Raw genomic sequence first — 56390 nt, 5'->3', positions numbered from 1 at the left:
GCGGCCGATGCCCAGGCCCCGCGCGTGGCCGTGGTGCGGGTCTCCGACGTTTTCAACAAGCTCGACAGCACCGTGAAGGCGACGGAACAGACCAACGCCCGCAAGGCCCAGATCAACAGCGACAGCCGGCTGGTCACCTACAACGAACTCTACAAGGACCTCCAACTCCGGCGGAAAGCGCTCGAAGAGAATCCCCCGAAGATCGACGCCGAGACCCGTAAGCGGCTCGCCCGCGAATACACGATCAAGCTGCAGGAAGCCAAGTCGGTGCTGGAGGACTTCGAGAGCTTCCGCTCCGAAAAAACCCGCGAGATCGACAGCGAGATGGTCGCCGGCATGAAGCAGCGTCTCGCGCTGATCCACGCCACCGCCGAAAAGCTCGCCAAGGAAGAAGGCTTCGATTGGGTTCTGGACGCGTCCGGCAATACCAATACCGGCGTGCCGCTGCTCCTCTACGCCAAGAAAGCGAACGACCTGACCGACCGGGTGCTTGCCGCCCTCGGCCCGGCGGCATCCCCTCCGCCAACAACAAATCCCCCCCCTCCCAAGCCTGCCCCCGCGCCAAAGAATCCGCTGGCAACGGGCAAAAACCGCTGATTCCCCTTTCCCATGCAATTCATCGACTACCTCAAGGAGCACCCGCTGATGCTGGGACTGCTCATCGGCCTCATCGTCGGCCTCGCCGCCGCCCTCGTCACCTGGAAGTCCGGCTTCACCGCCCGCCGCGTGCTCGGCCGCGACATCCGCAAGCTGGAAAACGAACTGCGCGAGCTACAGGGTCACCTGAATACCCAGCTCAAGATCAATGCCCAGGGCAACGAGACGCTCCAGCGCGAGCTTGAGGAGCTGCGTCGCCAGAACGAGAACCTGCGGGTCAGCCTCGCCTCGCTCCAGAACAAGCCCGGCAAGGCCGAACTGCGTCACGCCCAGATCACCGATAGCGCCGTGCGCCTGATGCGCGAGCAAGCCCCGGGCTTCGCCCCAGCGTGGGAAAAGGCCCTCCGCCAGGCCGAGACCGAGCTGGAAGCGGGCGAAAGCGGTCTCAAGAAACTGGTTCGTCGTGTCATTCCCGGCATCGGCATGAGCGGCAGCAGCGCTCCGGCCGGCACGCCCGACCCGGAAGTCTGAGCCTTGAAAGTCAGGCGGCTGACAGGGAAAACTGCTTCGCGACCCCTCTACCGGCGTGAAATCCGCTTGTAGGTGAAAAAGTGCGAAATATGTCCCGCCGGGCAGTTGCCATCGCGTGGCGGACCTGTTGACTGTGACTCAGTTCGTCACAGTTAATCCCCCAACAGCGGATTCGAAATGGCTCACAGTTCAGATCAAGACATCCTCAACGTCCTCGACGCCGCCGGCCCGCAGTGGGCCGAACTGCAGGCATGGAGGGTGACGCCCATCGAGTCGTCGGCCAACGGAGCGATCACCGTCCACGGCCCGGCCTTCATCTACCGGTGGGAAAACGGCCTCGGCCCCGTGAAGGTGTCGTTCTGGTCACAGCAGGAAGGCCGCATCGCCAGTGGCCCCGGCCATCTGCTCGCGATCGAGCCCGGCCTCGGCACCATCCGCCTGAAGCTGCCCGGCCGCGAACCCATGGTCATCGGCGCGGTCGAGCCTGCCATCTACCAGCAGATCGGTGAACTCACCGCGGAAGCCCAGTCTTCCGTGCAGGGCCAAGGTGGCGAACGCTGGTCGCGCGACCTCATCATCTTGTCCGCCGCGATGAAACTCGCCGCGCTCACCCGCGAGGCCGCTGCCACCGCCAGCGCCCCGGACCGCGGCACCAAGCGCTCGCCGCGCAAGGACCAGCTCGTCACCCAGCTCCACGAGTGGCTGCGGCCGAACCTCGAAAAGTCGGTCAAGCTCGGCGACGCCGCCAAGCGCTTCGACAAGAGCCCGCGCCAGCTCATCCGCATTCTCAAGGAAACGACCGGTGCCGGTTTCGCCGAGCACCTCACCATGCACCGCCTGACCCTCGCCCGCGCGCTCCTCATGCGCAGCGGCCAGTCGGTCATGGAGGTCGCACGCGCTTCCGGGTTCAACAGCCGCGAGCAATTCATTCGCTCCTTCAACAAGGCCTTCGGTTGGACCCCGCTGCAGTTCCGCAAGGCATGGAACCAAGCCGCTCTCAGCGACGCCGAGCTGGTCCAGCTTTGCCAGGTCTCCGAACGCTCGGCCGTCGATTGGCTCCCTGCCGGCAGCGTCGCCTCCAGCCCGGATGAAGATCACGAGGGCGAACCGCACACCGTGGTGGTGGCGAATGCGCTGCACGACATCGTCGAGCTGTTCTGGGTCACCCCGCAGGGCAAGCGCGCCCGCATCGACGTGCTGGAGCGCGGCGGCATGGTCTTCGTCAATCGCGACACCGGCGGCAGTTGCTGGATCATCCGCGTGCCGGTATCCGGCAAGGAGCGCTACTTCCGCACTCCCGACGACCACGCGCTCGCCGTGGTCACCGCGGAGCTGCTGGTGTGAGGAAACCCGGTCTCAGGGTTCCTCCACCTTCTCCCCGGCTTCCTCGATCTTCTCGCCCACCCGCTTGAGGAACTCGCCGGTCTTTTCAGCCGCCTTGTCGATGCCGGCCTCGGTCTTCTCCCGGGCCACCTTGACGCCGTGCTCGGTTTTCTCACCCGCGGTTTGAAGTCCCTCGCCCGTCTTCTGCAGGGCGTGGTCAAGGTGCTCGCCTGGGGTCTTGGAGCTGCCATCGATCGGCGTGGGATCGACCACCACGGGTGGCGGATCGGCGACCACTACGGGCGCTGGATCGACAATGACGACCTCCTCCCCCACCTCGATCGCTTTCGGCACTTCGGCGGAGGACTCCTTCTTGCAGGATGGAAGGACCAGCAGGAGGGGCAACAGGAAGAGACTTGGCTTCATCACCTCCCCAATCTGGCACGCTTTCGCCGGCTTGGCCAGCGGTGCTTCGTTCACTCCAGCGGCTCCACCGTCACGTTGCGGAACTCGATCTTCATCTTCACTCCCGGGTGAACTTGGAACCCGAGCGGGCCGGACTCCTTCGCGGTGTCGGAGACGTACTCGATGACCTGCTTGCCGTTGAGCGTGACCGTGTAGGTATGGCCTTTCGCCACGATCTTCATGCGGTTCCAATCACCCTGCTTGAGCACTTCCTTCACCCCGCTGGCTTCCTGCGGGTAGCCCCGCTTGCTGCCGATGTAGGGTGAGCCGGTCAAATCGCGCTTCAGCGAGCGGGACACGCCGATTTGGATCTGCTCGTTCTCGTGACGGAGGAAGATCCCCGAGTCGATGTCGCCGGAGAAGCGGAACTCGCACTCCACGGTGAAGTCCTTGTAGCTCTTCTCCGACCACAGCACCGAGTTCTGCTTCTTGTCGTCGCTCTGGCCCGTTAGAACGCCGTCGGAAAAGCTCCAGTAGGCGGCGCCCTGGGTCTTCCAGCCGTCGAGGTTGGCGCTGCTGAAGAGCTTCTCCGGCTCCGCGGCAGCGATGCCCGTTAGAAGCAGGATGGCGGAGAACAAGTGACGTTTCATGCTCCGCTTACGTCCGCGGAGCGACGGTCTTTCCCCAAGTTTGCATTCAGACTCCGCGATGGCGCTGGAGGAACAGGTCGATGCCGTCCACCAGCGCGATCCACGAGGCCTCGATGATGTTCTCGGAAACCCCCACCGTTCCCCAGTTTTCTTCACCATTGGTAGAAACGATGAGCACCCGGGTCTTGGCTGCCGTGGCATCGTGGCTGTCGATGATGCGGACCTTGTAGTCCACCAGCGAGACCTCCGAAATTTCCGGGTAAAACGGCTCAAGAGCCCCTCGCAACGCCTTGTCGAGGGCATTCACCACGCCGCGGCCTTCGGCGACGGTGTATTTTGGAACTTCGCCCACATAGAGCTTCACGGTCGCCTCGCAGACCGGATCGTGGCCGTCTCGATACTGACGGAAGCTGGTGTGGAATTCCTTCAGATCGAAGGTTTTCTCGTAGCGACCCAGCTCGCGGCGGATCAGCAGCTCGAGCGAGCCACCGGCCGCCTCGAAGGAATAGCCCTCGTTCTCCAGTTCCTTCACCTTCTGTAGCACCGCCTTGGCTTCGGCCGAGCCCTTGTCGAGCGGGATGCCGAGTTGCTCGGCCTTGATCAGGATGTTCGATTGGCCGCTGAGTTCGGAGACCAGGATGTTCTGCTCGTTGCCGACGGCCTGCGGCACGATGTGCTCGTAGCTGCGGGCCAGCTTCTGGACGGCATTGACGTGCATGCCGCCCTTGTGGGCGAAGGCCGTGCGTCCCACGAACGCCGCGCGGGCGAAGTGAGGATTGTTAGAGACGTCATCGACGAAGTACGAGAGTTCCCGTAGTTTCGTCAAATCGGGCACGACCTCCATGTCCATCTTGAGCTGCAGGATCGGGATCACCGAGGTGAGGTTGCAGTTCCCGGTGCGTTCGCCGTAGCCGTTGATGGTGCCTTGCACCTGCACCGCGCCGCCTCTTACCGCCGCGACGGCATTGGCCACGCCGAGTTCGCAGTCGTTATGCGTGTGAATGCCGACCGGCACCTGCGGGATGCGGGCGCGCACGATCGCACAGATCTCCATCACCTCCTCGGGCAGCGTGCCGCCATTGGTGTCGCACAGCACGAGACAATCGGCCCCGCCTTCAGCCGCCGCCTGCAAGGAGCCGAGCGCATGGCCGGGCGAGTCCTTGTAGCCGTCGAAGAAATGCTCGGCGTCATAGACCACCTCGCGACCGTGCTGCTTCAGGTAGGCCACCGTGTCGCGGATCATCGCGCGGTTCTCTTCGGGCGTGGTGCGCAGGACTTCTGTGACTTGCATCTCCCAGCTCTTGCCAAAGATGGTGACGACGGGCGTTTCCGCATCCAGCAAGAGCTTCACCTGCGGATCCTGCTCGACCGGCGTGTCGGCACGGCGTGTCGAGCCGAAGGCCGCCAGCTTCGCGTGACTGAGCTTGAGCTTCTTCGCCTCTTGGAAGAACTCGACGTCCTTCGGGTTCGAGCCGGGCCAGCCGCCCTCGATGTAATCGATGCCGAATGCATCGAGCCGCTCGGCAATGCGGAGCTTGTCGAGCAGTGAGAGCTGGAAACCTTCGCCCTGCGTGCCATCGCGCAGGGTGGTGTCGTAGAGGCGGACCGGCTTGTCGGAAAGGGCGCTCATGGGTGGCGGGGCGCGGACGCTAGGGCCGCTCGCCGCCGCGGGCAACACGCAATCGGGACAGCACGGACTCAGCCGACATGGGCCTTCACCTCCCGCTCCACCGCCGCGCCAATCTCGCGCTCGGCCGCCTCAAGGTCGTGTTCGGCTTGCAACCCCACCCAGAAAGCCGCTGAGGTGCCGAAAAACCGGGCGAGGCGCAGGGCGGTCTCCGCCGTGACGCCTCGCCGGCACTTCGTGATCTCCGTCAGACGGGACGGCGCGATCCCTGTCGCACGTGACACGGCGGCGAGCGTCAACCCCAACGGCTGGATGAATTCCTCCAGCAGTATTTCTCCCGGATGAATGAGCGGCAGCAGTTCGCGCGATTTCATGGCTAGTGGTAGTCGGTGATTGAAACCTCGAGCTTCCGGCCATCCTCCCATCGGAAAATGATCCGCCACTGTTGGTTCACCCGGATGCTCCAGAAGCCCTCCAAGTTGCCGTGAAGGGCCTCCAGCCGGTTACCGGGCGGCACCGAAAGATCCTTGAGACCCCGCGCTTGATTCAGCATCCGGAGCTTGCGCCTCGCCCGCGGCTGGATGTCGCCGGGCAATTTGCGGGAAGGAACTCCGCGATAGATGCTTTCGGTCTCGGAGTCGCCGAAGCTTTCGATCACCGGCGTAAACTAACCCTCGCAGGAATTACGGCAAGCGTAATTCCGGATTCGCACGGCTTACGGGCGGATCCCGGCGATCTCGAGGAACTTTTCGAGTGGCATTGCCACTTGGATTTGCGGCGAGGTCTGGGTGATGTGCACCCCGGACGCATTTGCCGGGATCATGCTGAACTGGAGTTCCAGCTTCGAAATCGAATCCGGGATCTGGGTTTCGATCTCGCCGGTCAGCAGGTTCTGGCTGATTTTCACCGGGAAGCCCTTGCCGTGAAGCACCTTATAGAAGGCAGCCTCGTCGATTTTCGAGGTGTTGGGAGCGACGGGAGGCTTGGGTCCGACGGCCCGGGGAGCTTTCGGAACGCCACCCCGGCCTTGATCGGCTTCGCCGCTGGCCGGGCAGGTGCCGTAGGAGGACAGGTATTTCCCGGAAACCCACAGCGGCGAGGCACCGGCACGGCGGTAGCGCGGCGTATCGGTCAGCGTCCACTTGCACTTTGACTTCTCGAGGTCGGCATAGACCGCCGCTTCGGTCGCTTCGAGGCCGTTGGCCTGGCGGAGTTCGAGGATCTTGGCGAGCGTGTCAGACGGAATCGTTTCCATAGAGTCCGGCGACCGTGGCCGAGGCGACCGACCCGCGCAAGGCCGGTTTCCCGCTTCCGCTCGGACGCCACTCGTGCTTTCTTCCGCCATGCTCCGCAACCTGCTCGCCACCTCGGTCCTCATGGCGACCCTTGCCCACGGCGGGGAAACCGCCCGGATTCCCGCCCAGCGCGTGGTGCTAGTCCACGGGATTTTCCAGAGCGACTGGCGCTGCTTCGGCTTCCTGCGGAACGACTTGGAGAAGCGCGGCATCGAGTGCCTGGTGCCATCGCTCAAGCCCGCCGACGGCCGCGATGGCCTGCCGATGATGGCCGAGCAACTGAAGCAGGAAATCCACGAGCGCTTCGGCGACGAGCGTGTCGTGGTCATCGGCTTTAGCATGGGCGGGCTGATCAGCCGCTACTACCTGCAGGAACTCGGCGGGGCGAAGCGCTGCGACGGATTTTTCACCATCTCCACCCCGCATCACGGCACCAAGATGGCCCACCTGTTCTATGGTGAAGGGGCACGGCAGATGCGCCCCGGCAGCGAATTCCTCACCCGGCTGGCAGCGACCGAGAACCGCCTCGGCACCATGCCTGTGGTTTCCTACCGCACCCCCGCCGACTTGATCATCAGGCCCACCGTCAGCTCCAAATGGGCGCGCGCCGAGAACCTCTGCGTCCCCTGCCCGCTGCATCCCATGATGACCTTTTCGCCGCGGGTCCGCCGCGACATCATGGAACGTCTCGCGCCCCCGCGATGACGTGCCCGCGAAAGCGTAATGGCATTCGGGGGAAAATCGGACATGATGCTCCACGTAAGCAACGCCGATCCCCCCGTCGGCCGAACTTCCACCTCGTCTCCCCCCGGACGAAAAAATCCCCCCGAAAACAGTCCCCCAGGACAACCCGCTGCTTGCCCTTCCCCCCAAAGGCACCCAGCGGGTTCTTCGTTTTCAGGCCAACCGCTTCCGCTCTCGCCCCCGCGATGACGTGCCCCGCGAAGGCGTGATAGCATCCGGGGAAAAATCGGACATGATACTCCACGTAAGCAACGCCGATCCCCCCGCCGGCCAAACTTGCACCCCGTCTCCCCCCGGACGGAAAAATCCCCCCGAAAACAGTCCCCCAGGACAACCCGCTGCTTGCCCTTCCCCCCAAAGGCACCAGCGGGTTCTTCGTTATCACGTCAGGCACCAGGCTCTGGCCCCTCCGTGTGATCAACGCCCTCTCATTGTCGCAAGTTAAGGAACCAAAACGCGATCTCCTTGAGATATGCCCAAGATTGACACCCTGCCGCCCGCCGTGGTCTCTCGCGCATGCCGTTGTTGGAAGCTGCAGGCTTGGGAAAGCGCTATGGATCGAAGCGCGTCCTGTGGGATGTCGATCTGGCCTTCGAGCCCGGCGAGATCGTCGCGGTGCTCGGCGTGAACGGCGCGGGCAAGACGACCCTGCTCGGTTGTCTGGCCGGAATGCTCGGCTGGGACCGCGGCGAAGTGAGAATGGACGGCGAGAAGCTCAACCGCGACCGGCTAGACCAGCGGCAGCGAATGATGTTCCTCCCCGGGGAGGGCTTTCATTTCGGCGGCGCGGACACGATCCGCAACGCGGCGATCTTTTCCGAACTGTGGCGGGGGATTGACGCCAAACCGCCCCTCGACATCGAGGAATGGCTGGAGCGGCTTGGCTTGTTAGAGGTCGCCTTCTCTTCGGTGGAAACGCTTTCTCGCGGGCAGCGCTACAAGGCGGTGCTTCTCGCCCTGCACTGCGCCGATCCAGATATCTGGCTGATCGACGAGCCCTTCGCCGCCGGCATGGACGCACGCGGCATGGAAGCATTCCGCCAGTTGGTGCGGGCCGCCGCGACGAGAAAGCGCTGCATCGTCTACACCACCCAGTTTCCGGAACTCGCCGTGCGCTTCGCCGACCGGATCGTGGTGGTCGGCGGCGGAGGTATCCACCTCAATGAGCCCACCCGCGGCCGTGACCTCGAGGAATTGATCCGTCAACTTGGCCGCGAGCTCGGCATTCAAGACGAGCACTCATGACCCACCGGCCATCATGGGAAAAGCCGCTGCGCCAGAAGTTGCGCCAGTGGCGGAAGCGCCGGTTCACGCCGCGCTGGATTATGGATCAGGGCGGAACCATCTTCGTGCTTTTCTGCCTCCAAGTGGTGCTGGCTCGTGGCGGGGAAAACGTCCTTGGCAGCGGTGGCGGAGGCACCGGCATCGGTGCCGTCAGCGGATTGGTCGGAGCCTTGCTCGCGATGTCGCTGCGGTCCCGCTGGCAATCCCATGGGTGGCTGCTGGAGTGGACCCCGGCCACTGCGGCCACCATCCGCAGGATCCGGACCCGGGAGCATCTGCCCGCAATGGTCGTGACAGTTCTGGTCACGTTGCTCCTTTCGTGCCTCGCGGCGGGTCTTAGTAGCCAATCCACCGTGGCGGCCGCGCTGGGTGCAGCAGCCCTCTCGATGGGCAGCGGTTTCGCGCTGAATGGCGGGCGGATCTCGACGACTCTCCTTTATATCGGCATCGTTGTGGTCTTCTTCTACGCCATGTTAGGCGGCTGGCTTGGGTTTGGAGAAAGCGAGTTCTCCCTGCGCATGGCCAAGGTCACCGGCCTGGTCTGGCTGCCGGTCTTGCCATGGTCATTTGCCACCCACGGGACGCCCACTCCGGCGCTTCACCTGGGCATTCTCGCCGTTGTCCTGGTGATCTCCCTCCGCGAATGGAGCGGCGCATGGAGACATCGGGAAGAGATCGCGGAGAGCGGGGAAATCGTAGCTCCCGCGGATCTAACAGCGCCAGAGGCCCACGATGAGGTCTCGTCCGTAGATCAAATTCCCGAAGCCGCGGACGAAGACCAGCGTCGGGACATCCGCCAGCACGTCGCCTTCGCATGGTTCGGCATGGAGGGATTCTTGCCCGGCGGTCCCATGCCACGATTCGAGCGTCTGCTTTGGCGCTGGTTCACCCCGCGGCAACGTTTCCTTTCGTGCCTGGGCAGCCAGCAAGCCATGACATGGTTCCCGCGCACACGGTGGACCATTGGGACGCTGGTCCTGATGGTGTTACTGGCCTTGCTCACCCCGTGGATGGACGACCAATTCGGAATCGATGAGCACTTCGTGTGGCTACTCGTCGGCTTCCTCGCACTCGCCGCGGTCGCGATCCTCACCGGTTGGCCCGGCCGGGATTCCTACTTCCAGTCGTGGCTGGAGTTGATGCACACGCCGGATCTCGGGGTGTTCCCGGCCTTTGCCGTCCTGCCGGTGACCGCAAGCGAATGGATCCGCGCAGTCACCAAGGAATGGATCATCCGGAGCGTGTGGATTTCGTCCCTGTGGTCGGTGGCGATCGTCCTGGGACGAAAGGGCCTCGCGCCAGACGTTACCCCTTCCTGGCTACTGGCGTTCATCGCGGTGCCGTGGCTGATCCTTGCGGCGTGGTTTCCCCTGTCGGTGATGCACCGGCTGGTTTACGCGGTGTCCGGGCGGGCATTCGCGAGCAACGGCATCACCCGCGTGCTGCCCGCGCTCGTTTCCGGCGTGATGGGGCTGGTCGCGGGAGCAACCGTCTTCATCGGCATTGGTGCCGGCAATCTCCTGCTGACGTCGGTGGCGCTCGCCAGCGGGGGGATGCTCGGTGCCTTCAGCCTCTGGCAGACCTTGCGACGCTGCCGCGGCATGCGGCTGGATCTCAAACCGAAGCCAGTCGCCTAGCGCGGCTTCAAGTGCTTGTCCCCGAACAGCAAATACTGCTGCCAATCGAAGGGCAACACGTCATGCTTGCCGGGCCGCACATGGTAGCCGATGCCGCCCTGCACCGAAACACCGACCGCTGGCCACGTGTCCGCCGGCAGTCCCTCCGCTCCTAACAGACGGAACACCGGCTCGGCCGCCTTTGCCGCGGCGAACTCTCCCTCGGCATCGGCATAGGTGTCCTCCTGCGCGCTGCCGACATACACCGGACGAGGCGCGACCAGCGAAATGACCAGGTGTTGGTCGAAGGGCAGCTCCTTGTCCTTGCCAGCATACTTCTTGAAGCTCCGCGCATACCAGTGGGGAAACACCGTGGTCAGGCGCTCGATGCTTTCCCCCACCCCGCGATGGAACAGCTTGGCTCCTCCCGCCCCGGACTCGTTGCTCAATACCATCGCGAAGCGCTCATCGCTGGCACCGGCCCACAGCGCGGCCTTCCCCAGGCGCGAAAAGCCAAAGACCGCGACCCGCTTCGAATCGATGAGCGGCTCCTTCTCCAAGGCATCCAGCGCCCGGCTCAGCGACCACGCCCAGGCACCGATCGTGCTGAAGTTGTCATCGCCCTGTTGAAGCTGGGGAAACAGCGGATGCACACCGCTGCCGAAGTACGGCTCATGGTCAGCCGCCACATCCTCGCGATACATCGTGGCCAGCGCATAGCCGCGGGAGATGATTTCCTCGACCGGCCAGTGGTTCGCATTGACCCCGCGAGCCGCGTCGGTGGCCTTGTGATCGCGAACGCCTGTTAGGTCGGCGTATGATGTCCGGCCTTCGATCCAGCTTTCGGTAAGACGAATGCCGGGATCCTTGTGAATCGCATGGTTGCCCCAGAAATTCAGGCCGAGGATGGCCGGGACCGGTGCTTGGACACCACTGGGGACATACACCAGCAGGTCGATCCGCGGCCCCGGCTTCCCCCCGGGGAAGAGAGCGATCTGGATCCGGGTGGCCTTGCCCTCAAGCGCCTTCGTATCGCGATCGAAGACCTCGAAGATCATCTTCTCCGGCCGGCCCGGATTCCGGCCATACATCTCGCGGGTGAAGAGCTCGATGAGTTCCGGACGGCGATGGTCCCGCCACTGGGCAGCGGTGGCGATCTTCGTGCCGTCATTCGCCACCAGAGGATCGGCTAGCTCGCCGGCATGGAGCGCCGTGGCGAAAAACAGCAGGGAGAGGAAGCGGCCTGACATGGGGAAGAGGTCGTGACGTGTCGACGGAACGTCGACACCCCTTATTTGGCCACCGCTTCGGGAGCCTTCTTGCCGGTCAGCTCCTTGTAGGCTGCCTTCGCCATTTCGGCCGCACCTTCGGTGTTGGGATGCACGCGATCGGGCAGGAGCTGCGGCTTGTCTTCGAGCGCCTTGTGCATGTCGATCACCTCAAGCTTCATCTCCTTGGCAAGCTTGTCGATGCGCTTGATCCACTCCTTGTTGTTCTTCTCGTTGATGCCGAAGTTGCCAGGCTCGGACACCGGACACGGACGGCAGACGTAAATGCGCGGCTTGCTTGCGAGCGCTTGGAACGACTTCACCAGCTCAGTGTAGTCCGCTGAGAACTCCGCCTCGTGCTTCCAGTTCTGCGGTTTGGTATCGTTCGTGCCCAGCATGATGATCACCACATCCGGCGAGGAGCCGAGGGCATTCTGATAGGCCTTCTCGTTCCAGTAGGGATAGTCGCCCTTCTTCAGCAGCGTCCGGCCGCTCACGCCGAAATTGCCGACCTTCCACTTGTCGCCCAGCATTTCCTGAAGCTGTGAAGGATAGGACTTCCCCGACGCCGCGCCGGACCCTTGCGTGATGCTGTCACCGATGCAGGAAACCTTGACCGGCTCCTTGTAGTCGGCGGGGTTGATGGGCTTCGGCGCAGCGAATGCGGCGGTGGTGGCGAGAAGGGAAACGACGAAGAAACGGAGCGGCTTCATGGGATGATCGAATTTCTAGCGAATGATACGGCGGGCCGTCGAGCAGCACCGGGTGTTCAACGTGAACCTAGCGCGTCATGTTGCAGCGGACCTGACCGCCCAGCGCAGTTTCGCCGGGATGCTGCGCGGGTTGTTCCGGCGTTCCTCCGGGCCCGCGACGATCACGGTATCGCTCACTTCGGCGTAGGTGCCTTCACGTTCGCCCGCCTGAAAGGCCTTCTTCACCCGCCGGTCCTCGCCGGAGTGGAAGGTCAGGATCACCACCCGCCCCCCGGGCTTGAGCGATTGCGGGAGCTGGCGCAGGAAGGCATCGAGCGAGGAAAATTCCTCATTCACGGCGATGCGGATGGCCTGGAAGACCCGGCGCACCGTCAACTCGGATCGCTCCGGGTCGAGCTTCGCCACCGCCGGCAGCGCCCGGATCACGGCGACCAAGGGTTTCGTCGTGGGAAAATGCCGGCCAGCAAGAGCCGCGGCGATCTCCTCCGCCAGCGGCTCATCGGCATTCTCTAACAAGACCTCCGCCAGCTTCGCTTCCTTCACCTTGGCCAACCACACGGAGGCGGCCATCCCGCGCCCGGGATTCATCCGCATGTCCAGCGGACCATCGACCTTGAAAGTGAAGCCCCGGGTGGGATCGTCGAATTGCATCGAGGAACAACCGAGGTCGGCAAAGATGAAGTCCACGGCATCGAGCGCGAGGCCATCGAGCACCTTGCCGATGCCGGCGTAGTTCGAGCGCACCGCGGTGAAAACCTCCTCGCCAAAGCCAGCAGCGCGCATCCGGGCTTCCGTCTTCGGCTGTTCGATCGGATCGACATCCAGCCCGATCAAGCGGCCACCGGGCGCGATGCGGGCGAGGATCTCCCGGGCATGCCCGCCGTAGCCGAGCGTGCAATCCACGCCGACGTCGCTGGGGCCAAGCCGCAGGCCTTCAAGGCACTCTTCCACCATGATCGGCACGTGCATCCCGGCCGGCGTCTTCCCGGACTCCAACACTTTGCCCACCGTCTCGGCATAGCGCTCCGGGTTGAGTTCCTTGTACTTGTCCTCGAAGCGCCGCGGGTTCTTGCCCAAGTAGCGCTTGCGTCGCGGTGGCCGCGGCGTGTCGTCCATGGCATGAGGCTAGCGGCTTGCCACGCCGCGCCAAGGAGAGGTTCGTTGCGACGGCACGATTGCCAGCTAGGGTTCGTCCCCCGAGGGCTCGCTCCCAAGGTGCTCCAACAGCGGATTGGAACCGCCACCTACGGCTTCTTTCCGCGGAGGCGGCGAAGGAGCGGGAAGCGGCCCCATCTTGAGCTGGCTCAGATCCGCTTTGAAGGGTCCATCCGCCGCAGCGGCGGGATAGTCGACTTTGCCGTAAAGGCGGAGCGCCTCGGCACCCGCTTCCTGGGCAACGGCCATGAATTCCTTCATCCACTCGGAAACCTCCGCCTCGCGGGTCTTGATCGAGATCAGGGTCAGCATGTCTTCACCGGTCGGCTCCGCCCCGCGCAATCCATCGGCAATCATCTGTCGGTACTTCACCTGTTCCGATTCCGACGGGGGAGCCAGCGCGCGGAAGGTGGCCGCGGAGTCGCGGAAACCCTGCAGGACCTCTTCCAACGCTGGAGCGCCACGATCATAGCTCGCCTCATCGCGGATCGTGGACACGACTTCACGGAACCGGCTCGGAGCCGAAAGGAACTCGCGAACCGCGGCGCTGTGATCGTCACGCGCTTCGGCCGAAGCCTCGGGAGCTCCCTTCTTCTCGCCACAGGACGAAAGCCCCAGGACACCCGCTGCCAGCAAGCCACCTGACGATATGAGCCATTGGAGGACCCGCCATTTCACTCTCCCATAGTCGGGAAACCCCGGCTCGGCTGTCAAGGTGACGCTCCGGCCGCGGCCATGGGCTTAGTCATCGCGAGCCCCGCTTGGACGAAAGCGACCCTCTTCGTCACCCGCCGGACCAAGGATTCTGCGAGAATTCCGGAATAATTTACCACTCCAATTCCCGTGTCACCGGCTAAAGCTGTCGTTTGACAGCTAACGGATGCCCCCTATTTTCGCGGAACCCCGATGGGCTATACCTCCGACCTTGACCCCGCCTTCCGCTCGCATGCACCAGGATACTGGCCAGCGGAAGCGATGACCGACTGGCACGAAGCCGCCTGGCAGCTGAAGAACCGCGTTTCTTCGCTGTCCGCCCTCGAAAGCCGCTTGAAGCTCACCGACGAGGAGCGCGCTGGCGTGCTTCTGGCTGGCAACAAGCTGGCGATGTCGATCACGCCGCACTTTTTCAACCTGATCGATCCGAACGATCCCAATTGCCCGATCCGCCGCCAGGTGATCCCGCGGCTGGAGGAAGCCTGGGACGCTCCGGAAGAAATGGCTGACCCCTGCGGCGAGGACTCGCACATGCCCGTGCCGGGCCTCGTCCACCGCTACCCGGACCGCGTGCTCTTCCTCGTCACCGACCGCTGCGCGTCCTACTGCCGCTACTGCACCCGTTCGCGGGTCGTCTCGGGTGTCGGCGAGCAGCATCTCGAAACCCAGTGGGAAGCGGCCTTCAAATACCTTGAAGAACACACGGAAGTCCGCGACGTGCTACTTTCCGGGGGCGATCCGCTGCTCTTTTCGGATTCGAAGCTGGAGAAAATCCTCAGCCGCATCCGCGCCATCCCGCACATCCAGTTCCTGCGGATCGGCTCGCGGATCCCGATTTTCCTGCCCCAGCGTATCACGCCCGCGCTGTGCGAGATGCTGAAGAAGTATCACCCGCTGTTCATTTCGGTGCACACCAATCACCCGCGCGAACTGACGCTTGAGGTAAAGGAGGCGCTCGGCCGCCTGGCCGACGCCGGCATCCCGCTCGGCAACCAGAGCGTCCTGCTGAAAGGCGTGAACGACTCGGTGGAAATCCAGAAGGCACTGGTCCACAAGCTCCTGATGTGCCGGGTGCGGCCCTACTACCTCTACCAGTGCGACCTGATCCGCGGGTCCTCGCACCTGCGGACCTCAGTGTCGAAGGGCCTCGAAATCATCGAGGGCCTGCGCGGCCACACCACCGGCTACGCCATCCCACAGTTCGTGATCGATGGCCCCGGCGGCGGCGGCAAGATCCCGCTGAATCCGAACTACGTGGTGCACCAGGACCGCGACAAGACCGTGCTGCGGAACTACGAGGGAGAAATCTTCGAGTATCCCGAACCGACCGTGATCCCGTCCCTCGAAATCGAGCGGTTGCGGGATCAGGCCGGCGTCTCATGCGGGATGTAGCGTCGCTCAAGGTGCGGGAATATCCTGCACCGGCTTGGCCGGCGCAGGTGAGGTAGCGGGAACCAACAGCGTGCTGCCGGCATCCACGGTGAATCCAGCACCCCAGCTCTCTGTCGTTACCGGGACCAGCACGTCCGCTAGGAAGTAATAGTCCGCTTGGACTGCAGACGGGCTGACCGAAAGCACCACATAGCCGTGCTGGTCCAAGTCGGCATACTTCATGTGGGGATTGTAATTGAAGCCTCCGAAAGGGGAATTGATGACCTCCTCAAGCTGACCAGTGAAGAACTCCCCCAGTTCCTCATCGAAATTCGCCGCGGACAGGCTTGGCGTGACGAACTCCACCGCGACCGCCCCCGCCCCAGTGGCGGGGTCATAAAAAGGATTCCCTAACACCGGATCCGCGACTTCGAAGGCGAAGCTGCAATGAATGTCACCCGTCAGGATCACCACGTTGTCGAGATCCTGATCAGCGATGTAGTTCACCAGCTCGCGGCGCTCCGCCGGATACCCGTCCCAGATGTCGAGGAACTGGCTTTCGAGAAAATCCGACGTCACCAACGGATCGAGAGGCGCGGTGAAGCCGATGTTGAACTCGGAGAAGACCACCTGATTGCCAATGACCTTCCATGTGGCAGCGGAATCCGACATCTCCGTTTTCAACCAATCCTTCTGCGGCCGGCCTAGCATCGTGCGGCTGGGCGCATAGAGCAGCGGTTCATTAACGTCCTCGATCTGGGGGTCACGTCCCTCGATGCGGGTGTCGATGAGGATGAGATCCATCAGCGGACCGTAATTCAGGGTCCGATAGATACTGGTGCCCTGCTCGCGGATGGGCATCCATTCGAGAAAGGCGCGAATGGCCGCGGCTTCCCGCCGTTTCCAGCTTCCTTCCTTGCGAAGGTTGTGGTTCTCCGCACCGCCGCGCCACGCGTTGTTGGCGAACTCGTGGTCATCCCAGATGGCGATAAACGGATGCTGCTGGTGGGCCCGCCGGAGATTCGGGTCGAGCCGGTAGTTTGCGTAGCGGGTGCGGTAGTGCTTGAGCGTGACGGTCTCGTTGCGGGGAAACAGCACTCGCTCGTCGCGAATCTCCTCGGAGCTGTAGGAGTCGTTGTCCGGATATTCGTAGAGGTAGTCACCGACGCAGATGACAGCGTCGAGATCGGTGCGGCGGGAGATCTGCTCGTAGCCTGAAAAGTAGCCCCATTCGTAGTTCGCGCAGGAAACGACGGCGAACTTCAGCTGGTCCACGGCTACGTCTGGCGCGGTCTTCGCCTTTCCCGTGATCGACTCGCGACCCAGCGCCTCGAATCCGTAGTAGTACGTCTGCCCGGCGGCGAGGCCGCGAACGTCCACTTTCACGGTGAAATCGCTCGCGGCCAGGGCGAACTGGTTGCCTTGCGCCACCACTTGGGTCAGCAACGGATCGCTGGCGACGATCCATTTCACCGGCACCTTTCGGTGAAAGTTCAGGTTTCCAGTCGGCTTGGGCGTGACCCGGGTCCAGATGATAAAGCCATCGTTCACCGGGTCTCCCGAGGCAACCCCATGGTAAAAAGGCGCAAGGGCCGGCTCGTAGAGATCTTGGATGCGGAACGGATGCTGAGCGGAGGCAAGACCGCTCGAGGCGAGAACGAGGGCCGCGATCATGCGGCGGAACATTTGGGGTTTCATGGTGATCGTTTCCCTAGCCATCAACATGCCATGGATTAGCGGTGGCTTGCTCCCCCGGTGGTTGTCGGGAAAGCCTTCGCGAACCCCATTAGCGGCGAATTGCCACCTGAGCGAAATGCCACTGAATCGTGCAGTGTGCCGCCCTTGCGTTCTCGCAAGGATGCGCCAATTTGGCGGCACATGACTTGGAACGACCGTTTTCTCGACCTCTTTGACCGCTGCGTGAAGTTCTACCAGTCCGGCGACAAGGACTTCACCGGCTACTACGATGCAAGCGACTCCGCACTGTTCGCGGAAATCGGCTACAAGCCGCGCGAGTTCTTCGATTTCGTGGAGGACTTTTGCGAGGAAGGCGCCCCTTCCCCCTCGACCGCCCTACTGGTGGCGGCGGCCCGGCGCGACTATTTCGAGGTGGTCATGAAGGGCAAACTAGGCGAGAAAGAACTGACGCGAGATGACATCCCAACCTTTGGCGACGAGTTGGATGGCGTGGTGTATCTGCCCCGGATCCTCGCCAAGGCGAAGGCAAAGCTACGCGGCGAGCTGGATCCCGACCTGATGTATGGCTGCGGCGGCGACCGGGCCTTCCTCGAGCGGAATGGCGACCACCACATGTCCGACTTCCTCCGCCAAGTGTGGGCGGCAGATGGCGATGACAGCAAGGTGCTGGCTTGGATTCGCTCCTGATTGACTGAAGATTTCGCTGCGAAACCAATCAGCAAATACGAGATAAATTATTCACAATCAGACATAACAAAGCTTCCCATTTGCCGATTTTTCGCTGCATAACCCGTGGCGCATGGCTCGCCCCCCACGATTGCCCGCGAAAGACCTGTTTTCACGCCTCCAGACCACCGGCCCGGTCTCAGCCGCCGAGTTGGCGGCCGATTTCCGGGTAGATCGGTCCACCATCACCCGGACCCTCGGCGACTTCGGGAGCCACGTGGCGAGCTTCGGCGCCACCCGCCGGACTCGCTATGCGCTCCGCCGGAAAGTGAGGGAAACGGACACCACTTTTCCACTCTATCAAATCGACGCGGCGGGCCGCGCCGAGCGACGCGGGACGGTTGAGGCCTATCACGGGGCGTGGCGAATCCAGTGGGAAGACACCCCGCCGGCATGGATCGGACACTTCTCCGACTCTGAGGGATTATCGGACGGACTACCGGGTTTCGTGCGCGAATTGACCCCGCGGGGATTTCTCGGTGGGGCGTTGGCGACGCGGCTGGCGAGTGGCCTCCAGATGTCAGCGGACCCCGGTCGCTGGAGCGACGATGACCTGGTGGTTTTTCTCCACGCCGCCGGTGAGGAAGGACCGGGCGACTGGATCCTCGGGGACGCCTGCCTGCGCCGGGCGCTGGCCTTGCAGATGCAGCCCACCCCAGAATCGACGCTGGCGCCGCACCAGGCCATGACCCGCTATCCGGAATTGGCGGCGCGCACGATGACGGAGCCGATGCCCGGCGGCTGGCTCGGCGGTGAGCAGCCGAAATTTCTGGCGACCTTGGAGGAATCCGGCGTCGAGCGGCGGCAGGTGCTGGTGAAATTTTCCCCGCCAGTCAGCCAAGGGACCGGCCGGCGCTGGGCAGACCTGCTGGCCATGGAGTGGCACGCGCTGGAACTGCTCGCGGAGGCGGGACTCGCGGAGAAAGCGCAGCGCCTGATCGATGCCGGCGGCCGGAGATTCCTTGAATTGTCTCGCTTCGACCGCACGACGAACGGCGGCCGCCGGGGAACCATCTCGCTGGCGACCTTGCACGGAGGACATTCCGGAGATTGGGCGACGCGGGTCGCGGATTTAGAGCGCTACGGCCTATGTGAGTCCCCCGCCACAGAGCGGGTGCGCCGCCTGCAGGCCTTCGGCGAGCTGATCGGCAACACCGACATGCACGCGGGCAATCTGGCCTTCCGGATGACCGACTCCCTCCCCTTCGTGCTGGCACCCGCTTATGACATGCTGCCGATGCTTTGGGCCCCGGGGCCGCAGGGCGAACTGATGGATCGAGCTTTCGCCCCGCAGCCGCCGGTGCCGGCCGCGGCGGAGGCATGGCGGGAGATGCTTTTGCTGGCGCGGGAGTTCTGGAGCCGGGTGATCGCCGACCAACGGGTTTCGCGAGAATTCGCGGCCACGGCGCGGATGGCCGGCGAAGTGCTGACACGCTTGCACGAGAGGTTCGGTTGAAGGCGGTGTTTTTAGACACGCCAGCACCCCCGGGTCGCTTAGCCCGTTGTCAGCGTGGATTCGCGCTGGCCGTGCCGCCCGCGGGCACCCATCCTTTTTGAAAGCCGAACAATGACGACTGAAGAACTGCAGGACCGGATCGCCGCCACCAGTGGCTGGATTACCGCCGTAAAAGAGGAAATGGGCCGCGTGCTGGTCGGCCAGGACCGGCTGGTGGACCGGTTGGTCGTCGGGCTGATATGCAATGGCCACATTTTGTTAGAAGGCGTCCCCGGCCTGGCGAAAACCCTGGCGGTGAAGGCGCTCTCTGGGTCGCTCGATGCGAGTTTCGCCCGCTTCCAGTTCACCCCGGACCTGTTGCCGGCCGACTTGCTCGGCACCATGGTCTATAACCCGCAGGAGGCGAAGTTCTCGCCGAAGCTGGGGCCGATTTTCAATAACCTGATCCTCGCCGACGAAATCAACCGCGCCCCGGCCAAGGTCCAGTCCGCCTTGCTTGAGGCGATGCAGGAAAAGCAGGTCACCCTCGCGGACACGACTTACAAGCTGCCCGAGCCATTCCTGGTGCTGGCAACGCAGAACCCGATCGACCAGGAGGGCACCTATCAGCTTCCGGAAGCCCAGCTCGACCGCTTCCTGCTCAAGGTGAGCGTCGGCTATCCGACCAAGGACGAGGAACTCCAGGTTCTCGACCGCATGGCGACCTCCGCCCCGCCCTACCAGACTCGCACCGTGGCCAGCCCGGCACAGGTCGCCGAGTCCCGCTCGCACGTGAACCAGATCTACATCGATCCCGCGGTGCGCGAATACATCGTCGATGTGATCCGCGCGACCCGCTTCCCGGCCAAGATTGACGGCGGGCTGAAGCATCTGATCCGCGCTGGCGCCTCGCCGCGTGGCACGATCAATCTCGCCCTGACCGCCCGCGCCCGCGCCTTCAGCGCCGGCCGCGCCTACGTGACGCCCCAAGACGTGAAAGACATGGCCCACGACGTCCTGCGCCACCGCATCCTGCTCAGCTACGAGGCGGAAGCCGAGGAAGTGACCACGGACCAAATCCTCGATCGCGTCCTCGCGAAGGTGCCGGTGCCCTGAAGACGCAAGACTTCAAGACCCAAGACGCAAGACTTGAAATCATAATGCGGCGCGCGAACGACAGAACCAGCACGGCCAACTGGACGCCCTCCAGCCTTGTGTCGTGCGTCTTCCAGTCCTGCGTCTCTTTCCCATGACCCACGACGAGCACATCGAGGAAGTGATGAGCCGGGTCCGCAAGCTCGAGCTCAAGGCCCGGCGACTGGTGAGGGAGACCTTTGCCGGCGAATACCAATCGTCCTTCCGCGGCCAAGGCCTCGATTTCGATGACTTCCGCGAGTACGCGCACGGCGATGAGATCCGCTTCATCGACTGGAATGTCACCGCGCGGATGGGCACGCCCTACATCCGGAAGTTCCGCGAAGAGCGAGAGCTGGCGGTGATCCTGGCAGTGGATGTCTCGGGTTCCGCCGAGTTTGGCAGCGTTCACTTTTCAAAGCGCGAGGCAGCGGCGGAAGCGGCGGCGATCCTCGGCTTCAGCGCCGTGGGCAATGGCGACAAGGTCGGCCTTCTGCTATTCGCGCACGAGCCGATCCTGTTCGTCCCCCCGGCGAAAGGAACCCGCCACGTGCTGCGGATCGTGCGCGAGATCCTGATGGCGGAGCCCGACAAGCCGGGCACCTCGATCCAATCCGCCTGCGATTTCCTGATCCGCACCCTGCGGCGGAAAGCCTTCGTGTTCATGATCTCGGACTTCTTCGATGATCCGATCGACAAGCCGCTCGGCAAGGTGGCGCGCAAGCACGAGACGATCGCCCTGCAGGTGAATGACCCGCTGGAAATGACCCTGCCGAAAGCCGGCCGGGTCGTATTCACCGATCCCGAAACCGGCTGGGAGGCGCTGGTCAATACCAACAACGCCAACCTGCGCATGGGCTACGAAAAGCTGATGCGCCGCCAGATGGAAGGCATCCGCGCGATCTGCAAGAAGAACGGCATCGACCACGCGCAGATCTCGACCGACCGCGAACGGCTCGGCGATCTTCACCGGCTCTTGAAAAAACGCGCAAGCAAGCGCGCCCGCTGATCTACCATGGCCAAGGAAACTGACGACGCGCTGGTGCTCCGGGATCTGGTCCCGGCAGACCCGCTGTTGCCCGATCCCGGCCTGCCGCCATGGGCATGGGTGCTCATCGGCCTGGCCATCGCCGGCGTGGTGGGCTTCGCATTTTACCTGCGCCGCACCAGAACGACGGAAACCGACCCGCGGCACCTGCGGGAGGAGGCCTACGCACTGGCGCAGCATGATCTGGATGCCGTGCCCGAGGGTGGAATGCAGGTGGCCGCGACCAAGGTGTCGCTAGTCCTGCGCCGCTATCTGGCTACCGTTTGTGGGGATCCGGCGTTGTTCGAGACCCACGAGGAGTTCATTTCCCGCCACGCCGCGCTATCCAGCTACCCTGAGGAGTTGCGCAATGTCACGGCGGAAGGATTTTCCCATCTCGCCCGATTGAAGTATGGTCGCGACGCAAATGGCGATCCGGTGGCGCTTTTCGGAGCGGCCCGCCAATTGCTCGACCGACTCCACCAGTACCAGCCAGCATGACGGAATTCCTCGAACATTTCCGCTTCGCCCAGTCGCAGTGGCTGCTGCTGCTGATCCCCTGCCTGCTGCTATTCATCCTGCGGCGCGGCCGCGGGGCGGAGGCGGCCCTGACCTTTTCCACACTGTCGGTGCTGGTCAGTCTCGGGGCGAAGGTCCGCCGCACCGCATTCTCCTTCGGCATGCCCTTGGCCATCCTCGCACTGATACCGGCGATCCTCGCGATGGCCCGCCCGGTGTGGCGCAACGAGTATCAGAGCAAAACCGCCAGCGGCATCGACATCGTGATCGCCTTCGACGTGTCGCTGTCGATGAGCATCGATGACTTCTACACGCCCGACGGCCGGCCCTTGCAGCGGCTGGATGCGGCGAAAGCGGTGGTTCACAAGTTCATCGAAGGCCGCAAGGACGACCGCATTGGCATGGTGATCTTCTCCGGCCGTCCCTACTCGGTCAGCCCCATCACCCTCGATCACGATTGGCTGCTCCAGAGCTTCCGGCAGGTGGACCTGAACATCCTCAAGGAAATGGGCACCGCCATCGGCTCGGCGATCGCGGCCGCATCGACGCGGTTGGAATCGCGGGATGCCAAGAGCAAGATCATCGTCCTGCTGACCGACGGAGCCTCGAATTCCGGCAAGATCTCCCCCATCGAGGCCGCGGAGAATGCCAAGAAGCTCGGCATCAAGATTTACACCATCGCCATCGGCACCGAGGAGGGCCGGGTCGAACGCCACATTCAGCGCTTCGCCCGCCAGGAGTTCGACCTGCCGACCCTGAAGAAGATCGCCACCTTGACCAAGGGCGAGCACTACTGGGCCCAGAATGTCGCGGAATTGGAAGGCACCTTCAAAAGCATCGACGAGCTTGAGAAGTCCGAAACGGTGTCCCGCACGGTCATCGAAGACACCGAACTGTTTCCGTGGTTCATTGGGGCTGCGGTGATTGCCTCCCTGTCCGCCGCCTTCGTGTTGGCCCTCAATCCGCCTCCCGCGCCATGACGCTCGCCCAACCCGCCTGGCTCCTGTTGCTGCTACTGATCCCGCTGTTCGCGATCGGAGCGGTGCTGACCGCGCGCCTGCGTCGCAAGCAGTGGGCCGCCTTTGCCGCACCGCGCCTGCGCCCGAAGCTGCTGCGCCGGTCGAGCCCGCTGCCGCGCTGGCTCGCGTTCTCCTTCTTGCTGACGGCAGTGGTGCTGCTGGCGCTCGGCCTGGCGCGGCCGCAGACCAGCAAGGGTCTCGAAACCGAAACCACCAAGGGCCGCAACGTCCTGCTCGCGCTCGACCTTTCCCGAAGCATGCTGGTGAATGACCTCAAGCCAGACCGGCTGACCCAGGCAAAGACCCTCTGCTATGACCTGATGGATGCCTTGCCGGGAGATCGCATCGGCGTGATCGCCTTCGCCGGGGAACCCTACCTGGTCGCCCCACTCACCCCGGATCATTCGGCGGCGCGAGAAACCATCGACCAGCTCGACACCGGCTACATCCCGGTGGGCGGCACGAATCTCGAAGGCACCCTCGAAATGGCGATCAAGACGCTGAAGGAGACCGGCCAGAAGGAGAACGCGTTGATCATCATGACCGACGGCGATGAAACCACCGGGCGGATGATGCGGCTGGCGGCAGAGGCGAAGCGCTCCGGCATCTACGTTTTCACCATCGGCATGGGCACCGAACTCGGCGACTTCGTCCCGGACAAGGACTTCCCCGACGGCCGCCACCGCGATCGTGCGGGCAATCCGGTGCGCAGCGCCTTGAATGCCGAGCCGCTGAAGCGGATGGCCTTGGAAACAGGCGGACGCTTTGCCGCCGCCACCTCCGCCACCAGCATCCCGGAGATGGTGAAGCTGGCGATTTCCGACATGGAGCAATTCGAGATCGCCGGCCGCGAACGGTTCGTGCCCATCGAGTACTTCCAGTGGTTCGTGCTGCCGGGCATCCTGATGCTGATGGCCTCGGTCATCGCGGGCACCCGCTGGCGGGGACTCGGCCCGGCCAGTGCGACCGCCACCGCGGCGCTGGTGCTTCTGTTCCCGCAGCCTGCCAAGGCCGGGGTGGAGGACGACGCCCGCCGCGCGCTCGCAGAAGGCCGGCATGAGGAAGCGGTGACCTATTTCAAGGGCCTCGCCATGGCCGAGAAGGATCCGGAACGGATCGCCCGCTACCGTCTGGCAGAGGGAAATGCCGCTTATCTCCAGGGCGAGCTTGAGTCCGCCCGCAGTGCGTTCAGTGCCGCGTTGAAGTCCGATGATCCGAAGGTCCGCGCCGCCGCCCATCATGGCATGGGCAGCGTCCTCTTTGGCGGCGGCTGGAAACGGCTATCGCGGGACGCCGCCTATCCGAACGTGAACCCCAAGGAAGATGAGGAGAAGCCGGACGCCTTCGGGCGCATCGCGGACTCCATCCTCGGCTTGTCGAAGGACGAGAAGAAGCCGGAAGCCGGCAAGCCGGTGGATCCCATGGAGACCTTCGACACGATGGTCCGCGAGAACCTCTCCGAATGGATGCAAAGCGAGGCCCCCGAAAATGGCGAAAGCGCCGGCTTCGATAAATTCAACTCCGTGATCAGCGACTGGATCGATGGCGTGAAGCACTTCGACTCCGCGTTGCGCTACGATTCGTCGCTCGAAAATGCGCGCCACAATCGCACGCTGACCGTGAAGTATCTCAAGAAGCTGCGCGAGATCCTCGAAGAGGTCGAGGAGAACGCCCAGCAGCTCCAGCCGATGCCCTCTCCCGGCGAGGGGGAAGGCCAAGGCGACCAGCCTCAGCCTGAAGGCGAAGGAGGCGAAGGCGACCAGGAAGGCGAAGGCAAGGGCGATCAGGAGCGCGAAGGCGAGGGCGGCGACAAGAGCGACAAGAAGAACAAAGGCGAAGGCGGCGACCGCCCCAAAGACGGCAAGGGTGACAAGGAAGGCGACAAGAAGAACGGCGGCAGCAAGCCCAAGGAAGGCGAGACCCCGGAGGACGCCGCCCGCCGCATCTTGCGTGAGAATGCTGATTTCGAGAAGGGCGCGCTCAATCCGGGCCGCTTGGAGTACCGTCAGCCCGAAAAGGACTGGTAACCTGAATTTTCCGACGTGAACCAAATCCGCCACATTATCCTCTTCCTGCTGCTCGCCGGAGCGGCCCATGCCGCATCCCGTGTGGAGGCGCTGATGAGCAGCCGCTTCCTCGTCCGTGGCGAGCAGGCCAAATTCGAAGTCGTCCTGCGCAGCGGCGACTTCGGCGAGGAAGTCAGCATGCCCAAGCTGCCGGTGGTCAAGAACGTGGACCTGCGCCTGTTGGGCGGCTACGTCCAGCGCCGTGCCGGTGAAGGCCGCCGGCTGGAGCAGTTCATTCCCTTCGTGGTGTCGAGCCTCGAGGTCGGCACCCATGAGATCCCACCGATCGAGGTGATGGTGAATGGCGAACTCCAGCGCACCCGCCCGGTCGAGTTCCGCGTGATCGACGAGACCAGCCTGACCTGGGCCACCGCCACCGTCGGCGACCAGCGGATCCGTTACTCGGCCGCCTTTCATTCGATCAAGGATCAACCGTTCCTTGGAGAGAAGCAGCCGGTGGAGCTCAAGATCTACTTCCCCGGCGATCAGATCGTCATCGACTGGGGGATCCCTGACTTCGAGCGCCAAAGCCTGTCTGCCTGGCGCTTCCAGCCGCAGCCACAGCTCGGCCGGGCGCAGCTGTTAGGCCGGACCTACTACGCCGTCCCCTACCCCAGCACCGCCTCCACCAACCAGCCCGGTCCGGCCACGCTCGGGCCCGCGTCGCTCACCTTGCAGCTCCAGATCGCGTCGGTGCAGAATTTCGGCCGGGCCTACGCCCAGCCGCTCAAGTTGTCCGTCCCGGCCCTGCAACTCGAGTCGAAGCCGCTGCCGCCCGGCGCGCCGGAGGGCTTCGTCAATGCCGTCGGCCAGTTCGAGATGAAGGTCGTCACCGGCGAGACCGATTTGCGCGAAGGCGATCCCGTCACGCTGGAAATCGCCATTTCCGGCAGTGGCAATCTCGACGCGCTCACTCCGCCGAAGCCACTCGATGCCGAAGGCTGGAAACTTTACGACGCCACCCCGCAGGAACGTGGCGAAGAACGCCGTGAACTCTCCGGAGAGGTGATTTTCCGCCAGTTCATGCGTCCGCTGCAGATGCAAAAGGCGATCCCGCCCTTCAAGCTGGTCTACTTCGACCCGGCGAAGGGCAGCTACGAATCAATCCTCTCCGATGCGATCCCGCTCAATGTGCTGCCATCCACCGCACCGGGCGTGATGGCCGCCCCGCCGCCGGCACTCTCGATGCCGATCGAGCAAATGACCGACATCCTCGGCGTGGTGAATCCCAGTGCCGGACTGCTCTCTAACAAGCTGAACCTTCCACCGTGGACTTGGCAGGTCGTGCCGGCGTTGCTGGCGCTGGGCCTGATCGGGAGAATCGCTTTCCGCGCCATTGCCCCGCGGCTTCACAAGGATCCCGACGTCATTGCCCGCCACAAGGAATGGCGCGTGGTGGAGAATGCGCCGGACCAGAGCTTCTACCGCGCGGCCGGCCATTTCATCGAGCGCTGGCTCGGCAACAGTCAGGACCCCTTCGTCGGCGAAGTACTCAAGCGACGCGACGAGAGCAGCTTCCGCCAGGAACGCGCCGAGGCCCGGGTGGACCGTTCCGAGCGGAGCAAGGTGCTCAAGCAGCTCCGCCGGATCGCCCTGCCACTGGTGGCCGTATTCCTGACCCTTTCCGGGGAAAGCGCCCGCGCTGCCGAGGATGCGGGCAAGCTCTTCGAAGACGGCCGCTACAGCGAAGCCGCCAAGGCATGGATCGACAGCGGTCCCTACGACCAGCTTCCCGCCGATACGCTCTACAACATTGGCAATGCGGCCTACCGCATGGGCTCGGCCGGCGAAGCGGCGCTCTACTACCGGCGCGCCCTGGCCCGCAATCCCGCCCACGCCGAGTCGCGACAGAACCTCCGCTTCCTCGAGCGGAAATTCGGCTCCATCACAATCCAGCGGCCGGACTATGAGCACCAGATCGCACGGCTGCCGCTTGGCTTCTGGCAGGGCTTGGTCGCCGCTGCCGCATGGGCCGTGGGGATCGGCCTGCTGGTCTTCCCTGCCACCCGGCCGGGAGCCGGCGTCCGCATGGCCGCCATCGCCGCCTTTGTCACCGCCCCGCTGATCGCCGTTTGCGGTGCACTCGGCTGGCACTACTATCCGGACGATGCCCGCTTCGCCCCGCTGACCGAGCAAGCCGTGGTGGTGGCCGACAGCGCCACGGTCCGCACCGACGCCGCCCGCACCGCTCCCACCGTCATCGACGCGCCCGCCGGATCGCTCTGCAAGCTGGTCAGCCGCTCCGGCGACTGGGCCTACGTCGCCTTCACCAATGACAGCCGCGGCTGGGTGCCGCTCGTTGACATCCGGCCGCTGGTGCCCGAAACCAATCCCGAAGCGCCGAAGCCCCGCTCTGCCAAGGGCGGCGAAAACAACGCCTGACTAATTTTCCCTCCAACCCACACGACACGCATGAAACGACGACTGATTCTCGCCCTCGCCCTGTTCGCTCCCTTCGCCTTCGCGCAGGAGGAAGCCAAGAAGGAAGAAGCGAAGCCCGCCGAAGCCGCCAAGACCGAGGAAATCAAGGACATCAAGATCAAGATAACCACCACCAAGGGCGATATCGAAGCCACCATCTTCGCCTCCAAGGTGCCGGTGACCGCTGCCAACTTCCTCAGCCTCGCCAAGCGCGGCTACTACAACGGCATCGCCTTCCACCGCGTCATCGAAAACTTCATGGTCCAAGGCGGCGACCCGACCGAGTCCGGCCGCGGCGGCCCGGGCTACAAGTTCGCCGATGAGTTCCATCCCGACCTCAAGCACACCAAGCCGGGCATCTTCTCGATGGCCAATGCCGGCCCGGGCACCAACGGCTCGCAGTTCTTCATCACCATGGCCCCCACTCCCTTCCTCGACAACCGCCACTCGGTCTTCGGCGAAGTCACCAAGGGTCAGGACGTGGTCGGCAAGATCATGGGCAAGGTCGACACCAAGGAGCCCGGCGGCAAGGTCGATCCCGCCGGTAAGGGCGACAAGATCGAGAAGATCGAGATCCTCGACTCCACCGACGCTCTCTTCGCCGCTCAGAAGGCCAAGATCGACGAGTGGGATGGCAAGCTGAAGGCGATGGGCAAGTAAGCCCACCCAGTTCCAATCCGTTTTCCCAACGCCAAGCTCCGACACCGTCGGGCTTGGCGTTTTCTATTTGGCGGTGGGCGCATTGGTAACAATGCGGAAGCACGCGAACTGCCCGCCTCCAGGGACCACTCCGCACTTCCACCGCTGCGCCTCCAAAAGTTCATTGCCCCCTTATTCACCTCCCCCTATCTCACGTCTGATGGATCATCCCGATCACCTCCCTCGCCTCCCCGCGGCGTGTTACCGGGGAACGGCCTGGGTGCACTGGACGATCACCCTGCATGATCGCCGCACGGGTTGGCTCGACGATTCCATGCATCAATTCTTTCGTGAGCTGCTCCTCCATGCCGGAGCGCGTTACCACCTCCATTGTCCGGCCTATTGCCTGATGCCAGATCACGCCCATGTCCTATGGATGGGGATTGCGCCACATTCTGACCAGCTTCTCGCCATGCGCTTCTTCCGTAGGCACTGGAATTCGCGACTCAAGCCGCCCCAGTTCAAGCTCCAACCCCAATCACACGATCGGGTCCTGCGACAACCGGAATGCCAGCAGGATTCCTTCGAGGATACGGTGCTCTACATCCGCCAGAATCCCGAGCGTGCCGGCTTGGTCAAGTCATGGCAGGATTGGTGTTATGGAGGAACCATCGTCCCCCGGTATCCAGACGTGCCGATCTTTCCGGCCGCAGAATTCTGGGGCCGCTTCTGGAAGCTGCACCAAGGGGAGGTGAGAAGATACCATGATAGCCCCGAGAACAGGAGACCGAACGATGGATGCGAAGAGAAGAGGTGATGGAAAAAGGTAGGCGCATTGGTAACAATGCGGAAGCACGGGAACTGCCCGCCTTCAGGGACCACTCCGCACTTTCACAAGTGCGCCTACGCAAAAGGCATTCGCCCTGCCCGGCGTTTCCTCTTGGAGGTAGGCGCATTGGTAACAATGCGGAAGCACGAGAACTGCCCGCCTCCAGGAACCACTCCGCACTTTCACAAGTGCGCCTACGCGAAACGCACTCGCCCGGCCAAGCGTCTACTTTTGGAGGTAGGCGCATTGGTAACAATGCGGAAGCACGGAGACTGCCTGCCTCCAAGGACCACTCCGCACTTTCACAAGTGCGCCGACGCGAGCAGCACTCGCCCGAATCTACTCCTCCCCATAAACCCCACCCTTCTCCACCACCGGCAATTTCGGCGTGGATGCCCCAGGCTTGTCTTTCGCAAGCCAGCGGTTGTTCTCGAAGCGGAAGGTCTCCGGCGCGGTGTCGGGACCAATGTTGATTTCCTCCCTCACCTTCGCCCTCTCGAAGACAAAGGAATTTCCGGAGACGACCACATTGCGACAGGGAGCAAAGCCCTCGGCCCTGGTTTCCTGCAGCACGCGGAAGATCCACTTCTCCGGGCGCCGCACGGTATTGCCAGTGAACTCCGCGCCATCAACCCCCGTGAAAGCCACCGCACACATCCCCCCCTCGATGGTATTTTCGCGGATCGTGATACGACGAGCCTCGTACTTCGCGCCCGCGGGGCGAAAGTAATCCATCCCCGTCGAGCCACCCGCCTGGATCGGCCTTTGCCCCGCATCCTTGAAGCGGCATTTCTCGATCACTACATCCTCACTGCCGCCTTTGAACTGCGGACCAGTATGCTGGGAATAGCCCATCTTGCCCGTGAAGACACAGCCGGTGATCAGCGACTTGCGGCAACCGACGAAATCGATGGCCTGCCCTCCCCAACCGGAGATCGTGCAGTTGCGGATGGTTAGATCCTGCAAGCCGGAACACTTGATCGCGTCGAAGTTTCCATTCGGGCCGATGTCGCTCACTTCTATGCCTTCCAGCAGCACCTTGACCACCGGCTTCTCGCGCTCACCGCCATCATCGAGATTGATGCCGTTGGCGCTTTGTCCGCTCACCTTGAGATTTCGCAGGGTCAGCCCGGGGCAGCGGGAAAAATGCCAAGCCTCCTTGCCCCCCTTGAAGTGCGGCGGATTGGCGGGATCGCTCGCCTCGATGGTAAGCTTCTCGATCCCCGTCACGAAATGACCCGCCGGATAATCTCCGGCAGCGATCTTCACCACGTCGCCCGCTTTCAAGCTGCGGAGCGCGGCCACGAGTTCGGTAGCGGAATCCACTTCATGAGTCGCCCCAAGGAGCGGACCAGCAACCAGAAGACCGAGGAGGAGAAAGCGCATGGAACCCATACGCCTGCGGAACGCCCAACCTCGCATCACACGCAAATCCGCGCCCGCTTTGCCGCTTCCCAAGCGTCGTCCATCTGCTCCGCCGTCGCCTCGTCGAGCGTGAGGCCGGCGATCTTCAAGCGTCGCTCCATTTCACCAAAGCGGCGCTCGAACTTCTCGTTGGCGGCGGCGAGCACAACCTCCGGATCGAGCTTGCGGAAGCGCACCAGGTTCACGACAGAAAACAGCAGGTCGCCGATCTCTTCATCCACGGCCTTGAGATCCTGCTCGTCCACGGCCGCTTCCAGCTCGACGACTTCCTCGCGAATCTTGGCCATCACGCCGGTCTGGGTCGGCCAGTCGAAGCCCACCTTGGCAGCCTTCTTCTGCAGCTTCGAGGCGCGCAGCAGGGCGGGCAATCCCTTTCCCGTGCCGTGGAGATAGGCTTCCTCCTCCGTCCCCTTCTCGCTGCGTTTGATCTGATCCCACTGCTGAAGTACGGCATCCGTCGTAGCTGCATCGGCAGTGGCGAAGACGTGCGGGTGCCGGCGCACCAGCTTGTCGGCTATCCCCCGCGCCACGTCGTCGAGATCGAAGCGCCCGCTCTCCTGCGCCAGTTCGCTGTGGAAAACGACCTGTAGCAGCAAGTCTCCCAGCTCTTCCTCCAGATGCTCCAGATCGTTGCGCTGGATGGCATCGACGGTCTCGTAGGCCTCCTCGATGAGATTGGAAACCAGGCTGGAATGGGTCTGTTCCGCATCCCATGGACAACCGCCGGGCGCACGCAGGCGGTGCATGATGGCGCGCAGTCGTTCCAGTTGTCGTCCCTGGTCGGGGCAGTCGATCATCTCGGCGTCGGTCATCGCTCCTTGGTCGGTTTGCTGGCTTTGTTCAAAGTCTCGCGCTCGCTGTCGGTCAGGCTCTGGATCCCGTCGCGGCTTATCTTGTCGAGGATCCGGTCGACGTCGGAGGCGGTCGCGATATCGACGGCGGTGCGCGGCCGCAGCTTGGGCACTTGGCGGCGGCGGCGGAACTCCTTCGGCCGGATGATCTTCTCCTCGGTCCCCTTTCCTTTTCGCAAAATCTGCGGGAAGCGGGTGAGCAGGTAGCCGAGAATGGCACCACCGAGATGCCCGGCCTCGCCACCGCTGTTCAAGGACGGCCGGCCGCCGACCAAATTGTCGACGAGGATGATGACCACCGCGATCCCCATGGCGATGAGCGCCAGCTTGCGCATCGTCAGCTCCACCGGCGGGAAAAGCAGCCTCACCCTCTCCTTCGGGTCGATCACCGCGATCGAAAGAAAGATGCCATAAATCCCGGCCGAGGCACCAACCAGCGGCGACATCAGGTCGCGACCGGGCAGCGCTCCGGTCAGGGTCAGCAGGGTGAAGAAAAGCGCCCCCGCCACGCCGCAGAGGAGGTAGAAGACGAGGAAGCGCCGGCTTCCCCACCACCGCTCCGCCCACGGTCCGAAGACATACAGCCCGACGCAGTTCCCGATCAGGTGCCACGGATTGGCGTGGAGAAACTGGAATGTCAGCAGTTCCCAGATGCGACCTTCCAGAAAGGCGGACTCGATGCTGAAGCACAGCGGCTCGTTAATCACCCCGAAGAAGGCATTGATCCCTTTTCCCGACCGCGAAAAGAAATCGATGAGGAAGATCACCGCGTTGGCGATCAGCAGCCACTTGGTCACCGGCGTCAGTCCCGGGAGCGCTCCGCCCCCGGCATAGCGCCGCTCTTCATCGCGAAAGTAGTCCCGGTCCGATGCACCCATCCGACGCAGGGGGTAGCACGCGTTTATTCCTTCGGCAAGGCCGCCCCTTCACCAAGCGCTGCAACCAGCTCCGCAAATACCTCCGGTTCCTTGCCGCGGTCGGGCGAACCCTTGAGGCAACTGGTGAACCACTTCTGGAAAAGACTGCGCCGCGCCGCCGGAAAAGCTCGCACCCGGCTGTCCTGCTCGCCGACTTCCAGCCCCTCCGCATCCCGCCGGCCATGGGCGCGGTCGAGGATGCCCGCGTGGCGGATCAGCATCGAGTCCAGCAGCACCCAGGCAAAATTCGCGCTTTCCGGCGGCCCGGCGACCATCGCCTGGCCGTCTCCCCTCACCTTTCCAAATCCGCCGCCGATGATCCGCAGTTCGGGCAGCGCTCCGCCCTTGAAAAACGCCGCCGTCCCGCCCCCGATCGCGCCGATCACCGTGCCCGCCCCGAGGCTGTGGACCCCCACGCCGAGGTCGAAGACCGCACCCGCCGCCCCGCCAGCCACCGCGCCCGCGGCGGTGAGCTGCCAGCGGTTGAGCCCCCATTTCCGCCACGTCTCGGCCATCGAAAGGTTCAGGCCGGTATGGCGGGCGGGATCGATGTCCGGCTTGATCAGATGATGGCGGTAGGCCTTGAGCAGGCGCTTCAGGCAATCGTGCTCAAGGTCGGCCAGCTTCTTGAAATAGCGTGCCTCAAGGTCGGCGCGCTTCTTCTCCATCCGCGAAGGGATGCCGCGGTCGCGGATGTCGATGGGATCGCTGACGCGGAGGGTGAGCGCTTTTTCAAGGAAATCCAGGATCGCCTCGGCCGCTTCCTCGAGCCGGTCGGCCATTTCGTTTTCCATCGCGGCGATCACCTTGCGGATGTGCCCGCCGTGATGCTCCTCGATCTGCAGCAGCGCCTCTAATAAGCGCCGCCGCTCGTCGTAGCGGGCCTCGTGGGCATCGAAGGTGCGGACCAGATTGAAGGCGGTGCCCAGTCGCTCCCGCCACTCCCGCTCCTGCTCCGGCGCGGCCTGGGATTGGGGATTCAGCAAGGCGAGGCGCGGCCGGCCGGTCCAACGCAGGATCTCGATCTCGGCGAGAAACGAATCGCGCAGCGGCTTGCCAGGATCGACCACGTAGATGACACCCGAGCCCTCGGTCAGCGGCTCCAGCAGCCGGGCCTCGTCGGGAAAGCGCTCGCGGCATTCCTTCACGAAGCGCGCAATCTCGGCTGGTCCGGGCACCCCACCGGCGGCGAGGCGCTGGATCTCCTTCATCGCCTCGATCGGCTGCTGGAAGCCGGGCGTATCGAGGAATCGCAGCAGCTCCTCGCCATCGTAGCGCACGGGCAGGGCCTGGACCTCGGTAGTCTCGCCGGGCGTGGCGCTGATGCGCAGCAGCTCGTCATCGTCGATTTCCAGCAAGGTCGCCAAGGTGGCGGTCTTGCCGGCATTGACGCGCCCGACCACGGCGAAGGCGGGGATTTCAGCGCTCAGCCAGGTGCCCATGTCCGGTCCTCCTCATACAGGCTCAGTTCCACGTCGAGGCCCTTTTGACCGTCGAAAAATTTCTCCCATGCGACCCGCTCGTCCGCTTTCGGCGCGCGCGGGCGTCCCTCGCGATCGAAGTCCGCCACCACGAGGGCAGTGCGCCGCCCCCCCGCCGCATCGTGCACGCGCTTGAGCGTTTCCTCGATCTTGCGCGGGGCGAGCGACCAGCCCTCGGCGAGCACGATGATCCCGGCGGGGGCTTTCTCCAGAGCAGCGCGCGCCGCCGCCTCACGGCCGGTATCGAGCACATCGAGTGTTTCCCAAGTTACCGGATTGAGCCGCAGGTGGCGGAGGAAGAACGGCCGCAGCAAATCGTGGTCAGGCGAAATCCCGCCAAGATCGAGCACCAGCGCACCATCAGCCGGCCCGGCCGGCTCCTCGCCGCGCTTCACCCCGGTCAGCACCCGCAAGAGCCGGCGATGCCGCGGCGACTGGAAGTCCGGACTGCGGGCCGCGCGCCACGACTGGATGTGAGCGACCATTTCCAGAAGGAACCGCGGTGCCACGCCCCACACCAGCAGCGCCAGCATCAGGAACGCCATCCAACTCGTGCCCCCCCCCTCCCACTCGGCATCCCGCCGGCTCGCCGCAATCTCCGGCACCATCCGTGGCAGGACGCCCCGCCACGGCATCGAGAGGAAATTCACCACGCTCTCTAGCGTCCGCTCCATCGCCCGCTCGGTGGTCGTCTCCCAGTAGAAGCCGACTCGGCGGAAAAAGAACAACAGCGTCAGCCCGACGATCGCCCCGAGGTGAAAATTCAGCGCGGCCGATTGCGTGCGGGCGGCGAGCTTCCAGCCGAAGGACTTGGCGAGTTCCGGGCTGGCCTCGATCACCGCCAGCACCTTGCTGCCGTCGTTTCCGGCGAATCGGGCGGTGATTTTCTTCAGGAGCGGCCCGAGCAGCCCACCCCAGCGCGGGCGGAACAGCCAGAAGGTCAGGCCTACGAGCAAAGTCACCCAAGGCACCAGCAATGTGAGAACCAGGAAAACGACGACATCGATGCCCTCCCGCTCGCGATCGTAGCAGCCCCAGGCCGCGCCGATCCCGGCCAAAAACGTGAACGCGGTGGCGATCGCGCCAGCCCACGCAATGGCTTTCACCCACGAGCGGCCGACCTGCGGCGCGTCCACCGCCTCTTTCCACGCCTTCATCACCGCGGGCCGCGAACCCTCCCCATGGAAGCCTTCCGGGCGCGACTCACCGTCCCAAGCCGCCAGCGCGACTTCGAAGTCGATCAGCTCTTCCCACTTCCAACGCCCGCCGGAACCGCGCATCCTGACGTCACTTTCTCCAACAACCGCCCCCGGCCAAGGGCAAATCCACGACAAGGCATGACACGGTGACTCAATCGGGTAGGTGTTTTGTCAGACAGGATCTGTCACTATGGAACGTCTTCGCAAGAATCCATTCATGAGGAAAACCCTACTCTTGCTCTGCCTCGTCCTGCCGCTGCACGCCGCGGAGCCCTTGATCACTTTCGAAAACCGGCCCATGGGCTCGGTGGAAAAGCCGCTGGTCCTGCGCAGCTACCTGCCAGAGCCGGAAATCGATGATGCGGTCTTTTCGCAGCACGATACCGGTCGCAAGGTCTCGAAGTACAACCCGCAGATCGGCTCCGACGTGAAAGGCGAGGTCGTGCCGATGGCAGGCATCGCGGCCGGAATCGGCGTGAATTTCGGGCCGGCCCTGTCCTATGTCTTCGACACCACCGAGTGCCGCCTGCTCTACACCTGGCAGGGCGGCTTCGTGGACATGATGCCCTACTGGGGTGACGTGTCGAAGGGCTCGCGCATTTCTTTCGGCTACGTGCCGAAGCTGATAGGGACCCTGTTTTGGAAGACCAGCGGCAAGGATCCCATCGAGCTGAACGGCAAGTCGATCAGCGATCTTGGGCCGCGCGTTTACACCGGCCACCGGCTGGTCAAGGGCGTGCCAGTCTATGAATTCAAGGCGGGCGAGACCCCATTCACGCTGAAGGTCACGCCTTCCGACAAGCCGCTCGCTTGCACGGTGACGGTCACCACGCCGGGCAATGGCACCCTCACGTGGAAAGGCATCGATGGCGCCACCGGCAAGGGCACGATGACTCTCACTCTGGCCGGCAGCGACATCGGCAAGTTCGAGGGATACAAGCCCGACAACAAGATCACCAAGGCAAGCACCAGCGCCGGCGAGAAGCTCTTCCTCCAATACGGCTGCTCCGCCTGCCACAGCACCGACGGCTCGAAGAATCACGGCCCCTCGGTCGGCCTGCTCTTCGGCCACGACGTCGAAATCGAAGGTCTCGACAAGCCGGTCAAGGCCGACCGCGAGTACCTTGTGGAATCGATCAAGGCCCCCAATGCGAAGGTCGTGAAAGGTTACCCGCCGAACTACATGCCGCCCTTCGGCCTGCCCGATGTCGAATACGACTCCCTGGTCCTTTACATCGAATCCCTGGCGACACCCGAGTGAACTGCAGACCCATGAAATCCATCTTTCTCAAAGTGGGCGTCCTTGGCGCCCTGGCGGTTCAGCCTCTCCACGCCGCGAAATTCTCCGACTGCTACAAGGTCGAGGACATCGATCTGCCGTCCGGCGTACCGCCGGAAGTGGGAGCCATTGATTTCGCCGAGGACGGCACGCTGTTCATCGTGCTGCGCCGTGGCGACGTGCTCAAGGCAAAGCCCACCGACGATCCGAACGCCTTCAACTGGCAGCTTTTTGCCACCGGCTTCGACAATGGCTGCGGTCTCGACGTCGTCAGCCCTACCAAGATCCGCGTCACCCAGATGGCCGAGATGACCGAGGCCGAGGACACCGATGGCGATGGCGCGGCGGACCAGTTCACCCGCTTCGCCCACGGCTGGGGATTGAGTGGAAACTACCACGAGACCAACGCGCTCTGCCGCGATGGCAAGGGCGGCTACTTCATCGCCGTCGGCACTGCCTCCTTCTCCGGCCCGACCTTCGAGCACACGCTCGGCACTTATTCCGAAGCCGGCCGTCGTGGCCGCAATTACTCCGCGGTGAAGTGGAAGGGCTGGGTGCTCCATAGCGATGCCAAGGGCAACATCACGCCTTGGGCGTCCGGCTTCCGCATGGCCAATGGCATCTATCAGGATCCGCAGGGCGAGCTGTGGGCCGGTGACAACCAGGGCGACTGGAAAGCCACCACCCCGCTCTATCATGTCGAGAAGGGTCACTTCTACGGCCACCCTAACAGCCTCGTGTGGGATCCGAATTTCAAGAAGAGCAATGACCCCCTCGCCTACTACCGCGAGAACCTCGACGAGTACAACAAGGACCGCACCTGGGCCGCCGTCGAGATCCCGCACATGGAGATGAACCGCTCCGCCGGCGAGCCCATGGAATTCCCCAAGGGCAACCCTTTCGCCGGCCAGATGCTGCTGCCGGACAACAATGGCGAACGCGTCACCCGCGTGATGGTCGAAAAGGTCGGCGATACCTGGCAGGGCGCCTGCACCCACTTCATTGATGGCCGCGGCCTGCGCTCCGGCAACCACCGCGCGCGCTTCACCGCCGATGGCAAGCAGCTCTACCTCGGCCAGACGGTCCGCGGTTGGGGCGCCCCGGCGGAAGGCCTGCAACGTGTCACCTTCCTCGGCCCGGTGCCCTTCGACATCGACCGCGTATCGATCACCAAGGACGGCTTCAAGGTGAGCTTCACCCAGGAGATCCCGGACAAGCTCAAGGAGGCGAAGGGATGGGAGCTTTCCTCCTTCACCTACCAGTCGAAGTGGACCTACGGCAGCGATCAGGAGGACAAGCAGAAGCACGAGGTGAGCATTGTTGCCAGTGACTCGAAGTCCGTGACCCTCAAGGTCAAGGGCCTCGCCGAACGCCGCGTCTTCCAGATCAAATTCCCGAAGGTAGATTCACCCGACGGCTCACCGCTGCAGAACAACCTCGCGTTCTACACGGTGAACAGGGTTCCAAAATAATCCCATCATCATATCCTGATACGACGATTTGACACTTGCGAACGGCGTGCCTCGGCTTAGCCTCTTGGCATGCCTCGCCCCGATCCGACCGCCGAGCTTCAAAAGGCACTTCGCCAGCGCATCCTCGTCCTCGATGGAGCGATGGGCACGACCATCCGCACCTACGGATTGGCCGAGAACGATGCCCGCGGCCCGCGCTTCGCGGACTCGAAGAAGGACCTGCTGAACAACGGCGACATCCTCTCCATCACCCGCCCGGATGTCATCGGCGACATCCACAAGCGCTTCTACGAAGCCGGCTCCGACATCTGCGAAACTAACACCTTCTCGGCGACGTCGATCGCGCAGAGCGAGTTCTTCGTCGATGACCCGCGAGAACACGGCGGCATCAAGGACCCGGCGTTCTTCCAGAAGATCATGGATGACCCGATGCTGCGCGAACTCGCGTGGGAGCTGAACGTGGAGTCGTCACGACTGTGCCGGAAGTGGGCTGACAACGTCGGCAGCGACACCGGCATCAAGCGCTACGTCGCGGGTGCCATCGGGCCGCTCACCGTTTCGCTGAGCACGTCACCGGACGCGAACGACGCCGGCTTCCGCACCGTGACCTTCGACCAGGTGAAGGAAGACTACACCCGTCAGGTCCGCGCCCTGATCGAGGGCGGCTGCGACATCCTGATGGTGGAAACGATCTTCGATGCCCTGAACGCGAAGGCCGCGCTGGTCGCCATCCAGGAAGTCTTCGACGCCGATGGCTTGAAGCTGCCGATTATCGTCAGCGCCGCCGTCGGCCGTGGCGGAGAAACGATGATCTCCGCGCAGAAGGTCGAGGCCATGTGGAATGCCGTCGCACACGTCAATCCACTCGCCGTCGGCCTGAACTGCTCGCTCGGCCCTGACCTGATGAAGCCGCACCTCGAGGAACTGGCGAAGGTCTCCGCCAGCCACATTTCCTGCTACCCGAACGCCGGCCTGCCCAACCCGCTCGCCCCGACCGGCTTCGACCTCGAGCCTCTGCACATGAATGCCTACATGAAGGAATTCGCCTTGGACGGCCTGCTAAATCTCGCCGGCGGCTGCTGCGGGAACACCCCCGAGCACGTCACGGCCATCGCCGAAGGGGTGAAGGGCATCGCGCCTCGTGAGGTGCCGGTCGTGGAAAATTGAACCGCCAAGACGCCAAGGTCGCCAAGTTTTGGAATTGGAGCTAGGAAATCGCCCCGTATGAATACTGCGGATCAGATTGCAAAGGATGTGGTGGATGCGGCTTTCAAGATTCACACGAAACTCGGACCGGGGCTACTGGAGAGTGCCTACGAGGCTTGCTTGGCTCATGAGCTGACCAAGCGAGGCTATCAGGTGGAGCGGCAGAAACCGCAACCAGTCGTTTATGATGGACTGGAAATCGAAGTCGGCTACCGGCTCGACATCTTGGTCAATGGCGAGGTGATTCTTGAGCTTAAAGCGGTCGAGCAAGTGCTTCCTATCCATCACGCCCAGCTCATGACCTACCTCAAGCTATCGGGCAAAACCCTCGGCCTGCTCATCAATTTCAACGTTCCCATCATCAAGCAGGGCATCAAGCGGATGGCCCTCCATCATCCAGATCTCTGAAAAACTTGGCGCACTTGGCGTCTTGGCGGTTCCACTTTTCTCCTTTCCCATGTCCACCCTGCCCCGCGTCCTCCGCCTGTCCGGCTCCGAACCCTACAACCACACCCCGGACAAGAACTTCCTCATGATCGGCGAGCGCACGAACGTCGCCGGGTCACCGAAGTTCGCCAAGCTGGTCCGTGAAGGAAAACTCGACGACGCCCTCGAGATCGCCCGCCAGCAAGTCGAGAGCGGCGCCAACGTCATCGACATCTGCTTCGACGACGGACTGATCGACGGCAAGGCGATGATGGCGCGCTTCCTCCAGCTCGTCCAAAGCGAGCCGGAAATCTCCAAGGTGCCGATCATGGTCGACTCCTCCAAGTGGGAGATCATCGAGGAAGGCATCAAATACCTCCAGGGCAAGGGCATCGTGAACTCGATCTCGCTCAAGGAAGGCGAGGAAAAGTTCATCCAACAGGCCAAGCACATCCGCCGCTACGGCGCCGCCGCCGTGGTCATGGCCTTCGACGAAAACGGCCAGGCCGCGACCTACGACGAGAAGATCCGCATCTGCGAGCGCGCCTACCGCGTGCTGGTGGACAAGGTCGGCTTCCCGCCCGAGGACATCATTTTCGACCCGAATATCCTGACCGTCGCCACCGGCATCGAAGAGCACAACAACTACGCCCTCGATTTCATCAACGCGACCCGCTGGATCAAGACCCACCTGCCCCACGCGAAGGTCTCAGGCGGAGTCTCTAACATCTCCTTCTCCTTCCGCGGCAACAACGTGGTGCGCGAGGCGATGCACTCGGCCTTCCTCTACCACGCCACCAAGGCCGGCATGGACATGGGCATCGTCAACGCTGGCATGCTCGAAGTGTATGACGAGATTCCGAAGGAGATGCTCGAACACGTGGAAGACGTCTTGCTCAACCGACGGCCTGACGCGACCGAGCGGATGCTCGAATTCGCCGAGCGCTTCAAGGGCCAGGACGGCAAGAAGGTCGAAGAAGATCTCACGTGGCGCGAGGCACAGGTCGAGAAGCGCCTGGAGTATGCGCTGCTCAAGGGCATCGACAAATTCATCGATGAGGACACCGAGCAGGCCCTGCAGAAGTACGGCCGTCCGCTCAAGGTCATCGAAGGCCCGCTGATGGATGGCATGGGCGTGGTCGGCGACCTCTTCGGCGCGGGCAAGATGTTCCTGCCGCAGGTCGTGAAGAGCGCCCGCGTGATGAAGAAGTCCGTCGCCTGGCTCACTCCCTTCATGGAAGCCGAGAAAGCGGAATTCCTCGCCGGCGACATCGCCGAGATCATGGAAAAGGATCCGTCGCTGAGCCGCGACGAGGCCATCGCATTGGCGGGTCGCCGCCGCTCGGCGGGGCGCTTCCTCATCGCCACCGTGAAGGGCGACGTGCACGACATCGGCAAGAACATCGTCGGCGTGGTCCTCGCCTGCAACGGCTTCGAAGTGACCGACATGGGCGTGATGGTCCCCTGCGACAAGATCCTCGCGAAAGCCAAGGAACTCGGCGCGGATGTCATCGGCCTTTCCGGCCTCATCACCCCGTCGCTGGATGAGATGATCCACGTCGCGAAGGAGATGGAAAAGGGCGGCTTCAAGGTGCCGCTGCTGATCGGCGGCGCGACCACCTCGTCCACCCACACCGCGGTGAAGATCGCCCAGCACTACTCGGGGCCGGTCGTCCACGTGCTCGATGCCTCGCGCTCGGTGCCGGTAACCACCTCGCTACTTTCACCCGACCAGAAGGAGAACTTCATCGCCGAGAACAACGAGCGCCATCGCAAGGCACGCGAAGCGTTCACCGGCGGGCTGAAGAAGGAGACCGTCGGCATCGTCGAGGCCCGCGCCCAGGGCCGTCACACCGACTGGTCGAGCTACACGCCGCCGGTGCCTGAATTCACCGGCACGCGGGCGATCCCGAATCAATCGCTGCGCGAGTTGGTGGACTACATCGACTGGACGCCGTTCTTCCACGCATGGGAACTCCGCGGCGTCTGGGACCGCGAAGCCGGCGTGCTCAAGACGAGGAACGAGGAAGGCGCCAAGGAAGCGGCCAAGCTTCACGTCGAGGCGCTAGAGCTGCTAGAGCGGGTCATCGCCGAGAAGCGCTTCATCGCCCGCGGCGTGTATGGCTTCTTCCCGGCGAACTCCGATGGCGACGACATCATCGTGTGGAACGATGAACATCGTATTTCCGAGAGCACCCGCTTCCACACCCTGCGCCAGCAGATCAAAAAGGACTCCGGCAAGCCGAATGAGGCGCTATCCGACTACGTAGCGCCGCAAGGAGCCGGGAAGGACTTCATCGGCGGCTTCGTCGTCGGCATCCACGGTGCCGACGAGTGGGCCGCGGAACTGGAAGCCGCCCACGATCCCTACAACGCGATCATGGCCAAGGCGCTCGCCGACCGGCTGGCGGAAGCCTTTGCCGAGCTGCTCCACCACCGCGCCCGCGTGGCCTGGGGCTACGAGCGGCCGAATGAATTCGGCGCGAACGAGCTCATCAAGGAACTCTACCGCGGCATCCGCCCGGCACCGGGCTACCCGGCCCAGCCGGACCACACCGAGAAGCCGATCCTCTTCGATCTACTACAGGCATCGGAGCCCACCGGCGTGACCCTTACCGAAAGCTGCGCCATGCATCCCGGCGCAGCCGTGAGCGGCCTCTACTTCAGCCACCCGGAGAGCCACTACTTCGCGATCTCCGAGATCCAGAAGGACCAGCTCGAAGACTACGCCCACCGCAAGGGCATGACGGTGGAAGAAGCCGAGAAGTGGCTGGGGCCTTGGCTGGGCTATGCGTGAGGCTGACGAATGATGAAATTGGGCAGGTCGCGTGTTCGCAAATCAGAGCTTGTGGCATCATCCATCTCAATTGCTAGTCAATCGCCATGCCCTCTCGCCATGTCTTGATTCTTGCGAGTATCGCCCTGATACACTCAGAATCTGCGACCGGCGCCGTGATCGCACCCGATATCAATCGGTTCTCCTATGACTTCACTCTCACTCGAACGGGTGCCTCGTCATCGGACACACTGGACCAGTTTGGCATCCGCTTTGGAGATGATAAACTAGATTCCGGTGAAGTTCTTTGGGTCACAGTCCTCGCGAAAGGACAATCCGAACCCGTCCTTTCCCAAGCTCTCCACGGTGTGCCAAACGGCTATGGCGGCTTCTTATTTCTTAGAGATTGGAATACAGCCTTCCCCGAGTGGCAGGGCAGCGTGATCTTCGAAATAACATCCGGGACAGTGGATCTGGAGGGATTTTCCATAGGGATTATCGCACCTCCCGACCGACGAGCTCTTGCGCCGAGTTTGGACATTCGTCTCGTCCCGGAGCCTTCATCCATGGGATTGATCGGACTTCTGGCGGCAATGTGGCGACGGAGACGTTCAAATATCCCCGACTCTGCGCAACCGGATGCGGAAACCCGAACTCTGGCACCCTATGATCACGCCACCTGCCGATCCACGTTGATCCGCAGGTGCTCGATGATGAAGTCCTGGCGGTCGGGCGTGTTCTTGCCCATGTAGAAGGCGAGCAACTCCTTGGTCCCCTTGCCTTCCTCGAACTCGACGGGATCGAGCCGCATATCGGGGCCGATCATGAACTTGAACTCATCCGGCGAGATCTCACCGAGGCCCTTGAAGCGGGTGATCTCGGCGTTCTTGCCGAGCTTGGCGATTGCCTTGACCCGTGATTCCTCGTCGTAGCAGTAGATCGTCTCCTTCTTGTTGCGGACACGGAACAGCGGCGTCTGGAGAATGAAGAGGTGGCCTTCGCGAATGACCTCGGGGAAGAACTGCAGGAAGAATGTGAGAAGCAGCAGCCGGATGTGCATGCCGTCCACGTCGGCATCGGTCGCGATGACGACCCTGCTGTAGCGCAGTTCCTGGATGCCGTCCTCGATGCCGAGCGCCGCCTGCAAGAGAGCGAACTCCTCGTTCTCATAGACGATCTTCTTGGCGAGACCGAAGGTATTGAGCGGCTTGCCGCGCAGCGAGAAGACCGCCTGCGTTTCAACATCGCGGCTCTTCGTGATCGAGCCGGAAGCGGAGTCACCCTCGGTGAGGAAGAGCGTGCTCTCGAGCCGCTGCTTGTGCTTCGAGTCGAGGTGGGCGCGGCAATCGCGGAGCTTCTTGTTGTGGACCTTCGCCTGCTTGGCGCGCTCGCGGGCCATCTTCTGGATGCCCTTCATGTCCTTGCGCTCGCGCTCGGCGGCCTGGATCCGCTTCTGGATCGCCTCGGCCACCTTCGGGTGCTTGTGCAGGTAGTTGTCCAGGTGCTGCTTGAGGAAGTTGCCGACGAAGGTGCGGATCGATTCGCCATCCGGCACCATCGCGGCCGAGCCGAGCTTGGTCTTGGTCTGCGACTCGAAGACCGGCTCGACAATGCGCACGCAGACCGCCGCCTCGATGCCCGCTCGGACGTCGGCGGGATCATATTGCTTCTTGTAGAAGTTACGGACCGCGTTCACGAGGCCTTCGCGGAAGGCCTGCAAGTGGGTGCCGCCCTGGGTCGTGTGCTGGCCGTTGACGAAGGTGTAGTACTCCTCGCCGCTCTCGGCGGTGTGGGTGAAGGCGACTTCGATGTCCGGCCCCTTGAGGTGGATCGGATCGTAGAGCGCCTCGCTCTCCATCTCCTCGCGCAGCAGGTCGAGCAGGCCGTCCTTGGATTTGAACTTCTTGCCGTTGAAAACGATGGTCAGCCCTGGATTCAGATAGCTGTAGTAGCGGCACATCTTTTCGACGGTCGCATCCTTGAACTTCGACTTCGGCGGGAAAATCGAGCGGTCGATCTCAAACGCGAGCCGGGTGCCAGAGGGCGCTTCCTCGCGGCGCGGGGTCTTCATGTCCTCGGTGACGATGCCCTTGGAGAACTCGATCGCCTTGGTCTGGCCATCGCGCCACGCCTGGATCTCGAAGAAGCTGGCGAGCGCATTGACCGCCTTGATCCCGACGCCATTGAGGCCGACCGATTTCTTGAAGGCCTCGCTGTCGTACTTGGCACCCGTGTTGATCTGGGCGGCGCAGTCGTAGAGCTTGCCGAGCGGGATCCCGCGGCCGAAGTCGCGCACCTCGACGCGGCCTTCCTCGTCGATCTGCACCTGGATCTCCTTGCCGTGGCCCATGATGTGCTCGTCGATCGAGTTATCGATGACCTCCTTGAGCAGGATGTAGATGCCGTCGTCGGGCGAGGTGCCGTCACCGAGCTTGCCGATGTACATCCCGGGGCGGAGCCGGATGTGTTCGCGCCAATCGAGGGATTTGATGTCAGCTTCGGTGTATTCGGCCATGGCGATCTTTCGGGAATCCTGAGGAACCGCCGCCCGCCTGGCAAGTGCGGGGTCCGCGCCTGAGCGACAGCACGTAGCGGATGGGCTGCGCCCTTCCGGCGGGGCGAGGCCACTCCGGAAATCGCCCCTCCTCCACCTTTGGCGCGCCCCTCCAGCCGGAATAACGAAGTCGATCCGCTGAAAAACAGCCAAATCACTCCAGCGCCGCCTGCACTAGATCCCAGCGCCTTTTGAAAGCCGGGTAGCTCGAAGCCAGGCTCTCACCCGCTTTCTTCCCGCGCGCGGGGTCGCCAGCCAGCAGGTCGAAGGCGATGGCTTGCTCGTGGCGGCGCAGGCGTTCGAGTTCGCTGGTCTCGGCTTTCACCAGTTGCCGGTGCAGCTCGATCACGCTGTCGGGCGAGACTTCGGCCCACTCGACATCGCGCGGCGAACCGGTGGCATCCAGAATCTTGACCCCGCCGCTGCGGGTGCCGGTGATCTGGTCGAGCTTGGTGTGGTCGCGCAGCTCGAGGATGACCCCCTCCGGCGGGGCCGCCAGCTTGTCTTCCAGCTCGCCGAGGAAAGACGCGGCGGCCTCGGCCAGCAGCAGCAAGGCAGACACGCGCGGCTCGGCCTCCTTCACGGGAAAGTCCGGCGATTTGATCGCGGCGGCCGCTTCGGCGAAACGACAGGCGGCCGCGGTCTTGCGGACCTGCACGAGCGGGTCGGCGGCTACCGGCGGTGGCGCTGGCGGATCAGAGGGAGTGACCGCCCCCCCTCCCAGCAAGCGCGCGTGCTTTTCCAGATCGAGCTGCAAGGCGCGCAGATTGAAGCGCGCCCGGCCTTTCGTCTTTAGCGAAGCATGCACCGCATGGAGTTCATCAGCCAAGCCACGGCAAGCGGCGGCGCTGGCCGGAAACTTTTCGGGTATCGCGGCTCCGAGCTTTTGCGCATCGCTCGCATAGCCGCGCAGGATATTCTGATAAGGAGCTACCCAGGAGTCGGCACCTTTCGCTTCGGTCGCGAGCACCGCGTCGAAGTGCGGGAGGGCAAGATCCACCATGCCGTGCTCCCAATTCTTCAGGCCCGCAATCATCGACGCCAGCAAGGCCGGCCCGGTGGGAGCAGGAGCCTCGGAACTCCACACGACCGGACGCAGCCCGGCGACATTCTCCAAGCCATCTAACAGCACCGTCCGGCTCTCCTCGGCGATGCCGGCCGCGCCCTTGATGTGCTCGACGGCGTCGCGGGCATCCTTCCGTGCACTGTCACTGCGGCCATCGAGGTAGGCGGCGATCACCGCCTCACAGGCAGCCCACGAGCCGGTCGGCTGGAGCACCCCGGGCTGATCGCGGACTTCGGCGAAAAGGTTATGGGCCTTGGCATAGTCACCGGTTTTCAAGGCCTCGCCCGCCTCGCGGTAGGCGGAGCCGATACGGGCGCTGTTGTCACCGCCCGATGGATTGGCAGCAACGGGAGTCAAGCTGGTGCCGTTCTGCGAAACCTGCGGCTTGGGCTCCTCGCGGGTGACCCACCAACCGGCAAAGCCGAGTGCGCCCAAGATCAAGACGCCAGCGGCTGCGAGAGCGATCTTCTCGCCGGCATTGGAACCCCGCCGCGAGCCATTGCCAGCCTTCGCCGGCGGCAGGGCTGCGCCGCTGGCAAGCCGTTGGCGCGCCGTTTCCAGCGCGGCCAGGAGATCATCGTAGGAGCGGAACCGCAGCACCGGATCATGGGACATGGTGCGGTCCACCAGGGCGCAGGTGTCGGCGCTGAGCCATGGTGCGGCCTTGGCCAGCGGGAGGATCTTCTTTTTCACCTCCCGCAGCTTGTTGGTGTCCATCGACTCCTCGTTGCACGGCGGCTTCCCGGCCAGCGCGTGATAGAGGGTGGCCCCGAAGGCATACATGTCGGAGCGGAAGTCCTCCGGCAGGCCCTCGATGGTTTCCGGCGGCACGTAGTACGGTGTGGCCCAGATTTCCGTGGCCTGCGCCTTGCCACCCTTGGTGACGAGGGCGAGGCCGAAATCGACGATCTTCGCATTCCCGGCGGCATCGAGCAGGATATTGCCCGGCTTCATGTCGCGGTGGATCAGGCCGGCGGCCTGCGCGGCTTTCAAACCGGCCGCCACTTGAGTCGCCAGCGGCAGCATTTCCGCCTCGGGGATCGACCCGCGCTCGCGGATGTGGTGTTCGAAGTGCCCGCCGGGCACCAACTCCATGGCGATGTAGAAGCGACCGAAAGCCCGCCCGGTGGTGAATACCCGCACGACGTGCGGGTGACTGAAGGAGGCCGTGATCCGCGCCTCTTCCTCGAAAGCCGCGATCCGCTTGTCGTCGCTGCCATACTCCTCGTTGAGGATTTTCACGATGACCTCGCGGTCGAGCATGTTGTCCTGGGCGACGAAGACGACGCTCATCCCGCCGATCGCGTGGCGGCGCAGCAGCGTGTAGGGGCCGAACTCGCGCTTCACCCGGGTGTGCTTGCCGCACGACGGGCACTCCACGTTGGAAAACGGAGCGACCAGGCTCACGTCCATGGAGGTCCCACAGGCGTGGCAGTAGGCAATCTCGATTTCCCCCTCCGGCATGGCTGAGGCTACCTACGCAGCGCTTCACTGAAAACTTCAATTTCTCGAAGTATCGGCCGGAAAACCACCGGGAAGCGCAAAGTCGCCTGCCGATTGTCGCATTGTCGCCAGGTCAGAAACGCCTTAAGCTACGCCATGACCTTGACGCTACCTGACGATCCCGCGCTGGCGGGCATGACCGAGTCGGACCTCCGTCTGGACTTGGCTTGTGGGCTCTTCGCAGCCGGCCGCGTCAGCCGGACGGTGGCCTGCCGAATCGCCGGCATGGAGCGATACGACTTTGATCAGGAAGTCAGCCGCCGGAAAATCTCCGGTTACACGGAGGAAATGCTCGAGGAAGACCTCGCCAACCTGAGCGACCTGCCCCCTCGGTGATCGTCGTTGCGGATACCTCAAGCGTGCTGAACCTCTGCTGCCTGAGGCACGAACACGTGCTTCAAGAGCTCTTTGGTAAACTGCTCGCGCCGCCCGCCGTCTGGGATGAGTTCCAGAAGCTCGCAGGTTCGGATCCGAGATTCGCAGGCCTGGCCTTCCCGGCTTTCATCGAAATCGTGGCTCCATCGCGGGTGCCTCCGACGCTCGCAGGAAACGAGCGCTTGCACTCGGGAGAGGTGAACGCCCTCGCTTTGGCCTCCGAGATCAAAGCGGACGCGATCCTGATGGACGAGCGGGCGGGACGAACCGAGGCGAAAGCCTTGGGAATACCGGCCATTGGAATCCTCGGCATCCTCATCCGGGCAAAGGAACTCAGCCTGGTCCCAGAGCTTGCCCCATTGCTCGACCAATTGCAGTCGCGGGCCGGCTTTTGGATCGCTGAATCGTTGCGGGAACGAGTTCTCAAGCTCGCAGGCGAATAATAGGAGGAGTTTTCTCCGTCGCTCTCGCGATTGACAGCCCCGCCCGCCCGCCGCGAGGCTCCGCGGCCATGGAAATCCGCGTGGACAGCGATGCCGGCACGCGCCTCGACGCCTTTCTGGCGGCGCGGATACCGGAGCTATCGCGCTCGCGCATCCAGGAACTGATCCGCGAGCATTTCATCCTGCGCAATGGCCAGCCCGCCAAACCGCGCGACTCCGTGGCGGTCGGCGATCACCTGAGCATCGCCATTCCGGAAGCCGTCCCCGCTGAGGCCCAGCCGCAGGACATTCCCCTGAGCATCCTCTTTGAAGACGAGCACCTGCTGGTGCTCGACAAGGAAAGCGGCATCGTCGTCCACCCGGCGGCGGGAAATCCCGACGGCACGCTGGTCAATGCGTTGCTCCACCACTGCCGCGGCCAGCTTTCCGGCATCGGCGGCGTCGAGCGACCGGGCATCGTGCATCGCCTCGACAAGGATACCTCGGGCTGCCTCGTCGTCGCCAAGACCGACGTCGCCCACCAATCTCTGAGCGAGCAGTTTTCCGGGCGGACGATGGAGAAGCTCTACCTCGCCGTGGCGCAGGGCATTCCCAATCCGCAGCAGGGCACGGTCTTCACCCACATCGGCCGCCATCCGGTGAACCGGCAGAAAATGGCGGTGGTCAATCCGCCCGGCGGCAAGACCGCGATCACCGACTACGAGGTGCTCTCCATCGACCGCTCGACCGGCTCGTCGCTGGTGCTCTGCCACCTCCACACCGGCCGCACCCATCAGATCCGCGTCCACCTGCTGCACCTAGGCTGCCCCCTCGTCGGCGATCCCATCTACGCCAAGCCGGAACGCCAGAACGCCAAGCCGGGGCGGCTGATGCTGCATGCGTGGCGCTTGCAGTTCGATCATCCGGTCACCAAGCAGCGGCTGAAATTCGAAGCGCCGATCCCCCCGGAATACACTCCGTGGCTGCAGATGTTAGAACATCCCCTTCTCTGACCTGCTCTATGGACGAAGACGCTTTTTTCCAAGACCTCCTAAATGCCGTGGAGCAGCAACTCATCTCGCCGCAGACGCGCTACGTCGCGAAGGCCCTGGAGCGGCTCACCTCGAAGGGCATGAGCGAGAAAGATGCAAAGGCCAGCATCGCCGCCTGCCTCGGCGAGGAGACCGACGCAATGTGGCGCGGCAAGCGGGGCTTCGATGAGAAAAGCTACCGCGAGAAGCTCGATGCGATTGATGCGTCGGAGCGGCTTGAGGAGGAGGAAGAGTAGCGAGGGCTGCTTCTCCTGTCGTGTTCAGAAGGACATAGCTTCACAAAGCGACCGGGCGGTTGGCGGCTTGTCCAGCACCACCTTGCGCTGCATCGATCATGCGTAGATAGCCGTCGTGATGACTTTCGATGATCCACCCTCCAAATGGATCAAATAGATAAGCGTCCCAGTGGTAGTCGACGAATACCTCCTCCAGAATCGGAATGATGTCGGCCAGCAAGACGTCGACACAGCAATCTTGATCCTTCCAAGCCAGATAGGCACGCCTGCCGGAAACGAACTGCTCGGAAAATACGGAACGCCATTCGGATGCAGGGACCATCCGATTTCCCACCAAGTGCCCACAAACATCGAACGGAAACGACCCCAACGCAGCCAACGCTGACGAACCAGCCAGTGTGCCTTGGGCGCTTGGGATCACGACATACCGAACTCCCATGTCCTCCAATGGCCTCAATAGCAATTTGAACGAGGTGGCCCTGGCATCCTGTTCTCTCGCCTGCTTCAAAGCCGCTCGCTTCAGAACCAATTCCTGGTGTCGGCAAGGATCCATTTTTTGCAGAACGTGTAACTAGACCATCCTCGGCAAGGAAGCCAATTCCACACGTCTAGGTTGGCTGGGATTTCCCTGCCGCCAACCGGGAGCAAAGCGCCTTCACTCGCCGCCTCACCCAAACGCCCCCGACACATACTGCTCCGTCTGCCTCACGCTCGGAGTCGAGAAGATCTTCTGCGTCTCCCCATGCTCAATCAGTTTGCCGAGATAGAAGAAGGCCGTCTTATCGGCACAGCGGCTGGCTTGGGCCAGATTGTGAGTGACGATGACGATCGTGTATTCGTTCTTCAGCTCTAACAGCAGCTCCTCGACCTTCAGCGTCGAAAGCGGATCGAGAGCCGAGCAGGGCTCGTCCATCAGGATGATGTCGGGCTTGGTCGCGATGGTGCGGGCAATGCACAGGCGCTGCTGCTGACCGCCGGACAGGCCGAAGGCGCTGGTCTTGAGGCGATCCTTCACATCATCCCACAGGGCGACGCGGCGCAGGCAATACTCGACGCGCTCTTCGATCGCCTTGGAGTCCTTCTCGCCGTGGATTCGCAGGCCATACGCAATGTTGTCGTAGATCGACTTCGGGAAGGGATTCCACTTCTGGAAGACCATGCCGACGCGGCGGCGGAGCACCTGGAGATCGAGATCCGGGCGGGCGATGTCGATACCCGCGATGCGGATCGCGCCACCGGTGACCTTGGCACCCGGAATGCGGTCGTTGATGCGGTTGAAGCAACGCAGCAGCGTGGATTTCCCGCAGCCGGACGGCCCGATGAAGGCGGTGATCTCGCGCGACGGGATCTCGAGGTTTACATCGTGCAGGACCTGCTTCTCCCCGTAGTTGAAGCGCAGGTTCTCCACGGCGATCGCCGGGGTGCCATTGGTGGAAGAGCCGTTTACCATTTGAGCTTCGAGCGGACGCGGTGACGGAGGACGATGGAAACCGCCGAGAAAAGGAAGATCATCATCAGGAACACGAAGACCGACCCATACTGCGCGCGCTGCGTGTAGTCCGAGGTCGGAATCTTCGACAGGGTGTAGATATGGTAGGGAAGCGCCTGAACCTGGCTCTGAAACACGCCGAAGGGATTCGAGAGACCTTCCCACGGCAAGCTGTCCTTGGCTGCCACAGCGGCGGTGAACATGATCGGGGCGGTCTCCCCTGCGGCGCGGGCGAGCGAAAGGACGGACGAGGTGAGAATGCCCGGTGTCGCAAAGGGCAGGACGCACTTGCGGATCGTGTGCCAGCGGGTCGCCCCGAGCGCCAGCGAGGCCTCGCGGAAGCCCTGCGGCACCGCCTTCAACGACTCCTCCGAGGCGGTGATGATGACTGGCAGGATCATACACGCCAGCGTGGCCGCCCCTGCCATCAGGGATGAATTCCAGCCTTGGAAACTCAGCGAGGTGAAGCCGAGCGGAATCGTCAGAAGGCTCCGATCGATGGGGTTGTCCGTGAAGACCGGCGCGGCGAGCACGAACACCGCGAAACCGAAGAGTCCGAACACGATCGAGGGCACACCAGCGAGATTGAGAATGGCGAGCCGGACGAGATCGATGAACTTCCCCTGCTTCGCATACTCGCTGAGATAGATCGCCGCCGCCACGCCGAAGAACAGCGCGAGGAAGACGCTGAAAAGCGTCAGCATCGCGGTACCGACAATCGGACCGATGATGCCGCCCCCGGAGTAGGAGTAGGTCTGCTCGTTGAAAACCGCTTCAGTGCCGTTCTTCGCGACCCAGGCATGGTATTCGCCGGAGGGGATGCTGTGGCGAGTGCCAGCGGCATCGTCAAACACGTGCAGCGTCTGGGTCCGCTCGGTGAGGAAGCTGGTATCGATGTAGGGGAACTCCGGTTTCGTGAGCGCCGGCACACCATCCCAACAGATGCGCCCGAAAATCAGGAGCGCCACGATCACGATGCCCCAGGTAAGGCCACCGAGGAAGCCTTTCACCGCTCCCTCTTTCATCCCCTCGCGGTGGACGCCCTTGCGAATGAGTTGTTCAGGATTTTCCATCACTCGTGGCCGATGCGGAATTTGTGAAGAATGCGCTGAGCCGTCCAGTTGATGGCCAGCACGATGATGAAGAGCAGCATGCCCACCACAAAGAGCGCACGATAATGGACGCTGCCGAAGGGCACTTCACCAAGCTCCTGTGCGATGATGCCCGTCAGCGTGTGTGCGGGCTGGAAGAAAACGCCCAAGCCTTCCGTGAAATCCGGAATCTCGATCCGGTTGCCGGCGACGAGCAAGACCACCATCGTCTCGCCGATCACCCGGCCAAGCCCCAGTAGCACCGCCGCAAGGATACCCGAAACAGCAGCGGGCAGAATCACCCGGAAAATCGTCTGGAGCTTCGAGGCACCCAGGGCATCGGATGCCTCCGCAAAGGCCGAGGGCACATTGTTCAACGCGTCTTCGGAAAGGCTGAAGATCGTGGGAATGGCCATCAGGCCCAGCAGGCACCCGGCGGTAAACATGTTCAGCCGCTGCTGGATGGGGAAGCCGGGCACCCACGAGAAGGCATCCTTCATCGAGGTTTCCTGAAGGATGGTGCCGAGCACCGCAATGCCGAGGAAGCCCAGCACCACGGACGGGATCGCTTGCAGGAACTCGATCGTCGGCTTGATGAAATTCTGCTCGCGGCGGCCCGCGAGCTGGTTGGTATAGATCGCCGCTCCCACGCCGAGCGGGATGGCAAGAGCCAAGGCAATGGCCGCAATCAAGGACGAGCCCACGAAGAGAGGCACGATCCCGTAGAAGTCCTGCCATTCACCGCCGGTAATCCAGTCCTTCCCGGTGATGAAGCCCCAGATGGTCGCACCCAGTCCTACCGGCGCGTCGAGTTTCCAAGCCTCCATCTTCGCCACCGTGTCCTCAAGTTCCTTCGAGTACTCGGGAGCCGCCTTGCGGAAGGCGGAGAGATAGCGCTGCGCCTTGTCGTCCTCCAGCTTTTCGGGCAGCTTCGGCATGACCTCGCCTGCCGCCTTGGAGAGCACGGCATTTGCCTCACGGAATTCCGGCAGGCGCGCGAGCACCGGTTGGATGGCCGTGGAGAAGTCTACCGGTTCGGTAGTCACGGACGCCGCGGCATCCGCTTCCAGAGAGGCCTTCAGTTCCGCGGTCTTCGCGTTCGCGGCACCTTCCAAGAGCGTGCCGCGCCGCGTGACTTCGATCTCGTGCAGGGTGGCTCCCTCCTTGATCGCCTTCACCACGTCGCCGGTCTCGGAGACGAGGGTGTCGAGGCTTCCCGAGGCTTCCGAAAAGGCGTCGATGGCCGCCCGGAAATCCGCCAGCGGCACGGAGGCTTCGGCCTGCTTGGCCGAGAGCTGTTCGTCGATCGCCGCGATTTGAGGCGGATCGTCGGAGGAAAGCGGGTCGCGTGCGCCTAAGGCAGAGAGCAGACCCTCCAGCTCCTCCTTGGAGAGATGCGGAGTAGGCGGAATCCCCTCCCCCGGCTTGCCCGCGAGGGCATCGGCTAGAAGCGCCTTGTACTTCGCAGTGAGGGTGTCCTGAAGCTCCTTCGGGATCTCTCCTTCGCCCGCATTTTCCTTCACCCGCAGCAGGGCGCTCTGGGCAGGAGTCACCGCCTCGTTCACGTAGCTAACCACCGCGGTCGCTTCCGAGGAACGGAGGAACTCGGCCCGGCAGGCGGCATTGACCTGCGCGTAGTAGGCCCGGTTCAGCAGCGAGGCCATCTGCTCGTGAGCCTTCAGATCCTTGCGCGGGATATCGACGAGCTCGAGCCCGGCTTTCCGGTAAAATTCCAGCTCCTCCCGGTACTTCGGGAAGAATCCCGCCCCCTCCCGCACGAGGAACACAATGATCAGGATCAGGATAACGATGGTCAGGCCCGCATTGCCGGCGAAGAAGGCCTTGATCAGGCCATCCGTGCCCCGGCCCTTCTTGCGGAAAGGATGACCGGCGGGAACTGGTGTGGGGGTCGGTGATTCCGGCATGCGCGACGTGCGGAAACGAGCGTGGAGGCCTCTCGTGGAAATGGCAATCCCGGCGGGGCTTCCCCGCGCCGGGATTGCGTGTCGATATTGTCAGCCAGAACTTCTTAGTTCGGCACGAAACCGAGGCTCTTGGCGATCTTCTGGCCTTCCGAGCCGATCGCGAAGTCCACGAAAGCCTTCGCGGTGGCGTCGGCATTCTCCGGGATGTAGTAGTAGCAAGCGCGGCTGTAGGCGTATTTCTTCGCGTTGGAAGCTTCCGGGGCCACGCTGTCGATCACGACCGGCTGGATGCCGCCCTTCTTCGCGTAGGCGAGACCGACGTAGCCGATGCCGTTCTTGTTCTTGGCGACTTCCTCGGCGATCTGCTCGTTGCCCGCCAGCTTCTGGGAGCTACCGGCGTAGTTCTTGCCGCCCATGGCGAGGCTCTGCCAGTCCTTGTAGGTGCCGGAAGCGGTGTTGCGGGTGTAGATCGAGATCGTGCCCGGGGCACCACCGACTTCGCTCCAATCCTTCACCGCGCCGGTGAAGATCTTCTGGACCTGGTCCTTGGTGAGGCTCTTGACCTTGTTCCCCTTGTTGACGACCACCACGATCATGTCGTGGCAGGCTTCGATTTCATTGAGCTTGATACCCTTCGCACGGGCGGCAGTGATCTCCTCGGGCTTCGCCTTGCGAGAAGACATGCCGATGTGGGCGGTACCATTGGCCAGGGCCGGGAACGCGGTCGAAGAACCTTCCGCGGCGATCTCGAACTTCACGCCGCTATTGCTGGACTGGAACTTCTCGGCAAGCTGCGGGACGAGCTTGGCACCGAGGGTGTCGGAGCCCTTGATGCTGATGTTCTGCGCGCTAGCGGTGGCGGCGAGCATGGCTCCCGCGAAGAGGCTGGCGGCGGCGAAACGAATGGTGGTGCGCATGGATGTGATGTGGATTTCCGCGCCGCAAGCGACGCTCGACGGCATGGATGCCACCATCGTTGCAAACGTCCACCGGTGCTTTGTGACGGGTTTGTCACGAAACCCAGCTAGAGGATCGGGCGGATCATACCGCAAATCCCTCGACATCAGCCTCCAAGGCTGGATCCGAGGGTTTGTGACAGGACCGTCACGCAACGGGCCTGTCACAAAGCTGTCACTTCGCATCGATTCCCGCCGCCCTCGCGGCACTGTCTTCATTTCATCCCATGAAACACCACACGACCCAAGTCACGGCCGCGCTCCTGTGCGGTCTTTCCAGCCTTGCCCTTGCCGGTGAACCGGTGACAGAGCCCGCCCCGGCCGATAGCGTCGCCGACTTCAACTTCTGCGAGTGGCTCTCGAGCAAGCCCGGCACCGTCAAGCTGCCGGAGAATCCCTGGGTCCAGAGCCTCGTCTTCGAAGGCCGCTACCACTGGCAAGCCGCCTACGTCGATGGCGAAGGCACCAATGGCCAGGACTTCAGCGAGGACTACACCGACGCCCGCCGCTTCCGTCTCGGTGGCAAGATCGGCTTCCTGAATTATTTCAGCTACAAGGGCGTGGTCAATCTGGTGGACGACCAGCGCTTCAACGGCGGCGACCTCGAATACGACTACATCGACTTCGACGAATCCTACTTCACCTTCGACATCCTCAAGGCCTTCAACTTCGGCGGCGTTGACGTCCTCACCGCCAACTTCGGCCGCATCAAGTGGCATGGCGGCCTGGAAGCACGGACCTCGTCGAATGCCCTCCTCACCGTCGAGCGCTCGGCCATTTCCAACAAACTCTATCAGAGCGCCCGTCCTACCGGTCTCTTCGTCAATGCCGTGAAGGGCCAATGGAATGCCATCGCCGGCATCTACAGCACCGACGAGGGCACCGATGACCTCGGCGTGGACGACGGCAATGTCGAGGGCTGGGGCGGTTGGAACGACGGCCTGATGTACAACGCCGAGCTCATCTACTCCGCCACCGACGACCTCCGCTTCGGCTGGGAACTTCTCTACAACAACGCCGACGAGCGCCTCGCCAATGAGGATTCGCTGCTCGACTACCGCTGGGCCAGCACCCTTTCCGCCGAGTATTCCATCGGCAACGGCGGCGTGAACTTGGAAGGCTTCTACGGCGACAACGGCGGCACCGACATGCAGGCGAACGCCGCACGCCGCGGCAACTTCTGGGGCTTCGTCGCCACTCCCTACTACTGGATCATCCCGACCAAGCTGCAGGCCGTGGTCCAGTACGCCTACGCCGGTGCCGAGGAAGACCAGGGCATTCGCATGAACAGCCGCTACGTCCGCGCCACCAACTACGGCGGCGGCGGCAACCCGAACATCGTCAACGGCGGCCGCGGCGACTCGCTGCACACCGTTTACGCCGGCCTCAACTACCTGATCTGCGGCGATAACCTGAAGTTCCAGCTCGGTGCCGAATACGCCCACCTCGACACGCCGAATGCCGGCGATGGCGACGTGGAGGCGCTGACTTGGATGTTCGGTTTCCGCTCATTCTTCTGAAGCGCTTCGGTTGCGCATCTTCGGTTAGAGAGCACCGGTCCGCAAGGGCCGGTGCTTTTTTATGACCACTGGGAACGCGGAATTTATTCCGCCCGAAAAGTCCGGAGACTCGACCACCCAATCGGCATGAATTCCAATGCCTTTAAGGTTCTGTTAGATCGAGGGTGATCTTCTTCACCAGCGGGATCGAGGTCGGGTGGCGGATCTTCTTCCAGTTCTTCGTCGGCTGGCGCAGCCCGCGATCGCAGCTGCGGGGCTTGCGGTCCGGTATCAGCGCGGTGACCATGAGTTCCGCGAGCACGCGCCGCGTCCACTCGGCACGCGCCGCGTCGTCGATGAGGTCGCGGCCCAGTTCCATCACCC

Annotated in this window: 51 protein-coding genes and 1 pseudogene (1 of these 52 running past the window's edge); 28 read left to right on the top strand and 24 right to left on the bottom strand. The window is 63.2% G+C overall.

The window, feature by feature from the left end:
- The 3 genes from OKA05_RS22065 to OKA05_RS22055 all read left to right on the top strand — a co-directional run.
- Positions 1-597, top strand: the 3' portion of a protein-coding gene (locus tag OKA05_RS22065; RefSeq protein ID WP_264489367.1) for an OmpH/Skp family outer membrane protein. The gene continues 45 nt to the left of window position 1, outside the view; only the last 597 of its 642 coding nucleotides appear in the window; the start codon falls outside the window, past its left edge; the stop codon is at positions 595-597.
- A 12-nt stretch (positions 598-609) separates the two neighbouring features.
- Complete coding sequence (locus tag OKA05_RS22060) at positions 610-1128, top strand: hypothetical protein (protein ID WP_264489366.1); 519 nt, start codon at positions 610-612, stop codon at positions 1126-1128.
- A gap of 177 nt (positions 1129-1305) precedes the next feature.
- Positions 1306-2472: a helix-turn-helix transcriptional regulator gene (locus OKA05_RS22055; protein ID WP_264489365.1), complete on the top strand. Its 1167-nt coding sequence runs from the start codon at positions 1306-1308 to the stop codon at positions 2470-2472.
- A gap of 12 nt (positions 2473-2484) precedes the next feature.
- On the opposite strand, the gene OKA05_RS22050 is transcribed toward OKA05_RS22055, so the two are convergent.
- The 6 genes from OKA05_RS22050 to OKA05_RS22025 all read right to left on the bottom strand — a co-directional run bounded on the left by OKA05_RS22050 (position 2485) and on the right by OKA05_RS22025 (position 6388).
- Positions 2485-2931 carry a hypothetical protein gene (locus OKA05_RS22050; RefSeq protein WP_264489364.1) on the bottom strand — a complete coding sequence of 149 codons (447 nt, stop codon included), beginning with the start codon at positions 2929-2931 and terminating at the stop codon, positions 2485-2487.
- A complete protein-coding gene (locus OKA05_RS22045; protein ID WP_264489363.1) occupies positions 2928-3506 on the bottom strand; it encodes a 3-keto-disaccharide hydrolase in 579 nt (192 codons plus the stop codon). Before OKA05_RS22045 ends, OKA05_RS22050 begins: the two co-directional genes overlap by 4 nt.
- 46 nt (positions 3507-3552) lie before the next feature.
- Positions 3553-5136 carry a citramalate synthase gene (gene cimA / locus OKA05_RS22040; RefSeq protein ID WP_264489362.1) on the bottom strand — a complete coding sequence of 528 codons (1584 nt, stop codon included), beginning with the start codon at positions 5134-5136 and terminating at the stop codon, positions 3553-3555.
- 68 nt (positions 5137-5204) lie between these two features.
- On the bottom strand, positions 5205-5507 hold the full coding sequence (locus OKA05_RS22035; RefSeq protein ID WP_264489361.1) for a HigA family addiction module antitoxin: 303 nt from the start codon (positions 5505-5507) through the stop codon (positions 5205-5207).
- A 2-nt stretch (positions 5508-5509) separates the two neighbouring features.
- Positions 5510-5791 carry a type II toxin-antitoxin system RelE/ParE family toxin gene (locus OKA05_RS22030; RefSeq protein WP_264489360.1) on the bottom strand — a complete coding sequence of 94 codons (282 nt, stop codon included), beginning with the start codon at positions 5789-5791 and terminating at the stop codon, positions 5510-5512.
- Positions 5792-5848: 57 nt separating this feature from the next.
- Positions 5849-6388, bottom strand: coding sequence for a hypothetical protein (locus OKA05_RS22025; RefSeq protein WP_264489359.1), 540 nt, complete (start codon positions 6386-6388; stop codon positions 5849-5851).
- Between the two features lie 88 nt (positions 6389-6476).
- Between OKA05_RS22025 and OKA05_RS22020 the strand changes: the two genes are divergently transcribed.
- From OKA05_RS22020 to OKA05_RS22010, 3 genes are all read left to right on the top strand, one after another.
- On the top strand, positions 6477-7133 hold the full coding sequence (locus OKA05_RS22020) for an esterase/lipase family protein (protein WP_264489358.1): 657 nt from the start codon (positions 6477-6479) through the stop codon (positions 7131-7133).
- 555 nt (positions 7134-7688) lie between these two features.
- On the top strand, positions 7689-8417 hold the full coding sequence (locus OKA05_RS22015) for an ATP-binding cassette domain-containing protein (RefSeq protein ID WP_264489357.1): 729 nt from the start codon (positions 7689-7691) through the stop codon (positions 8415-8417).
- Positions 8414-10093, top strand: coding sequence for a hypothetical protein (locus OKA05_RS22010; RefSeq protein WP_264489356.1), 1680 nt, complete (start codon positions 8414-8416; stop codon positions 10091-10093). Before OKA05_RS22015 ends, OKA05_RS22010 begins: the two co-directional genes overlap by 4 nt.
- Here OKA05_RS22010 and OKA05_RS22005 read toward each other — a convergent pair.
- The 4 genes from OKA05_RS22005 to OKA05_RS21990 form a co-directional block, all read right to left on the bottom strand.
- Complete coding sequence (locus OKA05_RS22005) at positions 10090-11322, bottom strand: glucuronyl esterase domain-containing protein (RefSeq protein WP_264489355.1); 1233 nt, start codon at positions 11320-11322, stop codon at positions 10090-10092. The two genes, OKA05_RS22010 and OKA05_RS22005, sit on opposite strands and share 4 nt — an antisense overlap.
- A 41-nt stretch (positions 11323-11363) precedes the next feature.
- Positions 11364-12053, bottom strand: a complete 690-nt coding sequence (locus OKA05_RS22000; protein WP_264489354.1) for a DUF459 domain-containing protein — start codon at positions 12051-12053, stop codon at positions 11364-11366.
- Between the two features lie 75 nt (positions 12054-12128).
- Positions 12129-13169, bottom strand: coding sequence for a 16S rRNA (cytosine(1402)-N(4))-methyltransferase RsmH (gene rsmH, locus OKA05_RS21995; RefSeq protein ID WP_264489353.1), 1041 nt, complete (start codon positions 13167-13169; stop codon positions 12129-12131).
- A 66-nt stretch (positions 13170-13235) separates the two neighbouring features.
- Complete coding sequence (locus OKA05_RS21990; protein WP_264489352.1) at positions 13236-13706, bottom strand: hypothetical protein; 471 nt, start codon at positions 13704-13706, stop codon at positions 13236-13238.
- Positions 13707-14114: 408 nt separating this feature from the next.
- Between OKA05_RS21990 and OKA05_RS21985 the strand changes: the two genes are divergently transcribed.
- Positions 14115-15314, top strand: a complete 1200-nt coding sequence (locus OKA05_RS21985; protein ID WP_439331383.1) for a KamA family radical SAM protein — start codon at positions 14115-14117, stop codon at positions 15312-15314.
- A gap of 6 nt (positions 15315-15320) precedes the next feature.
- Here the strand turns inward: OKA05_RS21985 and OKA05_RS21980 are convergent, their stop codons facing one another.
- The gene (locus tag OKA05_RS21980; protein WP_264489350.1) at positions 15321-16991 is read right to left on the bottom strand and encodes an alkaline phosphatase D family protein; all 1671 of its coding nucleotides are present in this window, start codon (positions 16989-16991) and stop codon (positions 15321-15323) included.
- A gap of 180 nt (positions 16992-17171) precedes the next feature.
- On the opposite strand from OKA05_RS21980, the gene OKA05_RS21975 reads away from it, so the two are divergent.
- From OKA05_RS21975 to OKA05_RS21930, 10 genes are all read left to right on the top strand, one after another.
- Positions 17172-17678, top strand: coding sequence for a DUF5069 domain-containing protein (locus OKA05_RS21975; protein WP_264489349.1), 507 nt, complete (start codon positions 17172-17174; stop codon positions 17676-17678).
- 112 nt (positions 17679-17790) lie between these two features.
- Positions 17791-19173, top strand: a complete 1383-nt coding sequence (yjjJ, locus tag OKA05_RS21970; protein ID WP_264489348.1) for a type II toxin-antitoxin system HipA family toxin YjjJ — start codon at positions 17791-17793, stop codon at positions 19171-19173.
- A gap of 111 nt (positions 19174-19284) precedes the next feature.
- Positions 19285-20268 carry an AAA family ATPase gene (locus OKA05_RS21965; protein WP_264489347.1) on the top strand — a complete coding sequence of 328 codons (984 nt, stop codon included), beginning with the start codon at positions 19285-19287 and terminating at the stop codon, positions 20266-20268.
- Positions 20269-20401: 133 nt separating this feature from the next.
- Positions 20402-21295, top strand: a complete 894-nt coding sequence (locus OKA05_RS21960) for a DUF58 domain-containing protein (protein ID WP_264489346.1) — start codon at positions 20402-20404, stop codon at positions 21293-21295.
- A 6-nt stretch (positions 21296-21301) separates the two neighbouring features.
- Positions 21302-21814, top strand: coding sequence for a hypothetical protein (locus tag OKA05_RS21955; protein ID WP_264489345.1), 513 nt, complete (start codon positions 21302-21304; stop codon positions 21812-21814).
- Entirely contained in the window at positions 21811-22812 is a 1002-nt protein-coding gene (locus tag OKA05_RS21950; RefSeq protein WP_264489344.1) for a VWA domain-containing protein, read from the top strand. Before OKA05_RS21955 ends, OKA05_RS21950 begins: the two co-directional genes overlap by 4 nt.
- The gene (locus tag OKA05_RS21945; RefSeq protein WP_264489343.1) at positions 22809-24878 is read left to right on the top strand and encodes a VWA domain-containing protein; all 2070 of its coding nucleotides are present in this window, start codon (positions 22809-22811) and stop codon (positions 24876-24878) included. The genes OKA05_RS21950 and OKA05_RS21945 overlap by 4 nt, the downstream gene beginning before the upstream one ends.
- A 15-nt stretch (positions 24879-24893) precedes the next feature.
- Positions 24894-27299, top strand: coding sequence for a hypothetical protein (locus OKA05_RS21940; RefSeq protein ID WP_264489342.1), 2406 nt, complete (start codon positions 24894-24896; stop codon positions 27297-27299).
- 30 nt (positions 27300-27329) lie between these two features.
- Positions 27330-27998, top strand: coding sequence for a peptidylprolyl isomerase (locus OKA05_RS21935; RefSeq protein ID WP_264489341.1), 669 nt, complete (start codon positions 27330-27332; stop codon positions 27996-27998).
- A 199-nt stretch (positions 27999-28197) separates the two neighbouring features.
- Positions 28198-28794: a hypothetical protein gene (locus tag OKA05_RS21930; protein WP_264489340.1), complete on the top strand. Its 597-nt coding sequence runs from the start codon at positions 28198-28200 to the stop codon at positions 28792-28794.
- 351 nt (positions 28795-29145) lie between these two features.
- On the opposite strand, the gene OKA05_RS21925 is transcribed toward OKA05_RS21930, so the two are convergent.
- Genes OKA05_RS21925 through OKA05_RS21905 form a run of 5 tightly spaced genes read right to left on the bottom strand, consistent with a single transcriptional unit; the run spans position 29146 to position 34760 of the window.
- The gene (locus OKA05_RS21925) at positions 29146-30192 is read right to left on the bottom strand and encodes a right-handed parallel beta-helix repeat-containing protein (RefSeq protein ID WP_264489339.1); all 1047 of its coding nucleotides are present in this window, start codon (positions 30190-30192) and stop codon (positions 29146-29148) included.
- Between the two features lie 35 nt (positions 30193-30227).
- Complete coding sequence (gene mazG / locus OKA05_RS21920) at positions 30228-31043, bottom strand: nucleoside triphosphate pyrophosphohydrolase (RefSeq protein ID WP_264489338.1); 816 nt, start codon at positions 31041-31043, stop codon at positions 30228-30230.
- Complete coding sequence (locus OKA05_RS21915; RefSeq protein WP_264489337.1) at positions 31040-31960, bottom strand: rhomboid family intramembrane serine protease; 921 nt, start codon at positions 31958-31960, stop codon at positions 31040-31042. Before OKA05_RS21915 ends, mazG begins: the two co-directional genes overlap by 4 nt.
- A gap of 23 nt (positions 31961-31983) precedes the next feature.
- On the bottom strand, positions 31984-33441 hold the full coding sequence (locus OKA05_RS21910) for a GTPase/DUF3482 domain-containing protein (RefSeq protein ID WP_264489336.1): 1458 nt from the start codon (positions 33439-33441) through the stop codon (positions 31984-31986).
- Positions 33426-34760: a DUF2868 domain-containing protein gene (locus OKA05_RS21905; RefSeq protein WP_264489335.1), complete on the bottom strand. Its 1335-nt coding sequence runs from the start codon at positions 34758-34760 to the stop codon at positions 33426-33428. Before OKA05_RS21905 ends, OKA05_RS21910 begins: the two co-directional genes overlap by 16 nt.
- A gap of 136 nt (positions 34761-34896) precedes the next feature.
- On the opposite strand from OKA05_RS21905, the gene OKA05_RS21900 reads away from it, so the two are divergent.
- From OKA05_RS21900 to OKA05_RS29480, 6 genes and pseudogenes are all read left to right on the top strand, one after another.
- Positions 34897-35940: a c-type cytochrome gene (locus OKA05_RS21900; RefSeq protein ID WP_264489334.1), complete on the top strand. Its 1044-nt coding sequence runs from the start codon at positions 34897-34899 to the stop codon at positions 35938-35940.
- An 11-nt stretch (positions 35941-35951) separates the two neighbouring features.
- On the top strand, positions 35952-37430 hold the full coding sequence (locus OKA05_RS21895) for a PQQ-dependent sugar dehydrogenase family protein (protein ID WP_264489333.1): 1479 nt from the start codon (positions 35952-35954) through the stop codon (positions 37428-37430).
- Positions 37431-37499: 69 nt separating this feature from the next.
- Complete coding sequence (locus OKA05_RS21890; RefSeq protein ID WP_264489332.1) at positions 37500-38597, top strand: homocysteine S-methyltransferase family protein; 1098 nt, start codon at positions 37500-37502, stop codon at positions 38595-38597.
- 57 nt (positions 38598-38654) lie between these two features.
- The gene (locus OKA05_RS21885) at positions 38655-39044 is read left to right on the top strand and encodes a GxxExxY protein (RefSeq protein ID WP_264489331.1); all 390 of its coding nucleotides are present in this window, start codon (positions 38655-38657) and stop codon (positions 39042-39044) included.
- Positions 39045-39114: 70 nt separating this feature from the next.
- Positions 39115-41859 (top strand): annotated as a pseudogene (gene metH, locus OKA05_RS21880) (methionine synthase); the annotation flags it as partial.
- 86 nt (positions 41860-41945) lie between these two features.
- Positions 41946-42590, top strand: coding sequence for a PEP-CTERM sorting domain-containing protein (locus OKA05_RS29480; RefSeq protein WP_369335611.1), 645 nt, complete (start codon positions 41946-41948; stop codon positions 42588-42590).
- Here OKA05_RS29480 and OKA05_RS21875 read toward each other — a convergent pair.
- Positions 42509-44353, bottom strand: a complete 1845-nt coding sequence (locus OKA05_RS21875) for a DNA topoisomerase IV subunit B (RefSeq protein WP_264489329.1) — start codon at positions 44351-44353, stop codon at positions 42509-42511. The two genes, OKA05_RS29480 and OKA05_RS21875, sit on opposite strands and share 82 nt — an antisense overlap.
- A gap of 193 nt (positions 44354-44546) precedes the next feature.
- Entirely contained in the window at positions 44547-46922 is a 2376-nt protein-coding gene (locus tag OKA05_RS21870; RefSeq protein ID WP_264489328.1) for a serine/threonine-protein kinase, read from the bottom strand.
- 135 nt (positions 46923-47057) lie between these two features.
- On the opposite strand from OKA05_RS21870, the gene OKA05_RS21865 reads away from it, so the two are divergent.
- The 4 genes from OKA05_RS21865 to OKA05_RS21850 all read left to right on the top strand — a co-directional run bounded on the left by OKA05_RS21865 (position 47058) and on the right by OKA05_RS21850 (position 49046).
- The gene (locus OKA05_RS21865; protein ID WP_264489327.1) at positions 47058-47297 is read left to right on the top strand and encodes a UPF0175 family protein; all 240 of its coding nucleotides are present in this window, start codon (positions 47058-47060) and stop codon (positions 47295-47297) included.
- Positions 47294-47779, top strand: coding sequence for a PIN domain-containing protein (locus OKA05_RS21860; RefSeq protein WP_264489326.1), 486 nt, complete (start codon positions 47294-47296; stop codon positions 47777-47779). The genes OKA05_RS21865 and OKA05_RS21860 overlap by 4 nt, the downstream gene beginning before the upstream one ends.
- A gap of 68 nt (positions 47780-47847) precedes the next feature.
- Positions 47848-48771, top strand: coding sequence for an RluA family pseudouridine synthase (locus OKA05_RS21855; RefSeq protein WP_264489325.1), 924 nt, complete (start codon positions 47848-47850; stop codon positions 48769-48771).
- An 8-nt stretch (positions 48772-48779) separates the two neighbouring features.
- Entirely contained in the window at positions 48780-49046 is a 267-nt protein-coding gene (locus OKA05_RS21850; RefSeq protein ID WP_264489324.1) for a hypothetical protein, read from the top strand.
- Positions 49047-49086: 40 nt separating this feature from the next.
- Here the strand turns inward: OKA05_RS21850 and OKA05_RS21845 are convergent, their stop codons facing one another.
- The 5 genes from OKA05_RS21845 to OKA05_RS21825 form a co-directional block, all read right to left on the bottom strand.
- A complete protein-coding gene (locus OKA05_RS21845) occupies positions 49087-49467 on the bottom strand; it encodes a hypothetical protein (RefSeq protein ID WP_264489323.1) in 381 nt (126 codons plus the stop codon).
- 246 nt (positions 49468-49713) lie between these two features.
- Entirely contained in the window at positions 49714-50496 is a 783-nt protein-coding gene (pstB, locus tag OKA05_RS21840; protein ID WP_264489322.1) for a phosphate ABC transporter ATP-binding protein PstB, read from the bottom strand.
- Positions 50490-51608, bottom strand: a complete 1119-nt coding sequence (gene pstA / locus OKA05_RS21835) for a phosphate ABC transporter permease PstA (RefSeq protein ID WP_264489321.1) — start codon at positions 51606-51608, stop codon at positions 50490-50492. Before pstA ends, pstB begins: the two co-directional genes overlap by 7 nt.
- Positions 51608-53551, bottom strand: a complete 1944-nt coding sequence (gene pstC, locus OKA05_RS21830) for a phosphate ABC transporter permease subunit PstC (RefSeq protein ID WP_264489320.1) — start codon at positions 53549-53551, stop codon at positions 51608-51610. Before pstC ends, pstA begins: the two co-directional genes overlap by 1 nt.
- A gap of 104 nt (positions 53552-53655) precedes the next feature.
- Positions 53656-54468 (bottom strand): phosphate ABC transporter substrate-binding protein, encoded by an 813-nt coding sequence (locus OKA05_RS21825; protein WP_264489319.1) that lies wholly within the window; start codon positions 54466-54468, stop codon positions 53656-53658.
- Positions 54469-54734: 266 nt separating this feature from the next.
- On the opposite strand from OKA05_RS21825, the gene OKA05_RS21820 reads away from it, so the two are divergent.
- The gene (locus OKA05_RS21820) at positions 54735-56027 is read left to right on the top strand and encodes a porin (RefSeq protein WP_264489318.1); all 1293 of its coding nucleotides are present in this window, start codon (positions 54735-54737) and stop codon (positions 56025-56027) included.
- A 142-nt stretch (positions 56028-56169) separates the two neighbouring features.
- On the opposite strand, the gene OKA05_RS21815 is transcribed toward OKA05_RS21820, so the two are convergent.
- Positions 56170-56390 (bottom strand): hypothetical protein (locus OKA05_RS21815; protein WP_264489317.1); only part of this gene is annotated, 221 nt, incomplete at its 5' end.

This window comes from Luteolibacter arcticus (assembly GCF_025950235.1).
Classification (GTDB): domain Bacteria; phylum Verrucomicrobiota; class Verrucomicrobiia; order Verrucomicrobiales; family Akkermansiaceae; genus Haloferula; species Haloferula arctica.
This window is presented reverse-complemented; position numbering and strand designations above follow the sequence as displayed.

What these genes read in the sequence shown, in the direction of transcription:
- OKA05_RS22060 (WP_264489366.1), top strand. Translation starts at nt 610, where the DNA reads ATGCAATTCATCGACTACCTCAAGGAGCACCCGCTGATGCTGGGACTG.
- OKA05_RS22055 (WP_264489365.1), top strand. Translation starts at nt 1,306, where the DNA reads ATGGCTCACAGTTCAGATCAAGACATCCTCAACGTCCTCGACGCCGCC.
- OKA05_RS22045 (WP_264489363.1), bottom strand. Translation starts at nt 3,506, where the DNA reads ATGAAACGTCACTTGTTCTCCGCCATCCTGCTTCTAACGGGCATCGCT.
- cimA (WP_264489362.1), bottom strand. Translation starts at nt 5,136, where the DNA reads ATGAGCGCCCTTTCCGACAAGCCGGTCCGCCTCTACGACACCACCCTG.
- OKA05_RS22035 (WP_264489361.1), bottom strand. Translation starts at nt 5,507, where the DNA reads ATGAAATCGCGCGAACTGCTGCCGCTCATTCATCCGGGAGAAATACTG.
- OKA05_RS22025 (WP_264489359.1), bottom strand. Translation starts at nt 6,388, where the DNA reads ATGGAAACGATTCCGTCTGACACGCTCGCCAAGATCCTCGAACTCCGC.
- OKA05_RS22020 (WP_264489358.1), top strand. Translation starts at nt 6,477, where the DNA reads ATGCTCCGCAACCTGCTCGCCACCTCGGTCCTCATGGCGACCCTTGCC.
- OKA05_RS22015 (WP_264489357.1), top strand. Translation starts at nt 7,689, where the DNA reads ATGCCGTTGTTGGAAGCTGCAGGCTTGGGAAAGCGCTATGGATCGAAG.
- OKA05_RS22010 (WP_264489356.1), top strand. Translation starts at nt 8,414, where the DNA reads ATGACCCACCGGCCATCATGGGAAAAGCCGCTGCGCCAGAAGTTGCGC.
- OKA05_RS22005 (WP_264489355.1), bottom strand. Translation starts at nt 11,322, where the DNA reads ATGTCAGGCCGCTTCCTCTCCCTGCTGTTTTTCGCCACGGCGCTCCAT.
- OKA05_RS22000 (WP_264489354.1), bottom strand. Translation starts at nt 12,053, where the DNA reads ATGAAGCCGCTCCGTTTCTTCGTCGTTTCCCTTCTCGCCACCACCGCC.
- rsmH (WP_264489353.1), bottom strand. Translation starts at nt 13,169, where the DNA reads ATGGACGACACGCCGCGGCCACCGCGACGCAAGCGCTACTTGGGCAAG.
- OKA05_RS21985 (WP_439331383.1), top strand. Translation starts at nt 14,115, where the DNA reads ATGGGCTATACCTCCGACCTTGACCCCGCCTTCCGCTCGCATGCACCA.
- OKA05_RS21980 (WP_264489350.1), bottom strand. Translation starts at nt 16,991, where the DNA reads ATGAAACCCCAAATGTTCCGCCGCATGATCGCGGCCCTCGTTCTCGCC.
- OKA05_RS21975 (WP_264489349.1), top strand. Translation starts at nt 17,172, where the DNA reads ATGACTTGGAACGACCGTTTTCTCGACCTCTTTGACCGCTGCGTGAAG.
- yjjJ (WP_264489348.1), top strand. Translation starts at nt 17,791, where the DNA reads ATGGCTCGCCCCCCACGATTGCCCGCGAAAGACCTGTTTTCACGCCTC.
- OKA05_RS21965 (WP_264489347.1), top strand. Translation starts at nt 19,285, where the DNA reads ATGACGACTGAAGAACTGCAGGACCGGATCGCCGCCACCAGTGGCTGG.
- OKA05_RS21960 (WP_264489346.1), top strand. Translation starts at nt 20,402, where the DNA reads ATGACCCACGACGAGCACATCGAGGAAGTGATGAGCCGGGTCCGCAAG.
- OKA05_RS21955 (WP_264489345.1), top strand. Translation starts at nt 21,302, where the DNA reads ATGGCCAAGGAAACTGACGACGCGCTGGTGCTCCGGGATCTGGTCCCG.
- OKA05_RS21950 (WP_264489344.1), top strand. Translation starts at nt 21,811, where the DNA reads ATGACGGAATTCCTCGAACATTTCCGCTTCGCCCAGTCGCAGTGGCTG.
- OKA05_RS21945 (WP_264489343.1), top strand. Translation starts at nt 22,809, where the DNA reads ATGACGCTCGCCCAACCCGCCTGGCTCCTGTTGCTGCTACTGATCCCG.
- OKA05_RS21935 (WP_264489341.1), top strand. Translation starts at nt 27,330, where the DNA reads ATGAAACGACGACTGATTCTCGCCCTCGCCCTGTTCGCTCCCTTCGCC.
- OKA05_RS21930 (WP_264489340.1), top strand. Translation starts at nt 28,198, where the DNA reads ATGGATCATCCCGATCACCTCCCTCGCCTCCCCGCGGCGTGTTACCGG.
- OKA05_RS21925 (WP_264489339.1), bottom strand. Translation starts at nt 30,192, where the DNA reads ATGCGCTTTCTCCTCCTCGGTCTTCTGGTTGCTGGTCCGCTCCTTGGG.
- mazG (WP_264489338.1), bottom strand. Translation starts at nt 31,043, where the DNA reads ATGACCGACGCCGAGATGATCGACTGCCCCGACCAGGGACGACAACTG.
- OKA05_RS21915 (WP_264489337.1), bottom strand. Translation starts at nt 31,960, where the DNA reads ATGGGTGCATCGGACCGGGACTACTTTCGCGATGAAGAGCGGCGCTAT.
- OKA05_RS21910 (WP_264489336.1), bottom strand. Translation starts at nt 33,441, where the DNA reads ATGGGCACCTGGCTGAGCGCTGAAATCCCCGCCTTCGCCGTGGTCGGG.
- OKA05_RS21905 (WP_264489335.1), bottom strand. Translation starts at nt 34,760, where the DNA reads ATGCGCGGTTCCGGCGGGCGTTGGAAGTGGGAAGAGCTGATCGACTTC.
- OKA05_RS21900 (WP_264489334.1), top strand. Translation starts at nt 34,897, where the DNA reads ATGAGGAAAACCCTACTCTTGCTCTGCCTCGTCCTGCCGCTGCACGCC.
- OKA05_RS21895 (WP_264489333.1), top strand. Translation starts at nt 35,952, where the DNA reads ATGAAATCCATCTTTCTCAAAGTGGGCGTCCTTGGCGCCCTGGCGGTT.
- OKA05_RS21890 (WP_264489332.1), top strand. Translation starts at nt 37,500, where the DNA reads ATGCCTCGCCCCGATCCGACCGCCGAGCTTCAAAAGGCACTTCGCCAG.
- OKA05_RS21885 (WP_264489331.1), top strand. Translation starts at nt 38,655, where the DNA reads ATGAATACTGCGGATCAGATTGCAAAGGATGTGGTGGATGCGGCTTTC.
- OKA05_RS29480 (WP_369335611.1), top strand. Translation starts at nt 41,946, where the DNA reads ATGCCCTCTCGCCATGTCTTGATTCTTGCGAGTATCGCCCTGATACAC.
- OKA05_RS21875 (WP_264489329.1), bottom strand. Translation starts at nt 44,353, where the DNA reads ATGGCCGAATACACCGAAGCTGACATCAAATCCCTCGATTGGCGCGAA.
- OKA05_RS21870 (WP_264489328.1), bottom strand. Translation starts at nt 46,922, where the DNA reads ATGCCGGAGGGGGAAATCGAGATTGCCTACTGCCACGCCTGTGGGACC.
- OKA05_RS21865 (WP_264489327.1), top strand. Translation starts at nt 47,058, where the DNA reads ATGACCTTGACGCTACCTGACGATCCCGCGCTGGCGGGCATGACCGAG.
- OKA05_RS21855 (WP_264489325.1), top strand. Translation starts at nt 47,848, where the DNA reads ATGGAAATCCGCGTGGACAGCGATGCCGGCACGCGCCTCGACGCCTTT.
- OKA05_RS21850 (WP_264489324.1), top strand. Translation starts at nt 48,780, where the DNA reads ATGGACGAAGACGCTTTTTTCCAAGACCTCCTAAATGCCGTGGAGCAG.
- pstB (WP_264489322.1), bottom strand. Translation starts at nt 50,496, where the DNA reads ATGGTAAACGGCTCTTCCACCAATGGCACCCCGGCGATCGCCGTGGAG.
- pstA (WP_264489321.1), bottom strand. Translation starts at nt 51,608, where the DNA reads ATGGAAAATCCTGAACAACTCATTCGCAAGGGCGTCCACCGCGAGGGG.
- pstC (WP_264489320.1), bottom strand. Translation starts at nt 53,551, where the DNA reads ATGCCGGAATCACCGACCCCCACACCAGTTCCCGCCGGTCATCCTTTC.
- OKA05_RS21825 (WP_264489319.1), bottom strand. Translation starts at nt 54,468, where the DNA reads ATGCGCACCACCATTCGTTTCGCCGCCGCCAGCCTCTTCGCGGGAGCC.
- OKA05_RS21820 (WP_264489318.1), top strand. Translation starts at nt 54,735, where the DNA reads ATGAAACACCACACGACCCAAGTCACGGCCGCGCTCCTGTGCGGTCTT.